The sequence below is a fragment of the Paramesorhizobium leguminum genome (genome assembly GCF_003217235.1).
Taxonomy (GTDB): Bacteria; Pseudomonadota; Alphaproteobacteria; order Rhizobiales; family Rhizobiaceae; genus Paramesorhizobium; species Paramesorhizobium leguminum.
In genome coordinates, this window is the sequence record NZ_QJTF01000017.1 from 1 (window position 1) to 56735 (window position 56735).

A 56735-nucleotide genomic window follows, 5' to 3' on the forward strand; every position below is an offset into this window, starting at 1 on the left:
CCCGCAAGCCGGCGACGCCAAAACCGCCATACTGAACCCATAGGACAGGGACAAAATTGCAGGAAGCCATGCCTGTTCCGGCTCTGTGGGACGGGATATATCGAGGTTCTTTTCATGATCACACCCATTGCCGATACGGATCGCCCGCTGGTCCTCATTGTCGACGACGACGAGGACGTACGGAACTCACTTCAGGAACTGATGCTATCGGTAGGCCTCGACGCCGGCGGTTTCGCCTCACCGCGCGAGCTGCTGGAACGGGAGCTTCCGGACCGGCCCGGCTGTCTGGTGCTGGATGTCCGTATGCCGGGGTCGAGCGGCCTCGACCTGCAGCAACAACTTGCCTCAAAGGGCAACGCAAAGCCGATTATTTTTCTCACCGGCCATGGTGATATTCCCATGACGGTTCAGGCGATGAAGGCCGGAGCGGTCGATTTTCTGACAAAGCCTTTCCGGGATCAGAGCCTGCTCGACGCGGTGGCAACCGGCATCGAGCGGGATGTCGCGCAACGGGCTGAAGCCCGGACCGTCAAGCAGCACGTCGAGCGGTTTATGACGCTGACGCCGCGTGAGCGTCAGGTACTGCACGAAGTCGCGCATGGCCGGCTCAACAAGCAGATCGCCTTCGATCTCGGCATCAGCGAGATCACCGTGAAGCTTCACCGCGGCAATGTGATGCGCAAGATGCAGCTTGCCTCCGTCGGACAACTGATCCGCGCCTGGGAAGCGCTGCCCGGCGATAGTCGCGACCGGTCTCTGGCCTAGACCTTGGTATGGTTCCAATGCAGAGGGGATTCGGCGAGACCTGGATAGAGCGGCGCGCTGTCCCCCTTATGAGGATAGGGCCGCAGCAACAGCGAAGGTCATGGATTTGTTCGAAGCGCCCGTTATTGCGATCGTTGAAGACGACGAGGCCATGCGTGAGGCCCTTTCCGATCTCTTTCAGGTCCTTGGCCTGCCGTGCCATACTTTCGAGCGGGCCGAAACCTTTCTGGCGGCCCATGAATCCGGCGTGTTTGACTGTCTCATCACCGATGTGCGGCTGCCCGGCATCAGTGGACTGGACCTGCTGCAGCGCCTCAAGACAATGGGTTCGACCATGCCGGTAATCGTCGTTACGTCGCACACCGACCCGAACATCCGGTCGCGCGCCATTGCCATTGGAGCGCATGCTTATCTCACAAAGCCACTGGCCTCCGACGCCCTCCTTCAGCATTTGAAATCAGCGGTACGCTACGACTTTTCGCCCGGTGACGGGTATGGAGGAAACGCTGATGACTGACATGGCATGGCGGCGTGGCTGCGTTGACAATATCGATCTTTCCGCAAACACCGAAGCGAATGAGCTGGCCGACCTCGCATCGGACAGCGTGATCGTCTTCGACCTCACGGGCAATATCCGATACTGGAATCCTGCATCCGAAACGCTCTATGGCTGGCCGGCCATCGGCGCGGTCGGACGCAGCATTGGAGATATGTCCGCGAATACGGCGGTTCATATCACGCAATGGCAGTCGCTCATGCAGGAGGGGGCCTGGGAGGGCCATGTCGACCGGCGCACGTTATGGGGTGGCCGCATTACCGCATCCGTCAGGCAGACGGTGAGATGCAGTGCAGACGGCCGTCCGCGCGACGTAGTCGAATATGGGCGATGTGCCGGCAAAGAACCTCCTCTGTCTTCAGCGTTGGATATCGATGTGCACCGCTTGGCAACCGCCAGCTGGGAATTCGACATATCGGGTGTTCGTCCGCTCATCGAGCAAATAGCGGACCTGTTCAGCCGGGGAGCGATGGCCGAACTGGCACAGCAGCCAGATTGGACGGATGAACTCCTGGAGGGTGCGCGCATTGTCGATGTCAACGAGCGGGCCGCGCATCTCGTGGGCGCGCATGTGGGGCGCGCCGGCATGATCGGCCAATCCGCCAGCGCCTTTTGGCCGCGCGTCGGCCGTGACGTGCTTGCCGAACTCATCGTGGCCGTGGCGACGGACCACTCACGTGGTATCCCCCGAATGCGCAAGCTTGCTTGCGATGGAGTGCTTCGCGATCCGGTCGTTACCGCGTGGCGATCAGAGGAGGGCGGGCGACCTGACATAGTGTTCGTGGCGGTCAATGGCGCGACGGACGATGATCGTTCGTTCTGGTATCTGCGCGCCAGCGAAGAGCGCTATCGCAAGCTGATCCACCATCTGCCGACCGCCCTGCTGCAGGTCGATGCAAGCCGCATGGCGCCAGTGTTCGAGAAACTCAAGAACACCGGCGTAAGCGATCTCAACGCCTATCTGGACCAGCATCCGGAACTGGTCGAGTTCATGAAAAATGTGGTGCGCATCACCGAGGCCAACCAAAGGGCAGTTGCGCTGTTCGGCGGAACCGCACCGGCTGATTTCATCACGCCCGTCGCCTTCCTGTTCGAGGCCTCTCCTCAGACGCCTCGAAGGATCATGCTCGCGCGTTTCGAGGGAAAACGTAATTACACGGAAATCATGAAGGTTCGGACCTTCGACGGCCGGTTGCTCGACGTGCAGCTTTCGGTAACTTTTCCGGCGCCGCCGGAACGGCTTGATGTGACGCTCTTTAGCCTGGAAGATATCACCGAACGGCTTCGGACGGAGCGGCAGCTTCGTCAGGTAGAGACCGACTTTACCCATGCAGCGCGGGTATCGATGCTCGGCGAGTTCGCCACGTCCATCGCCCATGAGATCAACCAGCCGCTCTCGGCCATCGTCACCAACGGCGAGACCAGCCTGCGATGGCTGTCGCGCGATAATCCCAACAGAGCCAAGGTCGAGCAGCTCACGACACGCATCGTATCCAGTGCGCGCCACGCGAGCGATATCGTGCAACGCATCCGGGGAATGGCGGCGAAGCATGAGCCGGCGCGGGTTTCGCTCGATCTGAACGATGTCATCGAGGAGGCGCTCCTTTTCGTTCGCCACGACATCGAGGCCAAGTCGATTCACCTCTCAGTGAGGCTCGCCTCTAATCTTCCCGTGATCCTGGCGGACCGGGTCCAGTTGCAGCAGGTGATCGTCAATCTGCTCGTCAACAGTATTCAGGCTATCGCACAGGGGTGCAGACCGGTACGCAAGATCGATCTCGCCACGCGTGTGGATGGAGAGGGGGCCGTCGTGTTCTCGATTCATGACAGCGGGCCGGGCATCCCTGACGAGAACCTCGACAATATCTTCGACAGCTTCTTCACCACCAAAGAGACGGGCATGGGGATCGGCCTGGCGGTCTGCCAATCGATCATATTGGCGCATGGCGGGAGCATCGGCGCGTCGAACTGTTCCGATGGCGGCGCGCAGTTCCGGTTTTCGTTGCCGGTTCCGCCTAAGGCGGATTGAGCCGACTTCAGCTTGGGGTGTCATATTCCGTCCTCCCCGACCTTGCGGGCCCGCGACGCGCGCATTTTCGCATATCGGGAAAGCCCGATCTTGATGGTGATCAGCACCGGTGCGGCGATGACAAACAGCAGGGCGACCGCGTTGAACGCCGTGTCGAAGGCGATCACCGTGGCCTGACCTGTGACGGCACGGCCCAAGAGGCTCGTGGCTGCCCGACTGGCGTCCGCGGCGTCCATTCCCCTTGCCATCAGCATGGCTGCCGTCGTTGTCAGACGCTGGCTGACTTCAGGAAGGCCTGCGGTGATGTTTGCGCCGAGCACCGCGACATTGGCGGCGATGTTATGGTCGATCAGCGTCTGGAGCCCGGCGACGCCCATAAGACCGCCAAGCTGGCGACCCGTGTTGAAAAGGCCTATGCCTGAGGCAAGATTACGGCTGTCGAGGTTGCTGAACGCGATCAGGGTGATCGACAGAAACAGGAAGCCGAGGCCCAGGCCGCGCAACAGGATGGCTGCCATCATGTCGTCCGCGCCGCTTTGGCTGGTTGATCCGGAGAGCATCCACATCGCAACCATGATCATCAGAATTCCGAACGGCACCGTGGCGATCGGGGGAATGCGACGGGTCTGCATGAGAAATGCGGCAAGGAGCAGCGCACCGATGAAAAGCGCGCCACTCGGCAACAGGAGCTGACCGGCGTCGGTAGGCGTGAACGCGAGGACGGACACGGCAAACGACGGAATCAGATACGCGCTCCCAAACAATGCGGCGCCGGCGACGAAACTGACGACAAAGGCGAAGGAAAAGTCCTCCGATCCGAACAGGGTAAAGTCGAGCAGGCCCTGGCCCTTGCCGATCAGTTGGCCGCCGAGAAATGTCAGCAGAGCGGCTGAGCCGATCACCGTCAGCCATAGGATGCGCGGTTCCTCGAACCAGTCCCATCGGCTGCCCTGGCTGAACACATAGGTGAAGCAGAAAAGCGTGACGCAAATCAGCGGGAAGCCGATCCAGTCGAACGGAGTGCGCGTGGTCATGACGGGCGTCGGGCTGTCCGCTATCAAAAGCAACCCGGCAGCCGTCAGGGCAATCGGAACGACGCTGAAGAATATCCATGTCCAGGACTGGTTGTCGAGCAGCCACCCCTGAAGGGCCGGGGCGATCGTCGCGGGCGCGACAACCGCACCCATTGCGAACAGGGCTTGAAGGATCGGCTGGCGGGAGCGCGGAAGGCTAAGAAAAATAATCGTCTGGCCCCCGACAAGCAGGATGCCGCCGGAGAAGCCCTGCATGATGCGGAGCGCGACCAGCAGGTCCAGCCGGGCGGTGATGGCGGCAATGCCGCAGGCCGTGCCCATGACGAGAGTTGCGCCAACGATCAGGCTGCGCGGATTGATCCTGGTCATCAGCCAGGGAGCGGTCATGAACCCGATCAGCTTCAACGCGGTATATCCGATGTCCAGCCAGGCAAACTGATCGGGCGTCGCATAAGTATCGCCGATGATATCGCCGCGGCCGAGCGACAGGACGGTGCTGGCGATCGCTTCCGTCAACGTAGCGAGCACGATGCCCGCGACCAGAAGAGTTTCCGCCGCCGACGTGTCGCGGCTCGGCGTAGTGGTGAGGGCCGTCGTGGTCATGAGCCGCTTCCCTGAACCACTTCGACACGCGCGGACAGGCCGGGCACGAGGCGCCCGGATAATGGGCCGGGCGATGGATTGCCGGCAAACCGGATCTTCACGGGAACGCGCTGAACGACGCGGACGAAATTCCCCGTCGCATTGTCGGCGGGGAGCAAGCTGAAGGCCGACCCGCTGCCGGGTGCAAAGCTGTCGACCACGCCTTTGAACGTCTCGTTCGGATAGCCGTCGATGGTGATACGGACAGGCTGGCCGGCCCGGATATATTCGATCTGGGTTTCCTTGAAGTTCGCGACGATCCATAAGTCGTCGAGCGGAACAAGATCGAGCAGAGGGGTTCCCGGCGCAACAAGCCGGCCGACGCGGACCTGGCGGTTGCCGACAACGCCGCCGACCGGCGCGCGCACCACGGTGCTGTCGAGATTGATTTGAGCGAGCTCGCGTGCGGCCTGCGCCTGTGCGACCGCGGCGACGGCAGCTTCGCGCTGGGCCGCAAGAACGGCGATGCGTTGCTGCTGTGCTTGCACCGTTGCCGATGCCGCTGCTACACCGGCCTTGGCTCTCGACAGCGTGGTATCACTTTGATCGACCTGCGCACGGCTCACCGCGTTGGTGCGAATGAGTTCGCGGCTGCGGTCGGATGCCAGTTTTGCGAGGTTTAATTCGGCCACGGCCGAAAGTTTCTGGGCCTCGGCCTGTTGAATGACGGCCTGCTGAAGTTGGGTTTCGGCATCGACATTGTTGAGGCGAGCCTGGGCGGCTTCGACATTGGCCACGGCTTCCGCGAGCCGCGCGCGATAGTCCCGATCATCGATGCGGAACAGGATGTCACCCGCGCGGACGGTCTGGTTGTCCGCAACGTCCACCGCCGTGACGTAGCCTCCAACCTTCGGGGCGAGCGAGGTGACATTGCCACGGACATAAGCATTGTCGGTCGAAGTCTCACCGTTTGAGCGAGCCCAGGCCCATCCCGCAGCCAGCACCACCAAGGCGCCGACGCACAGCGCCAAGCCGGTGATCTTCTTCTTGTTGAATTGCGCCACTGCGCCCTCCGGTAATGGATATTACTTGTTGCTCGAAGGCGTATGCGCGGTGCGACTGGCCAGAAGCTGGATGGTGGCGATCGCCGCGACGCAAAGCCCAATCAGGATATGCGTCCACATCGGCGACTGGGCCGATCCGAAGCCGAGCAGGAACGGCGCGACGACTGCCCAGCATCCCAAGGTCAAATTAGACCGTTCGGCCCAAGTCCCGTAGCGATAGAGCGCCATGATGGAGCAGCCCACGATCAGCGCGCCGACGATGCCTGCATTCAAGGCTGCTACAGGCGGCCCGGCGAACCCGGTTGCAGCGCAAGCCAGACAAGCGCCTAGAATGAGATTGGTCCACTCCAACCCCTTGCTTGGTACATTATCTCTCATCTTCATCACCTTTTTCAGCTCGCTTGCCGCGCCCACATATCTCATCAGGGTGCGGGTGGCCGCTGCGATGACAATGAAGCAGTCCGGGGCGCCAGCCTATTCTACGCAAGGGTCTGTCGAGTAATACCAAGGTCTAGGGCGGCTAGGCATGGTGGTGGGAAGGTATCAAAGCGCTGGAGTTCACGGCGCGCCGATAGAGAGGCAATATTTCATCTACCTGCCCTCACATTCGCAACACCAGCTATGCAGACTTTGATATATGAATCTTTTTATCAAGTTTATGACAATTTCTTGCTAGCGCAATAGAGGAGACGGCGGGGCTTGCGGAGCAATCTCTCCCATCCAGGCGGCAGAACCCGTGGCATGGGGACTACGCGGGTCGGAATTCTCGCCATGAATGCTGAAATAGGCGATTGATATGCAAATTTATGTGCATATATTGTGCGAATAAGAACAGGAGGCTTTGATGGTCCAGGCTCAAATAGCGCAGCGCCACGCGGTTGTTTCCGGCTTTGTCGATAGCCTTCAGGAACCGCGCACACCTTACATCTCGCCCCAGCGCCTGTCGAAGGCCTTGGGTGTAAATGTAACGAACCTGGCGGAACTGACCGGCGTCCATCGCAATACCTTGCGCAATCCGTCGTCCGAGCGGCTTCAGGGCCGGATGCGCGAGATGGTAAAGGTCATCTCGGCAGCGACCGAGCTAACCGGTGACCTCGACAAGACGATCTATTGGTATCGAAACGAGCCGATTGCCGACTATGGGCATCGCACCGCAGCCGAGCTGGTTGCGGAAGGTCACGTCGAAGCCGTGCTGGCCTATATCCGCGATCTGGAGAATGGGGCGCGCGGGTGAAGACTGTCCGGATTGGCCCTGACGAAATATTCCATCGCTACCTGACACCGAAATGGGCATTCCTGCCGACCAGCAGAGCAGGGGCAGCGATCGATGGCAAACTTGTCAAACGGCAGATGTATGGCCGCGGGAAATTCGATCTGCTCGAAGCCGCATCACTGGCGCAACCTGAAACATCGCCAAAAGTTCGTCAGAGCCAGTTTTGCGCGCCGGTTTACAGGAATCTCTGAGCTGTTGTTTCCGCGCCATGTTTTTAAATATGAAGCTGCCCTTTGAAAGCTCGTTCGCAGACAGCCGCTGCTGCGAGGACGCGCTGATCGGCGCCGCGAGGTCCGATAATCTGCAAGCCGATGGGCAGATTGTCCGCAGAAAAGCCGCAGGGGATCGAGCAGGCGGGCTGCTGGCTCAGATTAAGCGGAAAGCTGAAGCCGGCCCATTCGGTCCACCGCTTTAGATTTGAGCCAGGCGGAACCTCCATCCCGATGGCGAAGGCCGTGATGGCGGTCGCCGGCGAGATGAGGAGATCGAAGGATTCGAAAAGACGTTCCATTGCCGCGCCAAACTCGGCGCGGCGAACGCTCGCGGCAACGTAGTCGGCGGCTGAGATATGACTTCCAATCTCTGCAATCTCTAACAGTCCCGGATCCATCCCGCTCCGCTGCGTGGCGGTGAGGGTACGCAAGCGGGTTGCCGCGCCAGCAAACCACAAGGTGTGAAACAGATCGAGCAGTCCGCCCAGGGGCAGCTCCACCGCTTCGACACGGGCGCCGAGCAATTCGATCGTCGCCGCGGCTTTCTGCACTTGAGCGGCGACTTGGGGCGAAACGCGACCGGCCGGCGGCGTGGTCCATAGTCCAATGCGGCGGCCATTCAGGCTCGGTTGAGCCTCCATCCTCGCGGGCTTGAAGGCGACCGGGCTCTGATGCCAATCGCGCAAGTCCCGACCGGACAAAATGTCGAGCATGGCGATAGCATCTTCGACGCGTCTGGCCATTGGCCCGATATGGGAGACGGTGCCAAAGGCGCTTGGTGGAAAGGCCGGGACGCGCCCGAAGGTAGGTTTGTGGCCAACGATGCCCGTGAATGATGCTGGAATGCGGATCGAGCCGCCACCGTCGCTGCCCAGATGCAACACCCCCGCACCCGTAGCCGCCGCCACCGCGGCGCCGCCCGACGATCCGCCCGGCGTCAGGTCCGGGTTCCAGGGATTGCGCGTCTTACCGAACAATGGCCCGTCGGTTACCGCCTTCCAGCCGAACTCCGGCGTGGTGGTCTGCCCGATAAGAACCGCTCCGGCCCGGCGCAGAAGCTGGACCGACGGGGCATCGAGCGGCTGTGGCGAGGCATCGGTCGTGCGGCTGCCTAGACGGGACGGCCAGCCCTCGGTCGTCACGATGTCCTTGATCGTGGTCGGAACACCATCGAGTGGTCCAGCCGGGTTGCCGGCCCGCCATCGCGCCTCTGACGCCTTGGCCGCGGACAGCGCCCCGTCATGATCGATCAGGGTGAAGGCATTGAGAGCGGTGTTTACCGCGGCTGCCCTGTCTAAAGCCGCCAGGGTTACCGCAACAGGCGACAGGATCGCATCCCTGTAGGCATTCACCAATTGTTCGGCACTGAGGTCACACAGCTCTGGCACATCGACCAATGAAGCTGCTTCGGGCACCTTCAGCGGCGCCTCACCGTGCGAACCAATTTGATGCATAAGCCTCTGTCGCCTCAGTACCTTCGATATGCGATTTCATTTGATCGCTGTTCGAAAGACTACCGACATTCCCCGCATCGCATAGTTCATTTTCTGGAGTTTATTGTTCTATTTCATAATTTGAGATGGCTCTATACCTGCCCGCGCTGGAGTCTCATAGGCTGTCTCATAGGCTGATGGCAGTCCGTGCGCATCGAAAAATTCCCGCACGACCTGGATGAAGAAGCGCGCGTATTCCGGCTTTTGCGCCCCATAAGCATCCGCGACCACAAGAGTTGGTTGCGGCAGATCGTCGATCAACGGGCGGCGCACCACACCGCCGGCATCTTCCTCTGTTGCCAATAGCGGGCGCATGTTCAGAACCGAAACACCGAAACCGGCTGCAACTGCCCGGCTCATGGTCGGATAGGAGCGGGTGCGGAAGCCGACCCTGGGACAAATCGCCACCGTATCGAACAATGCCAGGAGATAAGTCACGGTGTGCGGCAGGTCGAGCAGCACCAGCGGGCGCTCCGCAATATCGCTGAGCGATAAAGCATCCCGTGCCTCCAACTCATCGCCGCACGCAATCATGACGTGCGGCGGAACCCGGCAGATTGGCGTGATATTGCCGTTGAAGCTTGGACCGATATCATAGGCAACCACGAAATCGACCGTTTTAGAGACAAGCCAGCGGTGCAATTGTGTCTGATCGCCCTCAAAGAGGGCAACATCGACCGTGCCCACGCGATTGGTGTAGGCCCGGATCAAGTCCGGCATGAAAAGAGAGCCGAACGGCTCGAAACAACCGATCTTGATCTCGGCAGCATTTTTGCCGCTGAGTGATGAAATCGACTTTGCGAACTCGGCTTCGGCGGCGAGCAACCCTTGAGCCGCACTGACAAAGCGGTCACCGGCAGGCGTCGTGGTAACGCCGCGCGATGGCCGCCGTTCGAACAACCGCGCGTCCATATCTCCTTCCGCAAGATTGATGGCGGCGATGATCGAAGACTGAGAAACATTGAGAGCCTCGGCGGCGGCAAGAATACTTCCAAGTCTCGCAACTTCGCTAATATATTTGACCTGCCGCATGGAAAGTTTCATCAGTCATTCCTGCCTTTCAGGAAAAGGCGCAATCTGGAAATATAACAGGAAATGCATAATTCACCAACATAAAATGTATTATGAAGCTGGCACGTTCGCGATGTAAACATTCGCGACAAGGTTCGAATGATTGGGAACATTCGTGCGAGCAATCCGCGTGCCATTCGGCATAAGTGCGACACATCGTGCTTTTGCGCGGCGTAGCGAGGAGTTGTTCGCGGAGCTTGAGCAATGGGCGGGACCGATGCCGGCCAGAAAGCTTCCGGTGATGTGGGTTGTCAGCTCCTCGCAGCACGCGGACTTCAGCAGGCAGTTGACCAGCGGCATGACCCGTATCGCGACAAGAGATGAGGTTGAGTCACTTCGCGGCGGAACTCTCGAACTGGTTCTGGGCACGGATGATACGGTGCTGGTCGATGATGCCGCCTGGTGCGGCGGCATTGTCCCCCGCCTGCTTCTCGCTTCGCCGGGCCGCTCGCGCGGTGGAAGACTGGTTGGAGCGCGCCGCCGATTATTGCGACACTCCGGACGGAGCCTATTGGTGGCAGAAGAGCTTTGCTCTGTTGGCTTATCCGCTGATGCCGCGCCTTGGTGAAAGCCTATGGCAGGAACTCGGCCATAACCATCAGCCGACGATGACGGCTTTCCTTGACCAGCCGTCGCCTCATCGGCGTGACGTCGAACGTGTCCATATCCAAATCTCCCGCTGGGAGATACTCGCGGCCATCGCAGCATAGAGGAGCACGATCTCATGATTTTTTCAGCCCAGACTGCCCCATCCTCTCATGCCGGCTCGCGCGCGATTGTCTATCTCGCTTGCTTGTGCATCGCGGCCGCTTATGGCCTGTTCTTTACTTTGCCGCTTTATGTCGAAGCGCTCGGTGGAAACGAGGCCATCGTCGGCAACATCTTGTTCGCCGGTGCTTTCGGTACGCTCCTGTGCGTCGGCTTCGCCAATCAGATCATGGACTTCTGGAAGCCGCATATTGTCGTTGCGGCCGGCGCGCTGTGCTATGCGCTCGGCGCCACGGTCTTTGCCTTCACCCACGAGATTTCGGCGTTGTTTTATCTAGCCGGCTTCCTGCTCGGCGCCGGGTGGGGGCTGGCCTTCACCATCGGTCCGATCATGCTATCGGGGTTGGTGACCGACGCCAACCGGGCGGTGCTGTTCAGTGTGCTGTCGGCGTTCAATATGCTCGGCATGGGCCTTGCTCCGGTCGCTGCGCATGGGCTGCTCGCGGCCGGGGTGCAGCATTGGGTTATCTTCGCAGGCGCAATGGTGCTGGCGATCGCGAGCGCCATACTCTTCTACATCGCGGGACGAAGCCTGTCCCATATCGCTGCACCGCAGAGCGAATCGCTGCCGGGCGGAGAAGCCGCGGCGTTGCATCGGATCATCCGCTCGCCGGCAAAATACCCGTTGATCATGGTGTTTCTCGGAGCCTGCGTTTTCAGCTCGATGGTCAATTTCCAGACAACGTTCGCAGCCTCCAAGGGATTGAACTATTCGATTTTCTACATCTCCTACACCGCTGCGGTCATCGGGGGACGTTTCCTCATTAGCGGGTTCGTCAACCGGAAAGAGCCGATGAAGACCACCATCGTCTTGCTGGTGTTGATGTGCCTGTCGCTGATCATGTTCGCCGTGATGCCTGCGGGCCCCGCATTCTATGCCGCGAGTTCCCTGTTGCTCGGTCTCAGCTACGGCCTGGTCTATCCGCTCATCCAGGCCCAGGCGGTCAACGCCTCCGACGAAAACTTGCGCTCCCGCACTCTGGTCTATTTCTCGCTGTTCTATTTCGTTGGCGTGTTCGGCTTTCCCCTGCTTGGGGGGCGGATTATCGTCGAAGGCGGATATCAAGCGCTGCTGTACGCCTTGCTGATCATGGGTGTTTTGGAACTTCTGGTGGCGGTGTGGCGCTATCTGGCGGCACAACGAGCCGCCGTCCCGTCGCGTAATTCCGCCTGAAGTTTACTGCCTGCTCTGTTGCGGGCAGTAAACAAACCGGGGGGAGAAAATGCATTATGGATACATCTACCCTGCCGTCCGGCGTTCAAATATCAGGAATGGAGAGGAGAGCGGTGTCATGTCAGGCGTCCAAGTAAAAACCGCCCAGATTTCCCTGCGGGGAGCCTCTCGGCAAAGGACTCGTTGGATGACGGTAACGCCTACGGCAGCCAAATCAGTGACTGCAATCGGCAAATTACCTAAGCTTGGCTGCTTCCGTCAAGATCATCACTTCCGCCTCCGATACTCTCCTTTTGGTAAGTATAAATCTTTTCAGTGCCTGCTTCAAAATGGAGAGTGCCACGCTTAGCCTGATGCTCATGGTCAGCGATCAGGCACTACCCATTCGCATCGATGACGTTCTCTAAGCGAACGCTTGTTGAGCGGATTTAATTATCAAACCACTCATTATATCGCCTAACCTGGGAGACAGACATGCCCACTCAAATCAGCGGTTTCGCTCCGCAAATTCTCAGCGTCCTGCGCATCTTTGCGGCAGGATCGTTTTTTACCCATGGCACGATGAAGCTTTTCGGCTGGCCGGCCCCTTTTGAATATCCTCTCAATCCGTTGCTATACACCGCCGGAATATTCGAAGTCGCCGGTGGGCTGCTGCTGATCTTAGGCCTGTTCACCCGCCCGGTCGCCTTTCTCCTCTCCGGATTGATGGCCTTCGCTTATTTCATCGCGCATGGTTCGGACGGCTTTTTCCCTGTGCTCAACCATGGTGAAGCAGCCATGCTTTATTGCTTTGTCTTCCTCTATTTCGCGGCTGCCGGTCCAGGCGTCTGGAGCCTGGATGCCTTGCGGGAACGCAAAGCCGGAGCGAACCTGACCGATACGGCGCAAGCGGTGTGACATTCAGGAAAAACCTTTCTAACCGTTGTGATCAGGCAAGTTGCGCTCCATACTCTCCGATCTGAAGTAGACCCTGAAAAGAGTTATATGCATCAAAAGGAGAGTGCGGATGCGCAAGCCGGAAGCGGACCCGGAAATAGAGGCGCGACGCTACGGACCGATCCCGGATAAGATCGATCCGGCCATCGAGGCTCTTGTCGACGACATCATCGGCAAGGTAGCCGACAAATGGACCATGCTGATCCTGGAAGCGTTGCATGAGAATGGCACGCTTCGGTACACGGAGTTGCGCAGGAAGGTCGAGGGAATCAGCCAGAAGATGCTGACGCAAACCGTGCGGCGCATGGAGGAGGATGGCCTCGTTCGCCGCACCGTGCACCCGATCATACCGCCCCATGTCGATTATACGCTGACACCGCTCGGCGACAGCCTCAGCAAAGCCTTCTGCGGCGTGTGGATATGGGCGGAAACCCACTACGACGAAATCCAGCAAGCGCGACAAGCCTTCGCCGCCGCCCGGTCGGGCGAAGTGCACAGTTGACCTCCTCAATTCCGGGGTTCGCTTGACACGGCTCGACGTGGTTGTACGCCGCAGCCCCGTCGGCGATGGTTTTGCCGAAAACAGATCTGAGTGCAGCGGTCGGACGGCAAGTGGAATGGAACTGCAGTTGAATAGGGGAGCGATGCTTGGCTAATCGATATTGCATTATCCCAAACTCTCGGCTAGGCAGGAAGCATCCGTAAGGACCCGGTGAAACTCCGGGTGGCTCCTCTGGCCGCCGATCCGCCAGATAACACAGCAACGCAACCTATTTTCAGGACCGGGTTTCAGCCCGGCCCGTTGCATCAACTGTGAAATTTTCCATATGTGGTCTCTTTCCAACTGCCGCCGGGAGTGGTTCTCCAACATCCGTGGCGATGTGCTTTCGGGTATCGTCGTCGCGCTTGCCCTCATTCCCGAAGCCATCGGCTTTTCCGTCATCGCCGGCGTCGATCCGAAGGTCGGCCTCTATGCCTCCTTCGCCATCGCTTGTGTCGCGGCGATCACGGGCGGGCGCCCCGGCATGATCTCCGCCGCCACGGCTGCCACTGCCGTGGTCATGGTCTCGCTGGTAAAGGAGCATGGCCTTCAATATCTGTTTGCGGCCACCATCCTCATGGGGCTCAGCCAGATTGCCGCGGGCTTTCTCAAGCTCGGGCGGGTGATGCGCTTTGTATCGCGCTCGGTCGTCACGGGCTTCGTCAACGCGCTCGCGATCCTCATCTTCCTTGCGCAGTTGCCGGAACTCATCGGCGTACCGGTCCAGACCTATTTCATGATCGCGGGCGGCCTGGCGATCATTTATCTCTTTCCGGTCGTCACCAAGGCCATCCCGTCGCCGCTCGTCGCCATCGCCGTGCTGACATTCATCGCGTGGTGGACCGGTATGGACCTGCGCACAGTCGGAGACCTCGGCGAGCTTCCCTCGACAATGCCCGTCCTCACTTTCCCGCAGGTGCCGCTCACCTGGGAAACGTTGCAGATCATCCTTCCCTATTCGGTGACGCTGGCCGCCGTGGGACTGCTGGAATCGCTGCTGACGGCGCAGATCGTCGACGACATGACCGATACGCCGAGCAACAAGAGCCAGGAATGCATCGGCCAGGGCGCGGGCAACATCGCCTCCGCCCTCATCGGCGGCATGGGCGGCTGCGCCATGATCGGCCAGTCGGTGATCAACGTCACCTCGGGCGGCCGCGGACGGCTTTCCACATTCGTCGCGGGCGCTTTCCTCTTGTTCCTGATCGTCGTCCTCAACGATCTCGTCCGGATCATTCCCATGGCCGCGCTGGTCGCCGTCATGATCATGGTTTCGATCGGAACCTTCTCATGGCGCTCGATCCTGGATCTCCGGCGCAATCCGCTGCCTTCCTCCGTGGTCATGCTGGCGATTGTGGTCACCGTGGTGGCAACGCACGACCTCGCCAAGGGCGTTGTCGTCGGCGTCCTGTTGTCGGGCATCTTCTTCGCAGGCAAGGTAGCGAGGCTCTTCAGCGTCACGAGGCGGGACGATACGCACGCCGGTACCGTGACCTACATCGTGGAGGGCCAAATCTTTTTCGCTTCGGCGGAGCGTTTCATCGGCGCGTTCGATTTCTCCGATAACGCCAGGCAGGTGATCATCGACATCAGCGGCGCTCACCTTTGGGATATCACCGCTGTCGGCGCGCTTGACAAGGTGGTGATCAAGTTCCGGCGGACAGGCGTGGATGTGCGCGTGCTCGGCTTCAACACGGCAAGCGCTGATATGGTCGACAGGTTTGCGCTGCACGACAAGGAAGAGCGGCAGGCCGTTTAACCGCAACTCGGGAGGATGACGATGAGTGATTGCTGCTCGGCGGTCAGCCGCAACAATGGCGGCGCCGGGCCGGGCGAAGCCGAAAGGATTTTGCCTCGCGGAAAGGCAGGGGAGGCCATCCTCGTCAAAGGCGGCGAGACCTTCGTCGGAACCCATGAGCCGGTGCTGGAGATCGACGGGGAGGGGCCTGAACGCAAGGTCATCATCGGGGATTTCCTGCTTGAGGCCGAAACCGTGACCGTCAGGCGCTTTGCGGCATTCGTCGAGGCGACGGGCTACATCACGGAAGCGGAGAAGTTCGGCTGCTCCGCCGTTTTCGTTGACCTGATGCAGGATCGGCAACCCGCGGCAAACAGCGTGACCGCCACGCCGTGGTGGGGAAGGGTGGACGGCGCCACCTGGAAATCGCCGGAAGGGCCGGGCAGTTCGATCGAGGACCGGATGGACCATCCGGTGACGCAGGTCTCATTGAACGACGCCGTGGCCTTTGCGCAATGGGTGGGAGGACGCCTTCCCACCGAGGCGGAATGGGAGCATGCGGCCCGGGGCGGCAACCGCCGCCGCCGCTATCCCTGGGGCGATGAAGAGCCGACCGACACCGACGTGTTTTGCAATATCTGGCAGGGCCGCTTCCCGCATCATAACACCATGGCCGACGGGTTTTTCGGCACCGCGCCGGCGCGCAGCTTCAAGTCAACCGAAGACGGCTTCTATAATCTTGCCGGAAATGTCTGGGAGTGGACGAGTGATCCCTTCCGTGTTCGCTCGCTGTCACGCCAAGCGAAAATGCGCAACGAACAGGCGAGGAAGAACGCCGAGAAGGTGCTCAAGGGCGGCTCGTTCCTCTGTCACAAGAGTTATTGCTACCGCTACCGCATCGCCGCCCGCATGGGCCTGTCGCCGGACAGCGCCTCCAGCAACACCGGCTTCCGGGTTGCCTACGATATCAGGGCGTAGGGGTAGCCGAGGGATTTTAGCTACCAGGGCAATATCTGACCGGGCCGGATTGGTGGGGATCTGGTAAGCTCCAGGCGCGCTCATGCATGATAGTTTCGAAGCCGAGGGTGATTTCCGGAAGTTATCGCCGCCGTCAGATCAAGGCTGACGCCTCGTACTTTTCCTCATCACCAGCTTCCAGTCCACGACGGTGGTTCGCGGCTTCGCGCCGTTTATCCGCGCGATAATGGCATCCGCCGTCAGCCTGCCGATCCGTTCACGGTCCGGGCGGATCGTGGTCAGCGACGGGGTGACGCAGGATGCCGCCTCGCTGTCGCCGAACCCGATCACGCCGATATCCTCGGGCACGCGCCTGCCCCTGTTTCGCAGCGCCCGAAGCACACCGAATGCGACGGCGTCACTGTTGCAGGCGATTGCATCGATCCCGGAATGTTGTTGCAGCAGCTCGATGGCGAGCCGTTCCCCGAGTTCGGGACTGCCGCCCTCGGCAATCGTATGCCTGATGACGGGCGGGAGACCAGCCGCCGCCGCTGCGGTCTCCAGCCCGCGCAGGCGCTTCTGCGCGCGCTTGTCGTTGTCGCGAACGCTGCCGACAAAGGCGAGATGCCGGTAACCCTGAGCAATCAGATGTTCCGCCTGGGCCGCGCCGACGCGGGTATGATCGAAGCCGACGGCGGTGTCGATCACCTCGCCGCCAATGTCCCACATCTCGATGACCGGAGCGCCTGACGCCCTGAGGAGCTCGACCACCTTTGGCGGATGATCGACGCCAATGATGGCGACTGCCGCCGGGCGCCAGCTGAGAATAGAGCGAACGAACCGCAATTCTTGGGTCTCATTGTATCGTGTATTGGCGAGCATGACCTGCAAATCATGCTCCAGCAGCGCGGATTGCAGGGTATCGACGATGCTGGCGAATTCCGAATAATAGAGCGACGTCACCACGACGCCGACAATATCCGACCGCGCGCCGGAAAGGCCGCCTGCAAGGCGGTTCGGCACGTAATTGAGTTCTTCCATCGCGGCGTTGATCTGGTGGCGCAACTCGATCCGGACCGTGTTCGGAGCGCGAAGCGCGCGGGACACCGTATTGACCGAAACGCCCACCCGCTCAGCTATCGAGGCAAGAGTGGGAATGGGACGCGCGCCCTTGTCGGCAATCTCAATTTTCATTCTCAGAAACCCAAAAATTCCGTTAGCGCGCCGCGCATCCAATAGGATGCGCAAAGGACGTTCTAACACTTTTGAATGCCGCACAATTTTATTCTTGAATCGATCCCGATTTAAGAAATTATGCAGGTGAGTGAGCGTTGCGTTATCGGTAACTTTGTGCCATCGTTTTGATGGAGAGGCAAGCGATGCACAGGCAGAAGCCCGGTTCGCTTGGGAGGAGAGGAATATGGCCGAAAAGCCGAACATCATTCTGATCATCACGGATCAGCAGCGGTATGATTCGATCGCCGCGCTGGGCTTTCCCTATGCCGTGACGCCCAATCTCGACGCGCTGGTCGAAAAGGGGGTGGCGTTCAGCAATTGCCACATCACCGCGCCAAGCTGCGTGCCATCCCGCGCCAGCCTGTTCACCGGCTATTACCCGCACACATCAGGCGTTCTCGCCAATGGCCAGAAATGGCAGCGGACATGGGTGGAGCAATTGCGCAGTGCTGGCTATCGCTGCGTCAACATCGGCAAAATGCACACCATTCCTTATAATGCGGATTCCGGTTTCCATGAGCGCTATGTCGTGGAGAACAAGGACCGCTATATGGAAGGCCGCTGGTACTTCGACGAATGGGACAAGGCGCTCGCCGCCAACGGCCTCGTCAAGCAGCAGCGCGAAACGTACCGGGAGCGCGACGACTACCGCGACCGGCTCGGCTGCTTCGACTGGGAACTGCCGGAAGACCTGCACGCGGACGCATTTGTCGGCAACATGGCGAAATGGTGGGTGAATACCTATCCCCTGAGCGAGCCGTTGTTTTTGCAGGTGGGCTTTCCCGGCCCGCATCCGCCCTTCGATCCGCCGGCGCGGTTTTCCGAGCCTTACCTGAAACGGAACGACCTTCCGCTTCCCTCACCGACGAAGGAAGAGCTGGATTCCCTGCATCAGGAATTGAAGGACAAGCGCCAGCACGATGTCGAAGTCGATCACGACTCCGTCGTCTGGAGCCTAGATCCGACACCTGACCAGATGCAACGGCTCTGGGCGCATTATCTGGGCAACGTCACGCTGATCGACGAGAAGGTTGGGGAATTGCTGGAGGCGCTGAAGGCGAGGGGCTATCTGGAGGACGCCATCGTCATTTTCACCTCTGATCATGGCGAGTGCCTGGGCGAGCACGGCCTCATACAGAAATGGTCGATGTACGACGCAGTCACGCGCGTGCCGACCGTGATCTGGTCGACGGCGAACCGGTTCGAGGGCGGGCGCTCCATTGACGGGCTTTGCCAGCTTTTCGACCTGGGGCCGACCATCCTCGAATATGCCGGTATTACCCCCCAGGAATCCTTCGAGGCCCGGAGCTTGAAGCCGGCATTGGAGGGGAGGGGATGGACACCGCGCACCCATGTATTCTGCGAGCAGATCGGCGACGTGGCGATGGCAGGCGGTGTCGAGTTCATGACCGGTGTTCGAAGCGATCGATGGAAGCTCGTTCACTTCAAGGGCTCGGACGATGGCCAGCTTTTCGATCTTGAGAACGATCCGAAGGAAGTGAACAATCTCTGGAACGACCCTGCTTGCGCCGAGCAAAAGCGGGAGCTTCTGGACGTAATGCGTGACTGGCTGATCGAGTCGAACTTCAAGACGCGCGATGTCATGATGGATGCCCGATGATCTGAACAGATGAATTTTTGTGGGGGAGGAGACCCATGTCAGCGACCATGACCGAGGAAAATTCCAAGGCGTCCACGAGGCCGTCCCTTCTGTCGCGTCCGATGGGCGTGCTGGCGATCAATGTTGCCGCTGTCGTCGCGGGCATCGCGCTTTGGGCCGCCGTGACTACGCAGGGGGTCGTTGGCCTGCCGACGCCGCTTGCCGTCGCTCATCAGGCTGTGATCCAGGCGCAAAACGGGCTTCTCTGGTCCGACGCCGCCGCAAGTCTTGGCCGGGTGTTCAGCGGTTTTGCGCTTGGAATCGCCGTCGCCATTCCGGTCGGCTTCCTGATGGGCTGGTACCGCACCGCCCGCGGCATCATCGAACCCTATGTCCAGTTCTTCCGCACGATCCCGCCGCTCGCCATCATTCCGCTCGCCATCGTGACCATGGGGATAGACGAAACCCCGAAGATATTCGTCATATTCCTGGCGTCGTTCCTGTCGAGCGTGATTGCGACCTATCAGGGCGTCGTCAACGTGGACAAGACGTTGATCAACGCCGCCCGGGTTCTCGGCGCCAACGATTTTGCCATCTTCCGGCGCGTCATCGTGCCAGCGTCGCTGCCCTATATCATGGTCGGCGTCCGTATCGGGCTCGGCTCGTCCTGGGCGACCGTGGTGGCGGCGGAACTGATCGCCGCCCAGTCCGGGCTCGGCTTCAGGATGCAGCAGGCCCAGCTCTACTATGATCTTCCGACGATTTTCGTGAGCCTTATCGCCATAGGCGTGCTCGGTCTCATCATGGACCGGATCGTCATCACCCTGGATAATACGATGACCGCCTGGCAGGAAAAGCTATGAGCATCAAAATCTCGTTCCAGAACGTCACCAAGACTTATTTCTTCGCCGGGCAGAATTCCTTCAACGCGCTGCAGAGTTTGAACCTCGATATCGAAGATGGCGAGTTCATCACCGTGGTCGGTCCATCAGGCTGCGGCAAGTCGACCGCCATGAACATCGCCGCTGGTCTGACGACTCCGTCTTCGGGGCAGGTGCTTGTAGACAACGTGCCGGTAAAAGGGCCGGGACCTGAACGCGGCGTAATCTTCCAGCAATATGCGCTGTTCCCATGGCTGACGGTTCGCGAGAATGTCGAGTTCGGGCTGAAGATCGCCCGTCATCCGAAGATGGAACGCCGCAGGATCGCCGATCGCTTCATCGGCCTCGTCGGCCTCACCGATTTCGCGGATGCGCTGCCCAAGACACTGTCGGGCGGCATGAAGCAGCGCTGCGCCATTGCCCGCGCCTATGCGGTCAACCCGAAGATTTTGCTCATGGACGAGCCGTTCGGAGCACTCGATGCTTTGACCCGCGTCCAGCTTCAGGATCAACTGCTCGCCACATGGGAAGCGGAGCGGCGCACGGTCATGTTCATCACCCACGATGTCGATGAGGCGGTCTATCTGGCGAGCCGCGTCGTCGTCATGGCCGCCCGTCCGGGGCGGCTTCACAAGATCGTTCCGGTCGATCTGCCCTATCCGCGCACCGAGGAAATGCGCCTTTCGCCGGAATTCTCGAACCTACGCAATGAGGTCTGGCGGTCCGTCTATCACCCGGCCACCGCCTGACCTCACATAATCAGCTTTCAGAGGGAGGAATGAAACATGCTGACGAGACGAAATCTGATGAAATCCACGGCGGCGGTTGCTGCCGCAAGCGTATTTTCCATCGGCGGAAGGGCGCGGGCCCAGTCCGCCGACATGACCATCGGCTACATCGCCGACTTTCCCAACGCCAGCGTGCTGGCGATTGCCGAGGACCAGAAGCTTTGGGAAGCCGAGGGCATCACGCCATCGGTGAAAGTCTTTACCAACGGTCCTATCCAGATCCAGGCGATGGGCGCGGGCAGCCTCAACTTCGGCACCATCGGTCCCGGCGCGCTCTGGCTTCCGGCGAGCGGCCGCGCCAAGGTGGTCGGCGTCAACGATATCGGCTTTTCCGACCGCGTCATCGCTCACAGCGGCATCAGCTCCATTGCGGGCCTCAAGGGCAAAAAGGTCGGCGTACCGCAGGGTACGTCCGGCGATATGATCCTGCGGCTGGCGCTGACCAAAGCCGGCATGACGGTCAACGACATTCAAGTCGTGCCGATGGACCCATCGACGGTGGTCGCCGCCTTCACCTCGAAGCAGATCGATGGCGCCGGCATCTGGTATCCGCTGATCGACACGATCAGGCCGCGCGTTCCCGACATGAAGGAAATCGCCTCCAACCAGGATTTCTATCCGGAGACGTCATTCATCAACACCTTCGTCGCCCGCAATGAGATTGTGGCGGAGAATCCCGACCTCGTGAAGAAATTCCTCCGCGTCATGAAAAAGGCGATGGACTATCGTATGGGCGATCTCGACCGAACCATTGAAATCACGACGGCTTTCCTCAATGCGCCGGCCGCCGCGACGGACAAAGTCGCCCGAAGCCGCAAGATGCTGACCGCGAGGGAACTGGACACCTTTACCAAGGACGGCACCGTCAACAAATGGCTTGATGATTTCAACAGGATGTTCGTGGAATTCGGAACAGTGAAAGATCCGCTGCCGCCGGAACAATTCTATACGGGCGATCTCTTTGTGAATGCCTGAGAGTAAAACCGGCCGGTTTCAAACCGGTCGGTTTCAACCGTGCGCAGCTCGGCCTCTTTTTTCGGCCTTCTGTTTCACCCCGGTCCGCCTGCCATCTCCAGAGATAATGATATTCGATGATCTGTCCGGCCTTTGGAAAATCAGCGGCCACGGAAATGATCCTCTACGCCCTTGTCCCAAAGCTTGCCCAATTCTTCCGGCATATCTGCACCATCGATAGATACTTGCTGATTTGCGCTTCTGGTAAGCGCCTCGTAGCGTTCCATCGACATGACAACATAACGAGGCTTTCGGTGCTTGGTTATAGCGACTGGAGCGACGGACGCAGCCGAAATGCCCCGCCTACGACAGGCGATATACCTACCGATCATGATCTATCTGCGACGTAACCCCGACCAACGGCATCTTCGCGGCGAGCGGCAGGCTCGCCATGTAGATTTACCGCATTGGCAATATGCTCGCATGATTAATCGCGGAATGCACTGTCTGCAAATTAACTATTTACTGACATGTCAGTGTGTGCAAATCTATGGCTCACTCTTGGGGAGGAGGTAGTTTTGCCGCAACACCATTCCGGGCAGGAGCGCTTCGGGCTCTCCGTGGCGCTTACGACGCCATTCGATGAAAACGGGAATATCGATTTTGGCCGGGCAGTCGCCCATGCGCGCTGGTGCCTGGAAAACGGTTGCTCCAGCGTCACACTTTTCGGCACGACCGGCGAGGGCGCATCGATTGCGGATGCAGAGCGGGGTGTATTGATTGATGCGCTGGTTGCGGGCCGTGTCCCCGCCAGCGCCATCGTTGCAGGCGTCATGGAAAACTCGATAGCCGATGCCTGTCGTCAGGCTGTGGAGGCCCTGCAGCGCGGTTGCAAGAGCATCCTTCTTGCGCCGCCGTCCTATTACAAGAACCTGTCGGACGACGGGCTTTTTGCCTGGTTCTCGGCGGTCTTCAACGGGCTTGGCGCTGCAGCGCGTGGCATTATCCTCTACAATATTCCGTCCGTAACTGCTGTGGAATTGTCGGTTGATCTCGTCAGCCGCTTGCGCGCCGCGTTCGGCGCGGTCATCGCCGGCGTGAAGGATTCTTCCGGCAATTGGGGCTATACGGAGAAGCTTCTTGCCGCGCATAAGGACATCGCAATCCTGATCGGCGATGAACGCGATCTGGCTGCCGGTGTGCGCCTTGGCGGGCAGGGGGCTATTTCGGGCATGGCCAATCTGGTGCCTCACCGCATGTTGCCGATGGTGTACGATGGCCGTGACGATGCGGAACTGGTCGCCGCGGTGCGTGAACTTTTGACCTATCCGGTTACGCCGGCGGTCAAGGCCATGCTGGCGCGCCGCACGAAGGATCAGGCCTGGCGCCGTGTCCGTGCGCCGCTGGTTGCGCTTGATGATGCGGATTTCGATGCGATCAGTCGTGTATTCGACCGGCTGAATATGGCAAAAGCGGCCTGAGAGAGGTGCGTCGGTGGACGATACGAGCGAACCGGTAAAGTTACGGGACAAGGCTTATCAGAGCTTCACCCGGCATTTGCTGGCGCGTGACTTTCATCCGGGACAGTTCGTTTCGCAGCGCCAGCTGGTGACGATGACCGGGCTTCCGCTGGGTGCAATCCGGGAACTCATTCCACGCCTTGAAGCCGAAGGGCTTATCAAGACCGTGCCGCAACGCGGATTGCAGATCGCGCATATCGACCTCAATCTCATCCGCGAGGCGTTCCAGTTCCGTCTCTTCATCGAGAAGGAGTCGGTCGCGCTCTTCTGCCAGTCGGCTTCCGATGAGCTGCTGCGTTCCCTGCGCGCCGAGCATGAGGAAACACTGGAACGGGCAAAAGCCGAAGGTGAAACGCCGGAGCTTGAAAAACGGGCGCAGACTATCGACTGGAACCTCCATGACACGATTGTCGGCTCGCTCGACAATGAGATCATCTGGCGCGCCTACCAGACGAATACGATCAAGATGCGCCTCATCAATCAGGAGCGCTTTCGCATTACCGGGCGGGTGATCCCCGTCATGCAGGAACATCTGGCTGTGCTTGACGCAATCGAAACGCGCGATCCGCGGAAAGCCATGGATGCCATTGCCGTTCACATCAACAATGCAAGGAAACTCGCATTGCAGATCTGAATATGTGGAACCGAAGGCGCCGCTGGAGGAGCAGCTTCGCCGGGAAAAGAGGGAGGAGTAGAAATGAAATTGTTTCATCCAACGCGCCGCCAGTTTCTGGCGGGGTCAGCGGCCATTGCGGCGTCAGGCATGACGGGCGTCAGCCCAAGCTTCGCGGCGTCATCGGTCGACTGGAAGAAATATGCCGGCACCACGCTCGAAGTGAATCTGGTCAAGAGCCCGCGCGGCGCGATCCTTCAGAAGTACCAGAAGGAATTCGAGGAATTGACCGGGATCAAGGTCAATTCCGAGCAGACGCCGGAGCAGCAGCAGCGCCAGAAGGCGGTGATCGAGCTGACATCCGGCCGTCCGAGCTTCGACGTCATCCATATCAGCTATCATGTGCAAAAGCGCCAGTTTGAGAAGGGCGGCTGGCTGGCTGATCTCTCGGGCTTCATGAAAGACCCCACGCTGACTGACGCGTCATTGACGGAAGATGATTTTGCAAGCGCCGGCCTCGCCTTTGCCAAGGATGCCAATGGCCGCTTCGGTTCGCTGCCGTTCTCGGTGGACTACTGGATCGTCTATTGGAACAAGGAGCTCCTCGCCGCCAAGGGCATCGAATATCCTGGGACATTCGAGGAACTCGTCACCGCAGCCGAGGCGCTGACCGACCCGGCCACCAACACCTACGGTTTCGTGGCGCGCGGCATGAAGAACGCCAACGTTCCGGTCTGGACCAGCCTCATGCTGGGCTATGGCAAGCAGTCGGTCGATGCCGGCGGAAATCTGCAGACGGATTCGGCGGAGGCCGTCGAGGCGGCAAAACTCTATCAGCGCCTGATGACCAAATCCGCGCCTCCCGGCGTTGCCGGCTTCAACTGGGCGGAATGCCAGTCGAGCTTTTTGCAGGGCAAGGTGGGTATGTGGCTCGACGGCATCGGCTTCGCGCCGCCGCTGGAAGACCCGAACAAGTCGCGGGTGGTCGGCAAGGTCGGCTACGGCGTCATTCCGGCTGGGCCAAAGGCGCAGGCCGCGCCTACGACGGGCGACGGCATCGGCGTCGTCGAAGCCTCCACCAAGAGGGAAGCGGCCTATCTCTACTGCCAGTGGGCCATTTCCAAGGAAATGGGCGCGCGCCTGCTGCAAACGGGTTCCGGCGTTCCGTTCCGCAAGTCGATCGTCAATGACGAGGCGGTGCGCAAGGGCGTCACCATGCCGGAGGGATGGGTGGAAGCGCTTTCGAAATCGGCGCCGATCAGCCAGCTTTGCCTGCCGGTCATCGTGCCGGTCACGGAGTTCCGCGATATCATGGGCGTCGGTCTTACCAATCTTCTCAGCGGTGCCGAACCGGAAGCTGAAATGAAGCGGGCAACGGAAGAATTCCGCCCCGTGCTGGCGCGGAGTGAAGGAAAATGAACTCCGCCGCCCCGATAGCAGCAACAAGGGACAGGCAAGGAAAAGCCACCGCCAGGATGGCTCCCTCCGCCAAGCCCGGCAAGAGCCTGATAAAGCCGAGCTACTGGCCGTTTGTCCTTCCCGCCTTGATTACCGTCGGGGCGGTGATCGTCTTTCCATGGCTGTTCACCCTCTGGATGAGCGTCCATCAATGGCAGCTCGGCGGTATCAAGAGCTTCGTCGGCTTCGACAATTTCATCCGCCTGGCAGGCGACGCCCGGTTCTGGGATTCGATGTGGCATACGATCGTCTACACGGTCCTGTCCGTGGTGGCGCCGATGGTGCTCGGCACGATCGCGGCGCTTGTCTTCGATAGCAAGCTGCCGATGCGCGGGCTGTTGCGCGGCATCTTCGTCATGCCGATGATGGCGACGCCCGTCGCGGTCGCCTTGGTCTGGACCATGATGTATCACCCGCAGCTGGGCGTGCTGAACTATCTGCTTTCACTCGTCGGCATCGGCCCGCAGGAATGGATATTCAATCAGAACACCGTCATTCCATCGCTGGTCGCAGTGGAGACATGGCAGTGGACGCCGCTGGTCATGCTGATCGTGCTGGGCGGCCTTGCCTCCATGCCGCGCGACCCGTTTGAAAGCGCTGAGATCGACGGCGCCAATGGCTGGCAGAAATTCCGCTATATCACGCTGCCGATGATCCTGCCTTTCATCATGGTGGCCGTCATCATCCGCTCCATCGATGCGCTTAAAAGCTTCGATATCATCTATGCGATGACGCAGGGCGGCCCAGGCACTGCATCGGAAACCATCAATATCTATCTCTATAACGTGGCGTTCTCCTATTACGATATTGGCTATGCCTCGGCGATCGCCGTGGTCTTCTTCATTATCATCATCGCCATGTCGCTGATCCTGCTGGCATTACGGCAACGAACGAAGTGGGGCAACTGAGCCATGGCACGCAAATCGATCCTGTCGAAGCTCGGCACCGCGCTTCTCGTCTTCGTCATCGTTTCGCCCGCGATCTTCTTCTTCGTCTGGATGTTGTCGCTTTCGCTCAAATACGAGATCGACAACGGCGCCTATCCGCCGATCCTGATCCCGGAGCGTTTCGCCTGGTCGAACTATACGCAGATATTCGCAGAGAACGATTTCCTGCTTTATTTCTGGAATAGCCTTCTGGTGACCGGCATGGCTACATTGCTTGCCCTTCTTGTCGGTGTGCCCGCAGGCTACGGCATCGCGCGGCTCAAGGCGCATAAGTCGGCGGTCGTCATCATGATCGCCCGCATGACGCCGGGCTTGTCCTATCTGATCCCGCTGTTCCTGTTGTTCCAGACGCTCGGCCTGCTCGGCACGCTCTGGCCGCAGATCATCATTCATCTGGTCGTGACCGTTCCCATCGTGATCTGGATCATGATCGGCTATTTCGAGGCGACGCCGATGGAACTGGAAGAAGCAGCCCAGATCGACGGCGCCAACGCCTGGCAGGTGTTCAGGCTGGTGGCGCTGCCTATCGCCAAGCCGGGCATCGTGGTGTCACTCATCCTTGCGGTGATCTTCTCCTGGAACAATTTCGTCTTCGGCATCGTGCTGGCAAGCCGCGAGACACGCACCCTGCCGGTCGCGGTCTACAACATGCTGTCCTTTGAACAGGTGAGCTGGGGTCCGCTTGCCGCCGCCGCCCTCGTGGTCACGCTGCCGGTCCTTTTGCTCACCGTCCTCGCCCAGCGCCAGATTGTCGCCGGACTTACAGCCGGTGCTGTCAAAGGCGGCTGATGTAGAGACCTGGATAACGATGCGGGCTAGGCGGAGCGGACTGCCTCCGACACCCTTCGGGCTCCGCTTCGACTTGCGCTCACCTTGGCCTCCCTCGTAGGCATATTACGCCCGCAGTGGACAGCGGGGCACGGAAGGGCTATCTTATCGCTTGGTATTACCCAGTGATAAGAGGCAGCCATGGCAACATCCCTCAAGATTGACGATAGCCTGAAAAGCCGCGTTCAAGAACTCGCCAGTCAGCGCCGGCGCTCCGCGCACTGGATCATGCTCGAAGCCATCCAGCAATATGTCGACCGTGAGGAAGCTCGCGAGAGCTTCAAGCAGGAAGCCCTGGCCTCCTGGGCGGCCTATCAGGAAACCGGTCGCCACCTGACCGGGGAGGAAGTCCGCACCTGGCTGAATAGCTGGGGCACCGATGACGACAAGACGGTACCCGAGTGCCACAAGTAATCGTTACGGAAGGCGCGGCCCAAGGCTTGGAGCGCTGCCGTCGGTTTCTAACTACCAAAGCCCCGGAAGCGGCGAGGCGAGCCGGACAGGCCATCAATCGGCACTTCCTGCTTCTGGAAAACACACCGGACATGGGACGGCCGTTTCCTGAACAGCCGGAGTTGCGCGAGTTGGTAATCCCATTTGGAGATTCCGGCTACGTCGCGCTATATCATCATGCACCGGCTGACGGTGCAGTGTATGTGCTGGCCTTTCGGCACCAGAAAGAAGCAGGGTACTGACCTGATAAAAGATGTCACGACGGCATCATCCTGTCGCGCATCACCCGTGCAAGATCGCGCGCGGTGTGGAATACGGCCAAGATCGTCACCGTCTCCGGCCCAACCTCGTAGACGATGAGATACGGCAGGCCCGGAACGACCAACTCCCTTGTCTCGGGATGGCGCCCGGGGCGACCAATGCCAGGGAACTGGGGCAGCTTCTGCGCCGCCTTCATGATCTCTCGGTAGACGCCCTCAGCAGCAATTGGATTGTCCAGCGCGATGTAATCTACGATCCCTCCAAGATCGTGGGCGGCGGGCTCAGCAATGACCAAGTTTTTCAACGCGACCAGCCGTGCTTCGCGGCGATCCCGGCAAAGACCTCATCGGCAGGCAGAACCTTACCTTCACGCGCCGCGGCGATCCCGGCTGTGATCCGCTCCACCTGCCATGCGTTGGCTTCCAGATATTGCTCAATCGCCTGATTAACGATGTAGTTGCGGGAACGGTCCATCGCACTCGCCAAGGCGTCGATCTCCGAGACCTTGGATGTGCGGATGGTGATCGGTTCGGATACGGCGCGCTGCGACATGGTGTACTCCATTGTAATCAGGTGTAATCATATCATCTGTTTTGCCAAATCCAAGTGCGCAAGATGCTATGGCTTATTTTCATTTGGCGAGAAGGCCCGTTTCGCGGAGCAGCGAGCGTAGAATGCCTTCAGCTTTGCTGCATTTGGCGCAGGAATTCGTTCAAGCGCCCTTGCTGGGTTTGTGTCAGCGGCCATGCGGAGGGGGGGCGTGTCGGGCCGCAGTCCTGGCCAAGTGCCTGTAGGGCCGCCTTGACTCCGGTCACGTTGGTGCCGTTAAGCTCCTCGGCCCTTACTTCTTCGAAATCCTTCATTTGGGCGATCAACGCATTGGCCGCGGTGTAATCGCCTGCATCAAGAGCGGCGTGAATAGCGACGGAATGTTCCGGCCAAATGTTGATCAGTCCAGAGGTGAAGCCGCGCGCGCCGACAGCATAAAGCGGAGGAGCCCAAACTTCGGCAAGGCCGCAGACCCATACAAGTGATGGGTCGCAAGCTGAGATGGCGTCCACCAGTTTCAGCGCGTTGGGGGTGGCCCATTTTACGCCTTTGACACCCTCCACGGAGCAAAGATCGGCTATGGCCCTGGTACCGATTGCGTCATTGCGCAAATAGAGCATCATCGGCAGACCAGCCGCATCGGACACCGCTTTGAGATAATCGACCGTGCCGCGCGGCGAGACGAAGGGGTCGGGCGGCTGATGGATCATCAGCGCCGTTGCTCCTGCTTCAGCTGATGCTTTTGCCAAGCGGCAAGCGTCCCGCACGCCGCGCCCCACGCCCGCCAGGACCGGCGCGCGACCGTCGACCATCGCGACGACCTCGCGTACCATGGTACAGGCTTCATCCGTGGTCAGGGCATAGAATTCGCCGGTATTGCCGTTGACGACGGGCATATGCATGCCTGCGCCAATGGCGCGGTCGATGATGGGGGCCAATCTTTGCGGCGCGATGTCGCCCATCTCGTCATAGGGGGTGACGAGAATGCCGGAAATGCCGGTCAGGGCCTGATCGAGAGTGAGTGTCATTGAGGGTTCCTCAGTAAATGTCGGGTTCGCCTGCAGCGCTGCCAAAGCTGCGCTCCAGAAAGTCAAAATCACAGCCCTTGTCGGCTTGGGTGACGTGTTTGGAGAACATCCATCCCCAACCGCGATGGAAATGCGGAGCCGGCGGAATCCAGGCATCACGGCGGCGGGCGATCTCCGCCTCATCCACCAGCATGTCCAGCCTGCGGTTCGGCAAATCGAGGCGCACGATATCGCCTGTCTGGAGCAGCGCCAGCGGGCCGCCGATAAAGCTCTCGGGCGCCACATGCAGCACGCAGGCGCCATAGGAGGTGCCCGACATCCGCGCATCCGATATGCGGAGCATGTCGCGGTGCCCCTGCTTGATCAGCGCCTTGGGTATGGGCAGCATACCCCATTCCGGCATTCCCGGACCGCCCTGAGGTCCGGCATTGCGCAGCACCAGAACATGATCGGGCGTCACCTCGAGGGTTTCGTCGTCGATAGCCTTCTTCATCTCGGCATAGCTGTCGTAAACGAGCGCCGGCCCTTCGTGGACATGGAACCTCGGATCGCAAGCCGCCGGCTTGATCACCGCGCCATCCGGGCAAAGATTGCCGCGCAGCACAGCGAGCGAGCCTTCCGCATAGACGGGGTTCGAAAGCGGTCGGATGACGTCGTCATTATAGACCTGCGCGCCTTCCAGGCACTCACCCAAAGTCTTGCCGGTGACGGTGATGCAGGAGGTATCGAGCCGCGATTCCATCTGCTTCATCAGTGCGCGCAGACCGCCGGCGTAGAAGAAATCTTCCATCAAATAATCTTTGCCTGATGGGCGGACATTGGCAATCAGCGGGGTGGTGCGCCCAAGTTCGTCCAGCCTATCGAGGTCCAGCGCAACGCCCGCGCGGCGCGCCATCGCGATCAGGTGGACGATGGCATTGGTGGAACACCCCGTGGCCATGGCCACGATAGCAGCATTGTTCACAGCCGGGGCCGTGACGATTTTATCGGGAGTCAGATCTTCCCACACCATGCCGACGATACGGCGTCCGCAATCGGCAGACATGCGCTGATGGCCGGAATCGACGGCAGGAATGGACGACGCGCCGGGCAAGGTCAGGCCCATCGCATCGGCGATCGCCGTCATGGTCGACGCCGTGCCCATGGTCATGCAAACGCCTGCCGACCGGGCGATACCGCCCTCGATGCCGAGCCACTCGGTATCGGAGATATTGCCCGCCCGGCGTTCATCCCAATATTTCCACGCATCCGACCCGGATCCCAAGATCCTGCCCGCGTAATGTCCGCGCAGCATCGGGCCGGCCGGCAGGTAGATAAACGGAATGCCTGCGCTCAACGCCCCCATCACCAGGGCCGGCGTGGTCTTGTCGCAGCCGCCCATCAGCACCACACCGTCGAGCGGATGGGAGCGGATCATCTCCTCGACTTCCATCGCCAGCATGTTTCGGTAGAGCATCGCGGTAGGCTTGGTGAAGCTCTCATCCACCGAGAGCGAGGGCATCTCAACCGCAAAGCCCCCGGCCTGCGCCACGCCACGCTTCACATCCTGTGCCCGTTCACGGAAATGGGAATGGCAGGAGTTGAGCTCAGACCAGGTGTTGAGAATGCCGATCAGCGGCTTGTCCAGGAAATCCGCCTCGGAGTAGCCGAGCTGCATCAAGCGCGAACGGTGTCCGAAGCTGCGCAGGTCATCTGGTCCAAACCAGCGCGCACTGCGAAGTTCGTGGGGAGATTTTCTAACCGGCGTCATGGTGGCGACCTATCTGCAATCTGGCGTGTGGTTCATCGGGAGCATCACGCTCAATGCGAGACATACCCCGCGCCATGTGCGGCACGTTCCCATTCAACCAAAGGCGCGCGGAGGGTTTCCAAGGCGTCTTCGTCCAGTTCCATTCCCAGACCGGGTCCGGTCGGCACGATCAGGCGGTTGCCCTCGAACCGAATACGTTCCTTGACCACATCCTCCACATAGAGCAGCGGCCCCACCGTATCGGAGGCGACATGGAGTTCCGGAACCGAGGCGCCCAGATGGGCATGAGCCGCACTGCCGATGCTCAGTTCCTGCGTGGTGCCGATCAGGACGCGGATACCCGCAAGCTCCGCCAGCGCCATCAGCTTTTTCACCTGAAGCAACCCGCCCGAGTTCACCGTGATGTTGAAAACATCGCAGGCGCCGGCGCGTATCATCTGCATGGCCTGCGACGCGGACGAGCAATGCTCGCAGATCTCGACGTCCACGCGGCGGCGCAGTTCCGACATGCCGTCGAAATCCTCGCGCCAGCTGGGGCTTTCGATCAGCTCGAAGCCGAACTGTTTCAGCCGGTCATAGGCGCGCAGCGTGTCTTTCCAGTAATGGCGAGCCTGAAAGTCGAGGGCTTTCAGCATCACCCGGTCGCCAAACCGATCGCGCACGGACGCAAGGAACGTCTCATCCTTCTGGAAATCCACGCCGACATAGTAGCGAAAGCGCGAGATGCCCTGGCTCAGCAGCGTTTCGATGTAGCCCAGATTGCGGTCGTAATCTTCCTCGGCCTTGACCTGGAACAGCGGATAGCAAATCTCCATCGCGTCACGGGTCTTCCCGCCCAGCAGGTTGTAGACCGGGGTATTCAACGCTTTGCCGACGATGTCGTAGCAGGCCATGTCGATGCCTGCGGCGATCTGCGAAGCAGGCGTGAACGGCGGATAGCTGGGCGCCGACATGAAGTAGTTGTGCAGGTATTTCGCCATTTCGGTATGGATCGACTGAATGGCGAAGGGATTGCGGCCAAGGACGATCTTTTCGATACCCAGCCGGACCGCATCCACATCGGGCATGTACATCCGGTAGCAGTCGAGGTCGGAAATTTCGCCCAGCCCCGTCAGCCCCTCATCGGTGTGTATCTGCAGAATAAGATGCGAGCTGATCGACCCGGTGCGGCGGTGGGTCTGGATGGGGGTGAGGGTGATGCGAGAAATCTTCATGATAAATTCCGTTCGGCTTCCGCGTCGGTCGCGGGATGGCAGTCTCGTTGATGGACGGTTTCCGGCTCGCTTGGGCAATGCAGGTCAGATGGCATTCTTTCGCTTCATGCGCGTGGCGCTCCACATGCTGAAGGCGAAGAACAGCGCCGCCGCCGCCAGCAGCGCGGCAGAGATCGGGCGGGTGACGAAAGTGCTCCAATCACCGTCCGCGAACATCAGCGCCCGGCGGAAATTGGTCTCCAATATGCCGCCCAGCACGAAGCCCAGCACCGCGGGTCCGAGCGGGAAACGATATTTTTCCATGCCATAGCCAAGAACACCGAAACCCAGCATCAGCCACAGCTCGAAGGTGCGGTATTCCGAGGCATAAACCCCGATGACCATGAGGAGCGCCAGAATGGGCAACAGATAATGGCGCGGCACCATCAGGATCTTGGGAAACAGCCGGATCGTGCCGAGCTGGAGCGCCAGCAGCATGATTGTCGCCAAAAGGAAAGCCGCATAGATCATCGCAATCAGATCCGGGCTGCTCTGAAACAGCATCGGGCCGGGCTGCAGGCCATGGATGGTGAACCCTCCGATCATGACCGCAGTCACGCCATCGCCGGGGATGCCGAGCGTAAGGAGCGGCAGCAGGGCACCGCCAACAGCCGCGTTGTTCGCGGTCTCCGGCGCGTAGATGCCGGCAACGCTGCCCTTGCCGAATTCCTCGGGATTTTTCGCGGCGGACCGTGTAGCGCCGTAGGCGACAAGGTTCGCTGCCGATCCGCCGATCCCCGGAAGGACCCCGATACCGATACCGATGGCGGCCGATCGCAGCATATTCGGAATATTGGCGATGAACTCCACGGCCTTGATACCACCGCCGTGAAGCTGCTTTCCGCTGCGCATCGAAATGCCGGGAGAGGTGCCGTCGCGCAAAAGCTGCGATACGGCAAAAAGACCGACCATGAAGGGGATTATGCTAATCCCAGCCATCAGATCGACATTGCCGAAGGTAAACCGCGCGGTCCCTCCGATCGGAGCCAAACCGACCATTGCGATGGACAGACCGATCACTGCCGCGATCAGCCCTTTTATCATGTCGGATTCCGACAGCACGATGACCAGCATCAGCGCCGCTACCGTCAGCGCAGTATATTCGGCCGGCCCGAACTGGATGGCATAACGTGCGATGACAGGGGCAAAGGCCACAAGCACAACCAGTCCAAGGATGCCGCCCACCGCGCTCGCCACCATGCCGGTCGCCAGGGCCTTGATCGGATAGCCTTTTTGCGCCAGCGGATAGGCGTCGAATGTCGTGGCGATGGAAGATGGCGTGCCGGGGATGCGCAGCAACGTCGCCGCGACAAGGCCGCCCGAGACGCCCCCGATATAAGCGCCGACCAGCATGGCGATGCCGGTGTTCGGCGCCATCGCGAAGGTCAATGGCAAGAGCAGCGCCACCGCCATCGTGGCCGAAAGCCCCGGCAGCGCGCCGAAGATCAGGCCCACGGCGACGCCGAGCGCCATCAGCAGCAGGGTCTGCGGCTCGAACAAAGTGCCGAAGCTGGATAGGAAAAGCTCGAACATGCTGTACTCCGTCAACCGATCCAAACGCCAGGGATCGTCAGGCCCAGAAGGCCGTTGAGTATATATCCAAGAGCCAGGGCCACGCTGAGCGACAGCCCCCCGGCGCGCATCAAATGGGCGCGGGTAAAAGGGCCGAGCAGCGCCATCGTCGCCATCAGGAACAGCACCGCCGAAAGCGTGAATCCCAGCTTGTCGAACAAAGCGATGAAGGCCACCAGCGCCACGCCGAGCAGGATCTGCCTGTTACGGCTGGGCGCTGCGATCCGCACAACCTGCTCGTCTGCGGGCAAGCTTTCCTCGGTCGCCTCACCCGGCTGGGTGCGCGGTTTACGAAGTGCCAGCAGGAGGCCGAGTATCGTCATCAGGATTCCAAGAAGCTGCGGCAACACCGCGGGGCCCAGATCGCCGCTGGACGCAAACGGCGCAGGTATCGTCATGCTGTAGGCCGTCATCGCGACGCCCAGAATGGCGAGAACGGTGCCGATCACCCTGTCTTCAGGCATCATTTCCTCCTTATGCGTGGGCCGATACCAAGCTGGCCCTCTGTCACGTCACTTCGTGAAGTAGCTTTGGATCGTCGCGTATTCATTGCTCAGGAACTGCGAGGTTCCCGTGGCATTGCGCAGTGCCACGGTCTGGCCTTGCTTTTCGACGAGCGCCTTGAACGCCTGGTCCTCACCCATCTGCTTGATCAATGCTTCGATGGCGGCAATCGCCGCCGGGTCCATGTCCTTCGGTCCATAGACGGTCTGCACCAGAGGCAGCGAGATATCGACGCCTTGCGAGACGGTGGTGGGAATCTCCGGCGCGGTAGCGTCGGGCACCTTGTTCATGACAGCCAGCGCTTTCATCTGCCCGGCCTTCACATATTGCCTTGCAACGCCGACACTCATCGAGATCACGTCGATCTGGCCGCCAAGCAGCGCGGTGACGCGGTCAGATTCGGTGCCCGCATCCACGATCCGCATCGTGTTGCCTGCCGCCGCATTCAATGCCTGCGCCTTGACCTGCGTGGTGCCACCCAGCTGGGTGCCAATGCTCATCGTGTTGGGATTGGCTTTCGCCGCCGCGATCAAATCGGCCAGCGTGTTGTAGGGCGTGTCTACGCGCACAGCATAAACTTCATTGCTTTCCGTTACGGTGGCGATGGGGGTGAACTGGTCCCACTTGAACGGTGAATTGCCGGACAGATTGGCGGTGTGGAAAGCGGCATGGAAGAAAAGCAGCGTCGCCCCGTCCGGGTTTGCCGTTGACACTGTCTGCGCGGCCACAACGCCGCCGCCGGCGGCCTGATTGACCACGGCAGTCACCGCATCGCTGTTACGCTGAAAATAGTCGGCAAAGATGCGCGCGGCGGCATCCGTGCCGCCACCGGGGTTTGCCGGCACGATAATTCGCACGGAACCAACAGGGTAATCGACCTGTGCGAATGCATTTTGCGGAATGAAAGGCAGCGCCAGGCAAAGCAGGCCCGTCAACATTTTCGACATGATGTTTCCTCCCTCAAGAACAATCGGGGCATCCCAGCCCCATGGCACGAGCAAAACTCCGCCTGCGCCGCAAAATGATGCGGGCGTCAGCCCCTACAGGGCGCAGGTCGAATTTTGAGCTGGCTCCTCCCAACTTCGGAAAATTAGTAGGGCTGCATAGCGGCCATTGTCAATAGTCTTACCAATAGAATATTGACATACAAATACAGCCGGTCGGCACCTTGCGGCCCACCGGACGGCTGTAATAAACAAACTGCGGATGGGAGCGTTCATCCAGGAAGGAGCGACGCGTGATGTCAGGACCACTCGACCGTGCCGGCAATGCTTCGGGTTCGCTGAGCGACGGGGTTTATGAACAGATATATAAGTCGATCAGCACGGGCGACTGGCCGGTGGGGGCCAAGCTTCCTCCGGAAATTGACCTCGCGTTGAGGTTTGGTGTGTCGAGGCCCGTCGTGCGCGAGGCTATGCTTCGCCTGCGGATCGATGGGCTGATCGAAAGCCGGCCAAGAGCAGGAACGCGGGTCATCAGCGCCCCCAGCCGTTCGGTGATCGAGTTTGCCGAGCCCGGCAGCATTGCCGATCTGCAGCGCTGTTACGAGTTTCGGGTCGGTGTCGAGGGCGAGGCGGCTTATCTCGCGGCTCAAAGGCAATCACGTGCCAAAATTGCGGATATCCAGGCGGTTGTCGAGCGTTTGCGCGTCGCAGCGATGCAGATGGACGACATTGCGGCGGAAGACGACATTGCGTTTCACGTGGCCGTCGCCACTGCAACCGAGAACAGTTACTATTTCTCGGCGGTCAAGGCGGCGACGGTCGCGCTGCATGTCGGAACAAGGATAGCCCGAACGCTCGCCCACTCGACAAAGGGGCGCAGCGCGTTGGTGTATGAGGAACACAAGCTCATCCTCGATGCTATTTCCATTGGTGATGCCGAAGGCGCGCGAGCATCGATGCGCGCCCATATCGAGAGCGCGCGGCGACGCGTCTTTGTCGGCGCCTGAAGAATCAGTTCAGGCGCCGGCGGTCGGCGCTTGAGAACAGATGGACATTCGCGAGATCGGGACGAACGCCGATGGTCAGGCCCGGTTCCAGCGATACGCGTTCGCGGAAGACGCCGATAATCTGTGTCGCGCCCAATTTCATTGTCACCTGGGTTTCCGATCCCATCGGCTCGACCAACACTACTTCGGCTGCGACGCCGCCGTCATTGATCGAGAAATGTTCGGGACGGATGCCGTAAATGGTCCGCTGACCCTCAAGGCCTTTGGCTGAAGCCGGCAGGGGCAGAACGATACCCGGCGCGGCAAATCCCTCCGGTGTAATCGTGCCCTCGACAAAATTCATCGACGGCGAGCCGATGAAGCCGGCGACGAACTGGTTGGCGGGCCGGTCATAAAGATCGAGCGGCGCGCCGATCTGCTCGACCTTGCCGGCATTCAGCACTACGATCTTGTCGGCCATGGTCATGGCTTCCACCTGGTCGTGGGTGACATAGATGGTCGTGGTCCTGAGCTTCTGGTGCAGCGCCTTGATCTCCCCGCGCATGACGACCCGGAGCTTGGCGTCGAGGTTGGAAAGCGGCTCATCGAAGAGAAAAACCTGCGGATTGCGCACGATGGCGCGGCCCATGGCGACGCGCTGGCGCTGGCCGCCCGAGAGCTGGCGGGGATAGCGGTCGAGCAGATGCGTCAGGTCGAGGATGCCGGCAGCCCAGTTCACCCGCTCTGCAATCGCAGCCTTGCCGGCGCCGCGATGCTCGAGCGAGAAGCCCATGTTTGTCGCGACCGTCATATGCGGATAGAGCGCGTAGGACTGGAACACCATGGCGATGTCGCGGTCCTTGGGATCGAGGTCGTTGACCACCCGGCCGCCGATCTTCAGCGTGCCGCCGGTGATCGTTTCCAGCCCCGCGATCATCCTGAGAAGCGTGGACTTGCCGCAGCCGGACGGTCCGACGAGAACGACGAATTCGCCGTCACGGATATCGAGATCGACGCCATGAATGGTCTTGACGGTGCCATAGCTCTTGCGGATTTCAGAAAGGGTTACGTCTGCCATGATGGGATCCGTTGTTCAGCCCTTGAGGCCGGTATGCGCGAGCCCTTCGACGAACTGCTTCTGCGCGATGATGAAGACGATGAGAACGGGCAGCGCCGTCAGCGTGGCGGCGGCGAGCTGGATGTTCCACATCGGGCCGCCATAGGCGTCGGTATATTGGGTGAGCGCCTGCGGCAGCGTGAACTTTTCGGCACTCGACAGGAACACGATTGGCTCAAGAAACAGGTTCCAGGAATGCAGGAAGGTGAAGATCGCCACCGACGCCAGCGCGGGTCTCGCAAGCGGCAGCGCGATCTTGCGGAAGATTTTGAAGCGTCCGAGGCCATCGACACGGGCGGCTTCCTCCAGTTCAGGCGGAAGCGTCACGAAGAACTGCCGCATGACGAAAGTGGCGAACACGCTTGGCGCGCCGAAGATCGGCACCAGGATCAGCGGCCAGTGGGTGTTCACCATGCCGGCCTTCAGGAACATCTGGAACAGCGGCACGATCGTTACCTCCGACGGGATAAGAAGACCGAGCAGCACGATCATGAAGGCCGTGTTGGCGAACGGGAACTTGATCCGCGCGAAGGCATAGCCCGCCATCGATGAGACGATCATCGTGCCTGTTGTGACCATAGCCGCGATATAGGCCGAATTCCAGTATTGCCGCACGAAGGGCTGTAGCTCGAACACCTTGCTATATGTCGTCCAGTCGTAGCTTTGCGGAACCAGGTGTGGCGGGAAGGCGAAGATGTCGCTGATCGGCTTGATCGACGAGGTCACCATCCACCAGGTCGGAAAGACGAAGGGGATGAGCAGCACGCACATGAGGCCATAGAGCGCCACCTTCATGCGGGGGGAAAGGTCAGCTTTCATAGAAGACGATCCTCTTGCGAAGCTGCCACTGGGCGAAGGTGAGCACCGCGACGATGACGAAGAGCAGGATCGACAGCGTCGAGCCGTAGCCGAAGAAATGAAACTGGAAGGCCTGCTGGTAGAGGTAATAGACCAGCACCGTGGTCGAAAGGCCGGGGCCGCCCTGGGTGAGGATTGCGATCTGCGCGAACACCTGCAGCGAACCCACGATTGTGATGATCGAGGTGAGCAGGATGGTCGGACTGATCAGCGGCAGCGTGATGCGGCGGAACTGCTTGAAGGCCGGCGCGCCGTCGATGCGCGCCGCCTCGTAAAGTTCGTTCGGCACGCCCTGCAGCGCCGCCAGAAACAGGATCATGTTGAGGCCGACATTCTTGAAGACCTGCACGACGATGACCGAAATCATCGCCGTCGTCTCCTCGCGAAGCCAGTTCGGCCCTTCGATACCGAAAACCTGCAACATGCCATTGATGCCGCCGTTCTTCTGCAACAGAAAGCCCCAGACGATCGTCCAGGCGACGAGCGAAACGACGACCGGCGAGAAGAACAGCGTGCGGAACACGGCAATGCCGGCAAGCTTCTGGTTGAGCAGGACCGCCAGCAACAGCGCCAGTGACATGTTCAGGACGACGAGGCCGACGGAGAAGATCGCGGTCGCGCCAAGCACTTCGCGAAGATTGGTATCCTCAATCACCATCCGGTAGTTCTGCGCGCCGGTATAGGTGAAGGTATTTGCCAGCACGTTCCACTCGTGCAGCGAATACCAGAAGACGAGCGCGAGCGGGATCAGCACGAAAATGACGATGCCGATCAGCTGCGGGGCGATGAACAGGAAGCCGGCGAGGCTGTCGCGCCGCGCCATCGTCCAGAACGGCTGCGAGGAGCGGCCCCTTGACGTTTCGTGATGCGGCGTGACAGCCATTGCAAGCTCCTCAGCGCCGCAGAAGCGGGCCGAGCTGGCCGCAGATTTTCTGGAGCGTGCCGGGAACATCCGCTTCGGGGCGCCAGACGGCATCGAGATTGGAACGCACCGTCTGCTGGATCTGGGCAAAGCCGGTATGGCCGGGCATGACCTTGCCTGTCGCGATGCCTGATATAACCACCTTTTCGATCTGCTCTCGGCTGAGCAGCGGATTGGTCTTCTCCAGCACTTCGGCATTGAGCAGGGATTTGCGCGCCGAGGGGAAGAACTGGCTGAGCTTGGCCGAATTTTCCGGATTGGTCATGTAGGCGACGAATTGCGCGGCCGTTTCGACGTGTTTGCCCGATTGCATGACGCCGATGCCGGCCTGCCCGATCAGCGCATATTCGCCCGCCGGTCCCTTCGGCAGCGGCACAAGATCCCAGGCGAAGGGCTTGTCCTTCGGCAGCAGCGAGGCGCGGCTGATCTGGGTGATCGTCATCGCCGCATTGCCGGCGAAGAAATCGACATTTTCGCCCGGACCGGGCATCGCCTTCTTGGCGAAGATGGCGTCGTGAATGAACGAGACCGCGTCGGCCATCGGCTTTTCGGCCATGCTGCAGGTCTTGCCATCCTCGCTCCATGGCGAGGCGCCCCAGCCGTTCCAGACCGATGTCAGGTACTGCCAGTTCTGATAGTTGAAATCGCGAACGATCAGCCCGCCCTTGCCGGTTTTGCCGACGGCGGATGCGGCGGCGATGGCGTTCTCCCAGGTCCATTCGCCAGCGGCGATCATCTCCGCCGGTGTCTTTGCGCCGGCTGCCTTGATGAGATCGTTGTTGACGAACATCGCGAAGGGCGAGGTGGAAAACGGATAAGCGTAGAGCTTGCCATCTTGCGACCAGCGCTCGGTGGCGCCGGGGCTCACTTCGTCAAGATTGTAACCCTTTGCCGCATTCAACGTGTCTGTCAGCGGGTAGAGAGCGCCGGACTTGACGAAATCATAGGCCGAGGTCTCGAATATCCAGGCCATGTCAGGGGCATTGCCCCCGGCGATCTGGGTCGTCAGCGCCGTCGTATAGGTATCGAACGGCAGCGACTCGTAGGTGACGCTGACATCAGGATGGTCCTTTTTAAAGCCTGCGGCAATCTCGTTGAACAGCTTCAGATGCGCCTCGTTGGCGCTCCAGATGGTCATGCGCAGATTGACCGCCTCCTGCGCCTGGGCAATGCCACTCCAACCGAGCGGCAGGGCAATCGCCATCGCGGCCACCGCCGATTTCCATGTTCTATGATATGCCATTCCCGTTCTTCCTCCAAAGATGGGTTAATTTTAGTAAGCAGCGACCTCCGGCCACCGGATTTCAATGCCCTCGCGGGTCAGCGCCGTCTGGAAATCATGAAGGCGCGCGTCCTCTTCCTGCACCTGATGCGGCGTAAGCCCCTTCTCAAGGCAATAAGCGGCGAGCATACCGGCCACTTCGCCGATGTTCCATTCGACTGGATGCAGGCGATAGCAGCCGTTGGTGATATGCGTCGTGCCGATGTTCTTGCCTGCCGGGATCAGGTTCTTCACGCGTTCGGGTATGAGTGCGCCCAGCGGAATTTCGAACGGGCAGGACGGCACATCGACATAATTGTCGCCGCCGGTAGAGGGATGCAGGTCGATGCGGTACATGCCGATGCCGACGCTATCACGATAACGAACCGCCCCCTTGTCGCCGCGTACCGTGTAGGACAGGTCCTGCTCGACGATGCGGGTGACGGGCTTGATGCGGCGGCTCTCGCGGATATAGGGCGCCATGGCGAGCCCGTGTTCGGTACCGGTGATGTCGCCGCGCAAGCGCAGGCCACGGAAACCCTGCCCGCCATCGAGGCGCGGAGCCTCCGTCTGCAGCCAGTAGAACACCGAATAGGAAAGATCGGCGGCGGATTTCAGGTGCTGCGCCTTCTCTTCCTCGGAGATATCGATGATCGTGCCGTCCATGTAGTCGATCATCGGCCAGTTCACGAGGCAGATGTCGGATTTGTAGAAGCCCGGCGCAAAGTTGTTGCGCGCGGCAATGCGGCGAAAGGTCCAGAGGTTCTCATCGCCCCCGCCCTTGCGCTGGTCGGCATCGACCAGCAGCGGATCGTCATCGGGATTAGGCGTGAACGAGCGCGTGGTATGCTCCAGCGTACGCGGGTGCGGCGCGGTGAAGCCAAGCAGCGGGCCACCCCAGAAATGCGGCTGGACCTCGCGCCAGTAGTCGTAATTGTCCGGTTTGTCGATCGTCTGGTCGCCATCGACGTGATCGATCGCAAAGCAGATCGAAACGGCCTGGACATTGTCCGGCTGGGCCACTCCCGGCGCGCTCGGCTCGCCGGTATCGGACTGGGCTTCGAAGCCTTTCGCATATTCCGTGCCGGTCATTGGCAACAGATCGCCAAGCTCGGTAGCGTCGAGAATATAATCGGCGGAAATGATGATCTTCGCGCCGCTATCGCGATGCCGGACCGTGACGGAACGGACGGTGTCACCATCGACATCGGTCGCGACGGGCCGGTAGGGCTGCAACACCTTGAGCCTGCCCGAGCCGATGTAGGGCATCAGCATGCTTTCCATGACGGCAAGGCTGACGCGCGGTTCAGCGCAGATGCGGCTGACCCAGCCAGCGCCGGGATTGAGGTCGCCCCAGGCGCGCGCGCTTGTCGTCAGCGGGTAGTGGTCACGGTAATATTGCCGCACGCCGTTGCGCAATTTGCGGCACGAGCGCGTGATGCCGAACTGCTCGACCCATGTATGTTCGTCCGAAGGCACGGCCTGGCTGGTCAATTGACCGCCGATCCAGTCGTATTCTTCCGTCATGATGACGCTACGACCGGCGCGCGCGGCGCCCAGCGCCGCCGCCACGCCGCCGAGGCCGCCACCCACCACAAGAATATCTGCTCGCATCTCTCTCAATTGTCTAAATCCGTCTTATTGCAGGGCCCAAGCGGGGCAGGTTCGAGGGGGCCGGCCCAAGGGTTTCGCCCTCGACCGGATCGCAGGTAAGAAGAATCTGGTCGCCGGCGCTGCCGGTCTCGATGCGGTTCACCAGCATGGCGGTCGCCTGCCGTCCCATCTCCTCGCGCGGGATCGTGTAGGAGGTGAAGCGCACAGGGCTGCGACTGGCGCGGATATGGCTGCCAAGCACGATCATGGAAAAATCCCGCGGCACGGAAAGCCCGCGTTCGCGTGCGAGCGCTTCGACGCGGACCGCATCCGCCAGTTCGATGAAGAATGCCGCCGTAGCGCCACTGCCAAGGATCGCATCGAGTATCTCGCCAGCCGGCCGGTTGACGTCATTTACATGGAGGACAAGCTCGGTCCCCTCCCCCAGCGCGGAGGCGAAGCCCCGCCAGCGGTCGACGATGGATTCGGCAGGGCCATCCGGGCCGATATAGGCGAGCCTCATATGACCGAGCGCCCTCCCCTTCTCGACAAGCTGCCGCGTGGCCGCGGCATAATCGCCGCCGACATAAGGAACGGGTCCGCCGGCATCCTCACGGCGGCCGATTGCTACGAATGGATAATCCTCCGCCACCAGCCGAGCCAGTTCCTTGCGGTCGAATTCGCGGCCCAGCACCAGGCAACCATCGGCGATCCTCAGCCGGTTGCCCTCGGAAAAGATCTTGCGGTTGCCACCCACGCCTGCGCTGGTCAGGAGCAGGAGATCGTAATTCTGCTGCTGCGCCGCTTCCTCTATGCCGAGCAGGAAAGGCGCGAAGAAATCGGCCTGCTCGCTCGGGAATGCCGGTTCGTAGGTGAACACGCCCAGAATCCGGTTCAGGCCCTTCGCCATGCGCCTTGCGATCGGATCGGCGACATATCCCGTTGTGCGAATGACGCGCTGGACCCGTTCCCGGGTTTCCTGCGGAATACGCGCGAGAGTCGCCGGCGCGCCATTCAGAACAAGCGAGACCGTCGCCTGACTGACACCGGCCAGTTTCGCAATATCATTCTGAGTGAGCCGCCTGTTCCCTGCCACGCAGTGCTCCTCCCCAAAGCGCAAAAATTTGCTAATACGTATTAGCTGTTAATGCGCATTAGCACTATTTTCAGCGGGCGTGTCAAGGGACGTTCGCGCGCCATCGCCTCATTGCGTGCCGGGCAGCAGATGCCGTCCCTCATAGGCCAGCGACGTTTCGATCAGTTCTCGGGCATAGGGATGCACCGCCTCGGCGCGTTCCAGCGCGGTGCGGTTCAGGACCTCGACGATATCGCCGCGCTGCATGATGGCAAAGCGGTCGCACATATAGGAGACGACCGCCAGATCATGCGTCACCATGATGGAGGTGAAGCCGCGCTCCTGCCGCAGCCGGGTGAGCAGATTGAGGATCTCCGCCTGCACCGAGACATCAAGCGCCGAGGTGGGCTCATCGAGCAAGAGCAGCGCGGGGTCGAGGATCAGCGCGCGGGCGATGGCGACGCGCTGGCGCTGGCCGCCGGACAATTGGTGCGGGTAGCGGTCAAGGAAATCGACCGGCAGACCGACATCGGCGATCGCCCGGCGAATACGCCCTTCCCGGCGGTCGAGGCCGTGGATACGCAGCGGTTCGCTCAAGGCGGTGCGGATCGACTGACGCGGATGCAGCGAGCCATAGGGGTCCTGAAACACCATCTGCACCATGCGGCAGCGTTCAACCGGGGCCATGTCGCGAACGGGTGTGCCGCCAAGCCTGATATCGCCGGTCCAGAAGCCGTTCAGCATCGAAATGCAGCGCAGAACGGTCGATTTACCCGACCCGCTTTCGCCAATGAGGCCGAAACACTCGCCGGGCTCGACATGGAAGGACACATCCGGCAGCATCTTGGTGGCGCCGAAGGTGATCGACAGATTGTTCGCAGTGACGGCGATGCTCACGATTGAATCTCCCGGCTCCATGGCGCGCTGCGGTCGAGCACCGGCAGCGGTGTACGCGGGCCGCCGATACGGGGCTGCGCCGCCATCAGGCCGCGCGTATAGGGGTGGCTGGCATTGTCGAGATCGCGGGCGGCCAGGGTTTCGACAACGCGCCCGGCGAACATGACCATTACCCGGTCGCAGAAATTGCGCACGAGGTTCAGATCATGGCTGATGATGATGAGCCCGATGCCGCGCTCCCTGACCAGATCCTCAAGGATCTTGAGCACGCTGAGCCGTACGGTCACGTCCAAGGCTGAGGTCGGCTCATCGGCAATGACAATGCGCGGATCGGCAAGCAGCATCATGGCGATCATGATCCGCTGCCCCATGCCGCCTGACACCTCATGCGGGTAGAGGCTATAGACCCGTTCCGGCTCGCGGATTTTCACCGCCTCCAGCATATCAAGCGATTTCTCACGCGCCTCGCGTTTCGATATCTTGAAATGCCGGAGCAGCGTTTCCGCAATCTGGTCGCCGACGCGGTGGATCGGGTTCAGCGAATATTGCGGGTCTTGCAGGATCATGGAAATCTGCCGCCCCCGGATTTTCAGCATCTCCGCCTCGCTGAGCTTGAGGAGGTCCGTTCCCAGAAAATCCATCCGGTCGGCGCCGATCCGCGCATCGGGCAGAAGCCGCATCAGCGCCCGGCCCATGGTGGATTTGCCGGACCCGCTTTCACCGACGATGCCAAGCCGCTCGCGGCCAAGTGTGAATGAAACCCGCCTCACCGCATCGCTCCCGGCATTGCCATAGCGGACGCTCAAATTTTGCACGTCGAGCAGAATATCGCTCATTTCAGCGTCCTTTCTGCTTGGGATCGAGCGCGTCACGCAAGCCGTCGCCCAGAAGGTTAAAGGCGAGGCTGACGCTGACGATCGCAATGCCGGGGAAGAGGACGAGCCAGCTGCTGTCGATCATATAGCGTCGTCCGGTCGCGATCATCGCGCCCCATTCCGGCAGGGGCGGCTGCGCGCCGAGGCCGAGGAAGCCAAGGCCCGCAGCGGTGAGGATCACAGTCGCCATGTTGAGGGTCAGGCGGATGATGACCGAGGGCAGGCACATCGGCACGATGGATTTGATAATGATCCGCGCGCTGGAGGCCCCCTGCAACCGCGCCGCCGCTATGTAATCGGCCCTGCGGATGGTCATCGTCTCGGCCCGGGCGAGACGCGCGATGGGCGGCCAGGCGGTGAGCGCGATGGCGATGATGGCGTTGCGCAAATTCGGGCCCAGCGCCGCGACGAAGGCGAGCGACAGGATGAGGCTTGGAAAGGACAGGAATATGTCGGTGATGCGCATCATGATGGTGTCGTAGCGCCCGCCGAAATAGCCGGCCGTCGTGCCGACGAGCAGCCCGACGGGCCCGACGATGACAGTGACGAGCGCGATGATCGTGAGGCTGATGCGGGCGCCATGAACAACTCGGCTGAAGATATCGCGGCCCAGCTCATCCGTGCCGAACAGATGGCCATTGCCGGGCGGCTGCAGCACATTGTCGAGGTTCTGCATGTAAGGATCGTGGGTGGCGATGAGGGGCGCGAAAAGCGCGGTGAGGCAGAGAATGGAGATAACGATCAACCCGAAAGCAGCCGTCGGGCTCATCATCAGCGTGCGCAACAGGCTGATGGCTTGACCGATGAAAGGGATACGGCGCGTATGAGCGGTGTCGGTAGTGGCCATTAGCGCGTCCTCGGATCGAATACCCGGTAAAGAATGTCGGACAACATGTTGAGCGCGATGAAGATGACGCCCACGAGGAGCACGCAGGTCATCACCGCGTTCATATCGCCGATGATCAGATTGCTGGTGAGATATTGCCCGAAGCCGGGCCACGCAAAGACCGTCTCCACCAGCACCGCGCCCTCGAGCAGCGAGCCATAGGCCAGCGCCACGATGGTGATGAGCTGGACGCGGATGTTGGCGAAGGCGTGCCGCCAGATCGTCTGCCGCTTCGACAGGCCTTTGACCCGCGCGGTGACGATATATTCCTGCCCCAGCTGGTCCAGCATGAAGCTGCGCACCATGCGGGTGATATAGGCCGAGGAGGCATAGCCCAGAAGCAGCGCGGGCAGGATCAGATGCCGGAGCGCGGAGAGGAAAATGTCGATGCGTCCGGCAAGCAGGCTGTCGATGAGGAGAAATCCAGTGGGCGTCGGGATTTCGCCGGTATAGAAGAAATCCATCCGCCCGCTGCCGCCGGCCCAGCCGAGCCATGCATAGAAGACGAGAAGCCCAAGCATACCGGTCCAGAAGATCGGCATCGAATGGCCCATCAGGCTGAACACCCGGATGGCATGGTCCTGCCAGCGGTCCTTGTTGACCGCCGCCAGCACGCCGAGCGGAATGCCGAGCCCCGCGCCTAGCAGGATGGCGAGTGTCGCCAGCTCGATGGTCGCGGGGAAAACGTGCAGGATGTCCTGGATGACCGGGTGGCCGGTGCGGATGGAGGTGCCGAAATCGCCGGTGGCGACGTTCTTCAGATAGACGGCAAACTGCTCCCACATCGGGCGGTCCAGCCCCAATTGCCGGTACACCTGCTCATAGGTTTCCTGACTGGCATCCTCGCCGATCATCGCCCGGACCGGATCGGCAGGCATGACGCGGCCGATGACGAATGTCAGCAAAAGCAGCCCGAACAGGGTGGCCGCAATCGACACCGCCTGCTGCCGGAGCCCTTGAAATCGTGCCTTCCCCAAAGACATCGCTCCTCCCTCGATGTTATCTTGACTTATTAGAGCGGCTCACTCTGCACCGTCATTCTCGGACGTATCCGAGAACGCGAAAAGCTCCTGCCATGCCGGTGGATTACAAAATCATCCCGGCGTGGGGTGAAGCTATATTTCGGCGTTGCGGGTGAGAACCTGACGCGGCTTGCCGGGCCTGCTGACGATAACTGAATGGTGATTTTCTGGCATCGGCTCCTCCCGAATTGAGGCACCCTAGCCTATCCAAACATGTATTACAAGTGCCGAACATGTGGCGTGCCGCCGCTGCGGGCTGGAAGCTCGTTTTCCCCATCCGTCCGGGTCGCCCGACTGAGGAGAAGCGCGCGATAACGCTCCATAGAGCCGCGCAAATGATCGGCCATGTATTGCCGGGCGAGCGCGGAATCGCCTTGAATGATGGCATCGACGATTCGCCCGTGCTCTTCCTCGAGATGCAGATTGTAATCGCGTGGACGCTCTCCGACGGGGGCGCCCTGCAACTCGCCGCGGGGGATAATTCCCGAACGAATCAGTTGCAGGAATTCGGGAAAGCGCCGGTTCTGCGTCGCTTCGGCGATGGCATGGTGGAAATCATAGTCCGCATCGCGCGTCGACAGGCCCAGACGCAGGCATTCGGCAACTTTGCGATGCGCGTCGATGATCTTTTCCAGTTGCGAGGCCGAACGCCGCGCCGCTGCGAAAGCCGCCGCCTCGACCTCGAAAACCGTACGCAGCTCAAGCAGTTCGATAACGGACGAGATCCTGTCGACATTCAGCCCTGAGAACGGCGATTGCAGCGGCGCCCGCTCCAGAACGAAGACCCCCGCCCCTTTGCGCGATTCCACCAGCCCATCGGCGCGTAAGTTTGCGAAGGCCTCGCGGGCCACGGTGCGGCTCACGCCATAGCGCTCGGTCAGATCCTTTTCGCTCGGCAGGCGCGTACCGGGCGCATACGCCCCGGTCTCGATCGCCTGGCGCAAATCGCCGCTGATGCGGTGCACCATCGACTGCGTTCCTCCGGGCTGCATGGTTCACTCCTGATCTGTCGGCGCCCGCATTCAAAGCACACGGCAATACGACCGTGCAATCGGCAGGTCGCGGCAATCTGCAGGACAATATCCATAACATGTAATACAGATTGTTGACAACTTTTCCCGCGCCCTCCATTAATCGCGGCAATCGCCCGCGCGCCGGGCCATGCAATCGAGGGAAGTTCATGATCATCACCGACGTTCAGGTCCGGCTGTTCGAAACCACGACGCGCAGGCATTCGGACAGCGCCGGGCATGCACATCCGGGGCCGCCGCATAAGGTGCGGCAGGCGCTGCTGACGATCCGGACCGAGGACGGCCATGAAGGCCACTCCTTCACCGCGCCGGAGATCGTACGCCCCCATGTGATCGAGAAATTCGTGAAGAAGGTGCTGATCGGGCAGGACCACCGCGACCGCGAGCGGCTCTGGCAGGAACTGGCGCATTGGCAGCGCGGATCGGCGGCGCAATTGACCGACCGCACGCTCGCCGTGGCCGATTGCGCGCTGTGGGACCTTGCAGGGCGGACGCTGGGTCAGCCCATCCATAAGCTGATCGGCGCCTATCGTGACAAGGTGCTCGCCTATGGCTCGATCATGTGCGGCGATGAGTTGCCGGGCGGCCTCGCTACCCCTGAGGATTACGGCCGCTTTGCCGAAACGCTGGTCAAGCGCGGCTATAAGGGCATCAAGCTGCATACCTGGATGCCGCCGGTCAGTTGGGCGCCGGACGTGAAGATGGACCTGAAAGCCTGCGCCGCGGTGCGCGAGGCGGTCGGCCCAGATATCCGCCTGATGATCGACGCCTTTCACTGGTATTCCCGCACGGACGCGCTGGAACTTGGGCGCGGACTGGAAAAGCTCGGCTTCGACTGGATCGAAGAACCGATGGATGAGCAGTCGATGTCGTCCTACAAATGGCTGGCGGACAATCTCGATATTCCGGTGGTCGGCCCGGAAAGCGCGGCGGGCAAGCACTGGCACCGCGCCGAATGGGTCAGATCCGGGGCCTGCGATATCCTGCGCACCGGCGTGAACGATGTCGGCGGTATCACGCCCGCGATCAAGACGATGCGGATGGCGGAATGCTTCGGCATGGAATGCGAGGTCCACGGCAATACCGCGATGAACCTGCATGTGGTCGCCGCGTCCAAGAACTGCCGCTGGTACGAGCGCGGGCTTCTGCATCCCTTCCTCGAATATGATGACGGGCACGATTACCTGAATTCGCTGTCCGACCCGATGGACGAGGACGGCTTCGTCCATGTCCCCGACCGTCCGGGCCTTGGCGAGGACATCAATTTCGACTTCATCGAAAACAACCGCGTGGGCTAGAGCTGTTTAATGGAATCGCCAAGCGCCCTCGCCCTTCGAGGCTCCGCTCCGCTTCGCTCCACTACGCACCTCAGGATGAGGGCTACTGCGGCGTTGCAACCCTTCACCCTCATGGTGAGGTGCGAGCGTGAGCTAAGCCTCGAACCACGGGGGTGAAGGGCGCACAGTTGTTTCCGTGCGAATATGAAATGCTCTGAAAAGTTCGACATGGAAGGGAGGAGAAGGTGCATGAACGTCTTTCTGAAAAGCATGGTGCTGGTCGCCTTGCTCGCAAGCGCGGCTGTCGTTCCGGCGCATGCCGGCACGCCTGATGACCAGCTGGTCGTGGCGACGACGATGAACAACATCCTGACGCTCGATCCTGCCGGGATTACCGGGCGCGAGACGGTGCAGGTGCTGAACAACATCTACGACACGCTTGTCATTCTCGATCCGAAGGACCGCAGCCTGCGCCCTCGCCTGGCGGAACGCTGGGAGATTTCGGCGGACCGTATGACGGTGCGCTTTTATCTTCGCCCGGATGCGCGCTTTTCGTCCGGCAATCCGGTCACCGCCGAGGATGTAAAATGGAGCCTGACGCGCCTGCTCGCGCTCAATCTGGCGCAGGCGTCGGCGTTGAAAACGCGGGGCTTCAAGGCCGGGAACGCAGAGAAACTGTTCGTGGCCGAAGGCCCGCATACGTTTATCCTCCACCTGCCCCAGCCTGATGATCCAACGCTGGTCATGATGATCCTTGCACAGAACGGCTTCGGCACCATTCTGGACAAGCAGACCGTTCTGAAACACGAGGTGGCCGGCGATTGGGGCGCGGCGTGGCTACGCACCAATGCAGCCGGGTCCGGGCCATATGTCTTGAGCGCATGGGCGTCGAACGAATATGTCATCATGACGCGCAATCCCGCCTTTTGGGGGCCGAAGCCGGCCATGCGCCGCATCCTGTTCCGCCATCTGCCTGAATCGCAGACGCAGCGGCTGATGCTGGAAAAGGGCGATATCGATGTCGCCTATTCCATGCAGTCTCCGGATTTGCGGGCGCTCGAATCCGATCCTGATATCGAGATCGAAACGGCCTATGGCTCGGGCTTCTACTATCTCGCCGCCTCGATGAAGGATGAGCGCTTCAAGGACCCGCGCGTGTTGCGGGCGCTGCGCCATCTGATCGACTATGAGGGCGTGAACCGCGCGGTCATGCCCTATTTCGGCACGCTCCGGCAGCGCCCGATCAGCACCGGCATCATCGGCTCGCTGCCCGACCCGGGGTACAAGCTCGATATCGCCCGCGCCCGCGCATTGCTCGCCGAAGCGGGCTATTCCAACGGCATGGACGTCACCTTGCGCTTCCTCTCGGAAGAGCCGTTCTCAAAGGCCGCAACGGCGATCCAGAACACGCTGGAACAGGGAGGCTTTCGCGTGCGCATGATCAGCGGTTCGGGCGACACCATTTACGGCGCGATGCGCGATCGCAATTTCGAGTTGCTGATCGGCCGCGGCGGCGGCGGCCAGCAGCCGCACCCGGACAACAATCTGCGCGCGCTTGCCTATAATCCTGATAATTCCGACAAGGCGAAGCTTACGAACTATCAGGGCTGGCGCGCGAGCTATTATGATCCGGAACTCAACCGTAAGGTAGAAAGCGCCCTGCTTGAAGCCGATCCGGCAAGGCAGAAGGCGGCTTACGAGGACATTCAGACCTATATCGACGCCCATCCGATGCCGATCCAGCCCTTCTCCGAGGTCCTGGACACGGCGGCGTTCCGGAAAACCGTCCATGGCGTCGTCGCCAGCCCGTGGCTGTCACGCTTCGAGTGGGTCAGCAAGTCGTAAAGGCTGCGGCAGCGCTCTTGTGGGTTCGGGCGCAACGCGTTTCCGGTTAGCCGCGGCTAACCGATGTTTCTTGCTCCGGTTCCTGAAGTTAGCCGCGGCTAACCGAGCGGAATCGGGGTAGGGAAAGCATAGGGATTTGTTAACCCTTATTTCCTTGCTGTTTTGGGCGAATCGGACATATCTTTTCATCTGCGGAGATTTTCGCATTCTTGGAATTTTTCCGCAGCTAGTGTCCAGATGGAATATATTGATGACAACCGTCGCCCAAAAGCGAATCGACGCCGAACCGGACGAATTGAAGACGCTGCTCCAGCGCCATTCGGCGGCACTGGCTGCGCAGCTGCAGGCGCATCATCTCAGCATCTATCCGCCGAGCGCCGAGAAGGGAATCCGCCACTTTTCTCCAGCCGAAACAGCCAAGCTCATTGGCGTAACGGAAGGATATCTTCGGCAGGTCGCAGCTGAAATACCGGATGTCTCGACCATCTCGTCCGGCGGTAGACGGTCTTATTCCGTGGAAGCCATCCATGAATTCCGGAAGCATCTCCATGCCGGGGCCCGGGGCAATCGCCGTTATCTGCCGTGGCGCAATGACAATGAGCAGCTTCAGGTCGTTTCGGTCATGAACTTCAAGGGAGGCTCAGGCAAGACCACAACGTCAGCGCATCTGGCGCAGTATCTTGCGCTGCGGGGTTACCGCGTGCTGGCAATCGATCTCGATCCGCAGGCCAGTCTCTCGGCCCTGTTCGGCCATCAGCCGGAACTGGACGTAGGGCCCAACGAGACCCTGTACGGTGCGATCCGGTATGATGCCGAGAAACGTCCGATCTCCGAAATCGTTCGTGCCACCTATATTCCGGACATGCATCTCATCCCCGGGAATCTGGAGCTTATGGAGTTCGAACACGATACGCCAAAGGCGCTGCTCAACCGCGCGCCGGGCGATACCCTATTCTTTGCCCGCATCGGCCAGGCGCTTGCCCAAATCCAAAAGCTTTATGATGTTGTCGTCATCGACTGTCCGCCGCAACTGGGCTTTCTGACCATGTCGGCGCTCACGGCGGCCACCTCCGTCCTGATCACGGTTCATCCGCAGATGCTTGACGTCATGTCGATGAACCAGTTCCTGGCGATGACCAGCGATCTTCTCGAAGAGATCGGCAGGGCAGGGGCTTCCTCGCAATATTCGTGGATGAAATATCTCATCACACGCTTCGAGCCGAGTGATGGTCCGCAGAACCAGATGGTTGCGTTTCTCCGCTCGATTTTCGGGGATCACGTTCTTAATCATCCGATGCTCAAGAGCACGGCTATCTCCGACGCGGGCCTGACAAATCAGACAATCTTCGAAGTGGACCGCGGCCAGTTCACGCGCGCGACGTACGATCGTGCGCTTGAATCGATGGAAAATGTCAATGGCGAGATTGAAGGCCTTATCAAGAAGGCCTGGGGCAGGATCGCATGAGCCGGAAGCAAATCTTCGCAAATCTGACGCCGCCGGCAGAAAGCGCCGAAGCAGCTTCGGCTAGTTCCCAAGATGCTCTCGCACGGCGTCCGTCCCGCATTCGGCCGCTACTGGGCTCGCCCGATTTGGTGGATGATGCCGGCAGGTCCCCCGTCGGTGCCCTTGGCCGGTCCCTGGGTGAATTGAGCGAGCGCTCGCGCCGTGCCGATGAGATCGAGGAAAAGCTGCGCGCCGGCCAAGCCGTCGTTGAGCTTGATCCTGCGTCTATCGACCCGTCTTTCATTCCAGATCGCATGCTTTCCGACGACGAACCATTCCGGTCATTCGTCGAATCCATTCGCGAGCAAGGCCAGCAGGTGCCTATCCTCGTGCGCCCGCACCCTCAAAAGACGGGCGCGTATCAGGTTGCTTTCGGACACCGGCGGCTGCGGGCTGCACTGGAGCTGGATATCGGGGTCAAAGCAATCGTTCGCAATCTCACCGACCAGGAACTGGTCGTAGCCCAGGGGCAGGAGAACAATGAGAGGCAGGACCTCTCCTACATCGAGAAAGTTCGGTTCGCCCAGAAGCTGGCGGAGCGCTTTTCACGTGATGTCGTCATGGCGGCTCTCGCGATTTATAAAAGTGACTTATCCAACATGCTTGCTGTTGCGGTTAAGATCCCAACCGAGCTGGTCGATGCAATTGGCCCAGCCCATGGTATCGGCCGGCGCAATTGGATGGCGCTTGCTGAGGTGTTGACGGCAGGCAAGGAGCGGATGGAAATGGCCTTAAGCGTTGCTACCAAGCCCGAAGTCGCAATGCTCCCCTCGAAGGAACGATTCGAGGCGGTGGCTCGGGCATTGACTGAAAAGGCGTCCGTGCGAAACGCCAACGCTGTCCTTCTGCCGGGAGGGCAGGAAATCGCCCAGATTGCGCAGACAAAACAGAAAATCACGCTCACGATCGACCGGCGCACGTCTCCGGATTTCGCGGACTTCGTGATGAACGAGCTTCCTCGCCTCTACGCCGAGCACACAAAATCGCGGTAGGGGCAAGGGATATATGAAGTAAACAGGAGAACTGAATCCGCAAAAGGAAAAAGGCCCCCGAAACGACGTCCGGAAGCCCTTCTCAAGTGTGGTAACGAGAGAATCGCATTTCCGCGAATCACTGTCAAGAGTCCTTGTGACTTGAGCGCCGTTTCGGCGAGCGGATTTCTTTTGCCTTAACCATAGGTGAAGAAAAATGCAGACGCATATATCAACGACGCCCTTTGGGCGGCGGCGGGTGTTGCTTGGCCAGATTTCGAGCCAGAAGGCCGCTCGGGAAATGCCAAGGGACGCCTCTGTCCAGAAATGGCATGTCTTCCAGCATATCCGCGAGGCGCGGGATCTGCTCGGCGCGACCGACCGCGCGCTGGCGATCCTTAACGCCCTGCTGTCGTTCCATCCCGAGACCACGCTGACCGGTGATGGCGAACTAGTGGTCTGGCCGTCGAACGAGCTTCTGAGCGCGCGCGCCAATGGCATGCCGGCGACGACGCTGCGGCGGCATCTGGCGGTGCTTGTCGATTGCGGCCTCATCATCCGGCGCGACAGCCCCAACGGCAAGCGCTTCGCCCGCAAGGGGAGGGGAGGGGAGATCGAGCAGGCTTATGGCTTCGACCTGTCACCGCTTGTCGCCCGTGCGGCGGAGTTCAGGGATTTGGCCGAAGCGGTGCAGACGGAGAAAAAGGCTTTTCGCGTTTCGAAGGAGAAACTGACGCTCATTCGCCGCGACATCGTCAAAATGATCGACGTCGGCATTGAGGAAGGCGTTCCGGCGCCATGGGGCCGGATGCAGATCGTTTATCGCCAGATCCTGGCCAAGCTGCCGCGCTCCGCGCCGAAACAGGTGATCGACGCGGTCTGCGAGGAGCTGCAGCTGCTGTGGCAGGAAATCCGCGACACATTGGAATCCTTCACGGATTCTCAGAATCAGGACGGCAATGAGTCCCATTTTGGGCGCCATATACAGAATTCAAAACCAGACTCTTATTCTGAATCTGAATATGGCTCAGGAATAAAACAAGAAGCGGGCGGCACCGTTGCGGAAAGCGACAACATTCGCGCCCTGCCCAAACGAGAGTTGCCCTTGGGGATCGTACTGGACGCCTGCCCAGGCTTGGCCGAGCTTGCCGAAGGCGGCGCCATCCGGCACTGGCGCGAATTTCTGGCCGCGGCGGAAAAGGCTAGGCCGATGCTGGGGATCAGCCCGAGCGCCTGGCGCGAGGCACGAGAGGTGATGGGCGAGCAGCAAGCGGCGATCACGCTGGCGGCGATTTATGAACGGTCCGATCAGATCAACAATGCCGGCGGTTACTTACGCAGCCTGACCGAGCGCGCCAGGCAAGGCAAATTCTCCACCTGGCCGATGATCATGGCCCTGCTGAGAAACAAGCTCGACGCGAAGAAAATGGCGGGCGAGGGGGGCGGTCGCAGGCTGCAGGTCTCCGAAGCACTGCTGAACAGTCTCAGAAAGCCGGGATCGTGATATGCAGGGAGGGAGCTATGGCGTTCCCTGTCTCAACTCTGCCGGACGACGGCGCCAATCGCATTGACGAGGAGGCGAGAAGCCGTCAGCGTGGACAAGCCGTCGAGATCGGCTGGAGGGTAGAGTTCGACCAGGTCGAATCCTGCGATTGTCGCCCGCTTGCCGAGACCGGCGATCAGGTCGATGACATGTGTATACGTAAGGCCTCCGGGTGTCCGCGCCGCAACGCCGGGCATGATGCTCGGGTCAAGGCCGTCGCAGTCGAGGGTGATGACAACCTTGGCGCCTTCCGGAATATGCCGGAGCGCGGCGTCGATGCCATGGGCATGAACCTCGCGGGCGGTTACGAAGCGGCTGCCATATTGCCGCGCCGCTTCGATCTCGGCGGGGCGGGCGCTGCCGACGCCGCGAAGGCCAACCTGCACGATGCCGGCCACATGCGGCATTTCGCTCGCCCGCCGCATCGGGCTCGAATAGCCGTAGGGCTCGCCATCCACCGTGTCGCGCCAATCGATATGCGCGTCGATCTGCAGGATCCAGACCGGCCCGTGATCCGTAAAACCGGTGAGAAAGGGAATAACCACGGAATCATCGCCGCCAAGCATGACCGGCACGGCCGGCAATGCCAGGATTTCGCGCGTCTTCGCTTCGATCCGTGCGCGGTTTCCGGCATTGTCATGCATGGTCGTGGGGATATTACCGGCATCGATGCAGCACATGGGATGGCCACCGAACAGCGGGCCGCCGAGATCGAAATCCCAATGTGCAATAAGCCCGGCATCTTCCTGGCTTGCGGCGCGGATAGCATCGGCAGCCATGGCGTGGCTGCTGCTGTCCTTGCCCGGATAGGTGCTGGCGTGGCCGGCGCCGAAGATCACCGCGCGCGGCTTGATGCCGTCGGCGAGACGATCGGGTAGGCCGAGAAAGGAAGGCGAGACGCTCATGTCCAAATCCTGATGCAGGTGCGACGGAAATTGCGGAGCCGGGAGGAGGCCTCCAGCCTGCATTTAAGCATATCATCTTCTGTTAGGCAGCGGGGGCCTCCAGATCTGTCGGTTCTACTTTATGATTTCAATTGAAGCGCTAAGCTGAAAATCCAGCACGCATTTTTGACCTGACGATTTCACGCCGGCAGCAGGGGAGGGACTCTTAAAGCCCCGACGCCTTGGTGAGATTGGTGCGGAAACGGTCGCGCCGCCGCTGATATTTGCGCGTCATTTCTGCCGAAGCGTGGCCGAGCTGTTTTTGCACGTAGCGCTCCTCGATGTCGGCCGATGAGGCCAGGCCGGCGCGCAGCGAGTGCCCCGAGAACAGCAGCGCGCGCTCCGCTTCCGGCAGATCGGAGCGGACGCCGGCGGCCAGCGCGGTCTGCTTGACCAGGCGGGCGACATGCTTGTCGGCGAGCCGTTCGGCGGCGACGGTTGTGTTGTCCCTGTATATGCGGCGGAACAGCGGGCCGCGCGCAATCCGACCGTATTTGATCCACAGATCCAGCGCGGCGACCGGGCAGGTTTGCTCGGACGTGCCGAGGCCGACCTCGACCTGGCGCCAGCCCGTCTTGCCGCGCAGCGTCACCAGCACGCCCTGACCGGGAAAAATCTCGATCCAGCCGGCGCCGGCGCCGGGGTTGCCATCGGGATGGTCGTCGCGGACGACGTCGAGGCCGACGATCTCGGAACGGCGCAGGCCGCTGGCGAAGCCGAGCAGCAGGATGGCGCGGTCGCGCAGGCCGCGCAGATCATGACCGAGCGTGCCGACCATCGCCTTGATGTCGTCGCC

General features: G+C 60.6%; 54 protein-coding genes, 1 pseudogene and 1 other annotated feature (1 of these 56 running past the window's edge). Of the genes and pseudogenes, 28 read left to right on the top strand and 27 right to left on the bottom strand.

Annotated elements, in window-relative coordinates; genetic code table 11:
• Window positions 1-114 precede the first annotated feature (114 nt).
• From C7477_RS13580 to C7477_RS13590, 3 genes are all read left to right on the top strand, one after another.
• A complete protein-coding gene (locus tag C7477_RS13580) occupies window positions 115-765 on the top strand; it encodes a response regulator transcription factor (protein ID WP_110753029.1) in 651 nt (216 codons plus the stop codon).
• Window positions 766-865: 100 nt separating this feature from the next.
• Window positions 866-1282 carry a response regulator transcription factor gene (locus tag C7477_RS13585; protein ID WP_110753031.1) on the top strand — a complete coding sequence of 139 codons (417 nt, stop codon included), beginning with the start codon at window positions 866-868 and terminating at the stop codon, window positions 1280-1282.
• Window positions 1275-3350, top strand: a complete 2076-nt coding sequence (locus tag C7477_RS13590; RefSeq protein WP_210206151.1) for a PAS domain-containing sensor histidine kinase — start codon at window positions 1275-1277, stop codon at window positions 3348-3350. Before C7477_RS13585 ends, C7477_RS13590 begins: the two co-directional genes overlap by 8 nt.
• A 20-nt stretch (window positions 3351-3370) precedes the next feature.
• Here C7477_RS13590 and C7477_RS13595 read toward each other — a convergent pair whose 3' ends face one another.
• From C7477_RS13595 to C7477_RS13605, 3 genes are read right to left on the bottom strand one after another with little or no spacing between them, the layout of a single operon-like run.
• Window positions 3371-4987, bottom strand: coding sequence for an MFS transporter (locus tag C7477_RS13595; protein WP_110753035.1), 1617 nt, complete (start codon window positions 4985-4987; stop codon window positions 3371-3373).
• On the bottom strand, window positions 4984-6030 hold the full coding sequence (locus tag C7477_RS13600; RefSeq protein WP_110753037.1) for an HlyD family secretion protein: 1047 nt from the start codon (window positions 6028-6030) through the stop codon (window positions 4984-4986). Before C7477_RS13600 ends, C7477_RS13595 begins: the two co-directional genes overlap by 4 nt.
• Before the next feature lie 21 nt (window positions 6031-6051).
• Complete coding sequence (locus C7477_RS13605) at window positions 6052-6408, bottom strand: SPW repeat protein (protein WP_110753161.1); 357 nt, start codon at window positions 6406-6408, stop codon at window positions 6052-6054.
• A gap of 466 nt (window positions 6409-6874) precedes the next feature.
• Here C7477_RS13605 and C7477_RS13610 point away from each other — a divergent pair, with 466 nt between their 5' ends.
• Window positions 6875-7264 carry a hypothetical protein gene (locus C7477_RS13610; RefSeq protein WP_110753039.1) on the top strand — a complete coding sequence of 130 codons (390 nt, stop codon included), beginning with the start codon at window positions 6875-6877 and terminating at the stop codon, window positions 7262-7264.
• Complete coding sequence (locus tag C7477_RS19235; protein ID WP_245411842.1) at window positions 7261-7494, top strand: hypothetical protein; 234 nt, start codon at window positions 7261-7263, stop codon at window positions 7492-7494. Before C7477_RS13610 ends, C7477_RS19235 begins: the two co-directional genes overlap by 4 nt.
• 23 nt (window positions 7495-7517) lie before the next feature.
• On the opposite strand, the gene C7477_RS13620 is transcribed toward C7477_RS19235, so the two are convergent.
• Together C7477_RS13620 and C7477_RS13625 are read right to left on the bottom strand one after the other, a co-directional pair.
• Window positions 7518-8969, bottom strand: coding sequence for an amidase (locus tag C7477_RS13620; RefSeq protein WP_110753041.1), 1452 nt, complete (start codon window positions 8967-8969; stop codon window positions 7518-7520).
• A 108-nt stretch (window positions 8970-9077) separates the two neighbouring features.
• On the bottom strand, window positions 9078-10052 hold the full coding sequence (locus C7477_RS13625; RefSeq protein ID WP_110753043.1) for a LysR family transcriptional regulator: 975 nt from the start codon (window positions 10050-10052) through the stop codon (window positions 9078-9080).
• Between the two features lie 353 nt (window positions 10053-10405).
• Between C7477_RS13625 and C7477_RS13630 the strand changes: the two genes are divergently transcribed.
• The 6 genes from C7477_RS13630 to C7477_RS13655 all read left to right on the top strand — a co-directional run bounded on the left by C7477_RS13630 (window position 10406) and on the right by C7477_RS13655 (window position 16214).
• Entirely contained in the window at window positions 10406-10789 is a 384-nt protein-coding gene (locus tag C7477_RS13630; protein ID WP_181418425.1) for a hypothetical protein, read from the top strand.
• Window positions 10790-10803: 14 nt separating this feature from the next.
• Window positions 10804-12021, top strand: coding sequence for an MFS transporter (locus C7477_RS13635; protein WP_110753047.1), 1218 nt, complete (start codon window positions 10804-10806; stop codon window positions 12019-12021).
• Window positions 12022-12495: 474 nt separating this feature from the next.
• Window positions 12496-12918 (top strand): DoxX family protein, encoded by a 423-nt coding sequence (locus tag C7477_RS13640; RefSeq protein ID WP_110753049.1) that lies wholly within the window; start codon window positions 12496-12498, stop codon window positions 12916-12918.
• A gap of 109 nt (window positions 12919-13027) precedes the next feature.
• Window positions 13028-13459: a winged helix-turn-helix transcriptional regulator gene (locus C7477_RS13645; protein ID WP_110753051.1), complete on the top strand. Its 432-nt coding sequence runs from the start codon at window positions 13028-13030 to the stop codon at window positions 13457-13459.
• A gap of 200 nt (window positions 13460-13659) precedes the next feature.
• Window positions 13660-13715 (top strand) — a sequence feature (sul1 is cis-regulatory element that is thought to sense ions involved in sulfur or methionine metabolism; They are found in Alphaproteobacteria).
• 69 nt (window positions 13716-13784) lie between these two features.
• On the top strand, window positions 13785-15257 hold the full coding sequence (locus C7477_RS13650; protein ID WP_110753052.1) for a SulP family inorganic anion transporter: 1473 nt from the start codon (window positions 13785-13787) through the stop codon (window positions 15255-15257).
• A gap of 21 nt (window positions 15258-15278) precedes the next feature.
• Complete coding sequence (locus C7477_RS13655; protein WP_110753163.1) at window positions 15279-16214, top strand: formylglycine-generating enzyme family protein; 936 nt, start codon at window positions 15279-15281, stop codon at window positions 16212-16214.
• 138 nt (window positions 16215-16352) lie between these two features.
• On the opposite strand, the gene C7477_RS13660 is transcribed toward C7477_RS13655, so the two are convergent.
• A complete protein-coding gene (locus C7477_RS13660) occupies window positions 16353-17387 on the bottom strand; it encodes a LacI family DNA-binding transcriptional regulator (protein ID WP_110753053.1) in 1035 nt (344 codons plus the stop codon).
• 226 nt (window positions 17388-17613) lie between these two features.
• On the opposite strand from C7477_RS13660, the gene C7477_RS13665 reads away from it, so the two are divergent.
• The 11 genes from C7477_RS13665 to C7477_RS13725 all read left to right on the top strand — a co-directional run bounded on the left by C7477_RS13665 (window position 17614) and on the right by C7477_RS13725 (window position 27713).
• Complete coding sequence (locus C7477_RS13665) at window positions 17614-19050, top strand: sulfatase family protein (RefSeq protein WP_110753054.1); 1437 nt, start codon at window positions 17614-17616, stop codon at window positions 19048-19050.
• Between the two features lie 101 nt (window positions 19051-19151).
• Window positions 19152-19892, top strand: a complete 741-nt coding sequence (locus tag C7477_RS13670) for an ABC transporter permease (RefSeq protein ID WP_181418427.1) — start codon at window positions 19152-19154, stop codon at window positions 19890-19892.
• Window positions 19889-20659 (top strand): ABC transporter ATP-binding protein, encoded by a 771-nt coding sequence (locus tag C7477_RS13675; RefSeq protein ID WP_110753055.1) that lies wholly within the window; start codon window positions 19889-19891, stop codon window positions 20657-20659. The genes C7477_RS13670 and C7477_RS13675 overlap by 4 nt, the downstream gene beginning before the upstream one ends.
• A 57-nt stretch (window positions 20660-20716) precedes the next feature.
• Entirely contained in the window at window positions 20717-21673 is a 957-nt protein-coding gene (locus C7477_RS13680) for an aliphatic sulfonate ABC transporter substrate-binding protein (protein ID WP_425373576.1), read from the top strand.
• Between the two features lie 557 nt (window positions 21674-22230).
• Entirely contained in the window at window positions 22231-23133 is a 903-nt protein-coding gene (locus C7477_RS13695; RefSeq protein WP_110753059.1) for a dihydrodipicolinate synthase family protein, read from the top strand.
• Between the two features lie 13 nt (window positions 23134-23146).
• A complete protein-coding gene (locus C7477_RS13700) occupies window positions 23147-23806 on the top strand; it encodes a GntR family transcriptional regulator (protein ID WP_110753060.1) in 660 nt (219 codons plus the stop codon).
• 63 nt (window positions 23807-23869) lie between these two features.
• Entirely contained in the window at window positions 23870-25204 is a 1335-nt protein-coding gene (locus C7477_RS13705) for an ABC transporter substrate-binding protein (protein WP_110753062.1), read from the top strand.
• Between the two features lie 56 nt (window positions 25205-25260).
• Window positions 25261-26151: a carbohydrate ABC transporter permease gene (locus C7477_RS13710; RefSeq protein WP_110753064.1), complete on the top strand. Its 891-nt coding sequence runs from the start codon at window positions 25261-25263 to the stop codon at window positions 26149-26151.
• Between the two features lie 3 nt (window positions 26152-26154).
• Window positions 26155-26979, top strand: coding sequence for a carbohydrate ABC transporter permease (locus C7477_RS13715; protein WP_110753066.1), 825 nt, complete (start codon window positions 26155-26157; stop codon window positions 26977-26979).
• A gap of 180 nt (window positions 26980-27159) precedes the next feature.
• Window positions 27160-27432, top strand: coding sequence for a CopG family ribbon-helix-helix protein (locus C7477_RS13720; protein ID WP_110753068.1), 273 nt, complete (start codon window positions 27160-27162; stop codon window positions 27430-27432).
• Window positions 27420-27713, top strand: coding sequence for a type II toxin-antitoxin system RelE/ParE family toxin (locus C7477_RS13725; protein WP_110753070.1), 294 nt, complete (start codon window positions 27420-27422; stop codon window positions 27711-27713). Before C7477_RS13720 ends, C7477_RS13725 begins: the two co-directional genes overlap by 13 nt.
• Before the next feature lie 14 nt (window positions 27714-27727).
• Here C7477_RS13725 and C7477_RS13730 read toward each other — a convergent pair whose 3' ends face one another.
• From C7477_RS13730 to C7477_RS13765, 8 genes are all read right to left on the bottom strand, one after another.
• A complete protein-coding gene (locus C7477_RS13730) occupies window positions 27728-28036 on the bottom strand; it encodes a type II toxin-antitoxin system RelE/ParE family toxin (RefSeq protein WP_245411843.1) in 309 nt (102 codons plus the stop codon).
• Window positions 28033-28284, bottom strand: a complete 252-nt coding sequence (locus C7477_RS13735) for a CopG family ribbon-helix-helix protein (RefSeq protein ID WP_210206152.1) — start codon at window positions 28282-28284, stop codon at window positions 28033-28035. The genes C7477_RS13730 and C7477_RS13735 overlap by 4 nt, the downstream gene beginning before the upstream one ends.
• Before the next feature lie 128 nt (window positions 28285-28412).
• Window positions 28413-29309: a dihydrodipicolinate synthase family protein gene (locus C7477_RS13740; protein ID WP_110753076.1), complete on the bottom strand. Its 897-nt coding sequence runs from the start codon at window positions 29307-29309 to the stop codon at window positions 28413-28415.
• Between the two features lie 10 nt (window positions 29310-29319).
• Entirely contained in the window at window positions 29320-31059 is a 1740-nt protein-coding gene (gene araD, locus C7477_RS13745; RefSeq protein WP_110753078.1) for an L-arabinonate dehydratase, read from the bottom strand.
• A 50-nt stretch (window positions 31060-31109) separates the two neighbouring features.
• Window positions 31110-32273 (bottom strand): mandelate racemase/muconate lactonizing enzyme family protein, encoded by a 1164-nt coding sequence (locus C7477_RS13750; RefSeq protein WP_110753080.1) that lies wholly within the window; start codon window positions 32271-32273, stop codon window positions 31110-31112.
• Between the two features lie 84 nt (window positions 32274-32357).
• Entirely contained in the window at window positions 32358-33845 is a 1488-nt protein-coding gene (locus C7477_RS13755; RefSeq protein WP_110753082.1) for a tripartite tricarboxylate transporter permease, read from the bottom strand.
• A gap of 11 nt (window positions 33846-33856) precedes the next feature.
• Window positions 33857-34351 carry a tripartite tricarboxylate transporter TctB family protein gene (locus C7477_RS13760; protein ID WP_110753083.1) on the bottom strand — a complete coding sequence of 165 codons (495 nt, stop codon included), beginning with the start codon at window positions 34349-34351 and terminating at the stop codon, window positions 33857-33859.
• Between the two features lie 45 nt (window positions 34352-34396).
• On the bottom strand, window positions 34397-35335 hold the full coding sequence (locus C7477_RS13765; protein WP_110753085.1) for a tripartite tricarboxylate transporter substrate binding protein: 939 nt from the start codon (window positions 35333-35335) through the stop codon (window positions 34397-34399).
• Between the two features lie 293 nt (window positions 35336-35628).
• Between C7477_RS13765 and C7477_RS13770 the strand changes: the two genes are divergently transcribed.
• Window positions 35629-36339, top strand: a complete 711-nt coding sequence (locus C7477_RS13770; RefSeq protein ID WP_110753087.1) for a FadR/GntR family transcriptional regulator — start codon at window positions 35629-35631, stop codon at window positions 36337-36339.
• A 4-nt stretch (window positions 36340-36343) separates the two neighbouring features.
• On the opposite strand, the gene C7477_RS13775 is transcribed toward C7477_RS13770, so the two are convergent.
• The 11 genes and pseudogenes from C7477_RS13775 to C7477_RS13825 form a co-directional block, all read right to left on the bottom strand.
• Entirely contained in the window at window positions 36344-37396 is a 1053-nt protein-coding gene (locus tag C7477_RS13775; RefSeq protein WP_110753089.1) for an ABC transporter ATP-binding protein, read from the bottom strand.
• 15 nt (window positions 37397-37411) lie between these two features.
• Window positions 37412-38254, bottom strand: coding sequence for a carbohydrate ABC transporter permease (locus C7477_RS13780; protein WP_110753091.1), 843 nt, complete (start codon window positions 38252-38254; stop codon window positions 37412-37414).
• Window positions 38244-39176: a carbohydrate ABC transporter permease gene (locus C7477_RS13785; RefSeq protein ID WP_110753093.1), complete on the bottom strand. Its 933-nt coding sequence runs from the start codon at window positions 39174-39176 to the stop codon at window positions 38244-38246. Before C7477_RS13785 ends, C7477_RS13780 begins: the two co-directional genes overlap by 11 nt.
• A 10-nt stretch (window positions 39177-39186) precedes the next feature.
• The gene (locus C7477_RS13790; RefSeq protein ID WP_110753095.1) at window positions 39187-40458 is read right to left on the bottom strand and encodes an ABC transporter substrate-binding protein; all 1272 of its coding nucleotides are present in this window, start codon (window positions 40456-40458) and stop codon (window positions 39187-39189) included.
• Between the two features lie 30 nt (window positions 40459-40488).
• Window positions 40489-42090 carry an FAD-dependent oxidoreductase gene (locus C7477_RS13795; protein WP_110753097.1) on the bottom strand — a complete coding sequence of 534 codons (1602 nt, stop codon included), beginning with the start codon at window positions 42088-42090 and terminating at the stop codon, window positions 40489-40491.
• A gap of 5 nt (window positions 42091-42095) precedes the next feature.
• Window positions 42096-43165 (bottom strand): annotated as a pseudogene (locus C7477_RS13800) (LacI family DNA-binding transcriptional regulator).
• Window positions 43166-43273: 108 nt separating this feature from the next.
• The gene (locus C7477_RS13805; RefSeq protein WP_425373577.1) at window positions 43274-43987 is read right to left on the bottom strand and encodes an ABC transporter ATP-binding protein; all 714 of its coding nucleotides are present in this window, start codon (window positions 43985-43987) and stop codon (window positions 43274-43276) included.
• A 50-nt stretch (window positions 43988-44037) separates the two neighbouring features.
• On the bottom strand, window positions 44038-44877 hold the full coding sequence (locus tag C7477_RS13810) for an ABC transporter ATP-binding protein (RefSeq protein ID WP_110753103.1): 840 nt from the start codon (window positions 44875-44877) through the stop codon (window positions 44038-44040).
• A gap of 1 nt (window position 44878) precedes the next feature.
• A complete protein-coding gene (locus C7477_RS13815; RefSeq protein WP_425373578.1) occupies window positions 44879-45688 on the bottom strand; it encodes an ABC transporter permease in 810 nt (269 codons plus the stop codon).
• A 74-nt stretch (window positions 45689-45762) separates the two neighbouring features.
• Window positions 45763-46785, bottom strand: coding sequence for an ABC transporter permease (locus C7477_RS13820; RefSeq protein WP_110753107.1), 1023 nt, complete (start codon window positions 46783-46785; stop codon window positions 45763-45765).
• A 257-nt stretch (window positions 46786-47042) separates the two neighbouring features.
• The gene (locus C7477_RS13825; protein ID WP_110753109.1) at window positions 47043-47816 is read right to left on the bottom strand and encodes a FadR/GntR family transcriptional regulator; all 774 of its coding nucleotides are present in this window, start codon (window positions 47814-47816) and stop codon (window positions 47043-47045) included.
• Window positions 47817-48004: 188 nt separating this feature from the next.
• On the opposite strand from C7477_RS13825, the gene C7477_RS13830 reads away from it, so the two are divergent.
• From C7477_RS13830 to repC, 5 genes are all read left to right on the top strand, one after another.
• Window positions 48005-49153 carry a mandelate racemase family protein gene (locus tag C7477_RS13830; protein ID WP_110753111.1) on the top strand — a complete coding sequence of 383 codons (1149 nt, stop codon included), beginning with the start codon at window positions 48005-48007 and terminating at the stop codon, window positions 49151-49153.
• Between the two features lie 228 nt (window positions 49154-49381).
• Window positions 49382-50977, top strand: coding sequence for an ABC transporter substrate-binding protein (locus C7477_RS13835; RefSeq protein WP_110753113.1), 1596 nt, complete (start codon window positions 49382-49384; stop codon window positions 50975-50977).
• 250 nt (window positions 50978-51227) lie between these two features.
• Complete coding sequence (repA, locus tag C7477_RS13840) at window positions 51228-52442, top strand: plasmid partitioning protein RepA (RefSeq protein WP_110753115.1); 1215 nt, start codon at window positions 51228-51230, stop codon at window positions 52440-52442.
• Window positions 52439-53473: a plasmid partitioning protein RepB gene (repB, locus tag C7477_RS13845; protein ID WP_110753117.1), complete on the top strand. Its 1035-nt coding sequence runs from the start codon at window positions 52439-52441 to the stop codon at window positions 53471-53473. Before repA ends, repB begins: the two co-directional genes overlap by 4 nt.
• A gap of 196 nt (window positions 53474-53669) precedes the next feature.
• Complete coding sequence (repC, locus tag C7477_RS13850) at window positions 53670-54956, top strand: plasmid replication protein RepC (RefSeq protein WP_110753119.1); 1287 nt, start codon at window positions 53670-53672, stop codon at window positions 54954-54956.
• 32 nt (window positions 54957-54988) lie between these two features.
• Here repC and C7477_RS13855 read toward each other — a convergent pair whose 3' ends face one another.
• Window positions 54989-55900: an agmatinase gene (locus tag C7477_RS13855; RefSeq protein WP_110753166.1), complete on the bottom strand. Its 912-nt coding sequence runs from the start codon at window positions 55898-55900 to the stop codon at window positions 54989-54991.
• Window positions 55901-56105: 205 nt separating this feature from the next.
• On the bottom strand, window positions 56106-56735 hold the 3' portion of the coding sequence (locus tag C7477_RS13860) for a site-specific integrase (RefSeq protein WP_110753122.1). The gene runs 504 nt beyond the window's last position; 630 of the gene's 1134 nt are visible here — the last part of the coding sequence; the start codon falls outside the window, past its right edge — the gene reads right to left on this strand; the stop codon is at window positions 56106-56108.

What these genes read in the sequence shown, in the direction of transcription:
- C7477_RS13580 (WP_110753029.1), top strand. Translation starts at nt 115, where the DNA reads ATGATCACACCCATTGCCGATACGGATCGCCCGCTGGTCCTCATTGTC.
- C7477_RS13585 (WP_110753031.1), top strand. Translation starts at nt 866, where the DNA reads ATGGATTTGTTCGAAGCGCCCGTTATTGCGATCGTTGAAGACGACGAG.
- C7477_RS13590 (WP_210206151.1), top strand. Translation starts at nt 1,275, where the DNA reads ATGACTGACATGGCATGGCGGCGTGGCTGCGTTGACAATATCGATCTT.
- C7477_RS13595 (WP_110753035.1), bottom strand. Translation starts at nt 4,987, where the DNA reads ATGACCACGACGGCCCTCACCACTACGCCGAGCCGCGACACGTCGGCG.
- C7477_RS13605 (WP_110753161.1), bottom strand. Translation starts at nt 6,408, where the DNA reads ATGAGAGATAATGTACCAAGCAAGGGGTTGGAGTGGACCAATCTCATT.
- C7477_RS13610 (WP_110753039.1), top strand. Translation starts at nt 6,875, where the DNA reads ATGGTCCAGGCTCAAATAGCGCAGCGCCACGCGGTTGTTTCCGGCTTT.
- C7477_RS13620 (WP_110753041.1), bottom strand. Translation starts at nt 8,969, where the DNA reads ATGCATCAAATTGGTTCGCACGGTGAGGCGCCGCTGAAGGTGCCCGAA.
- C7477_RS13625 (WP_110753043.1), bottom strand. Translation starts at nt 10,052, where the DNA reads ATGAAACTTTCCATGCGGCAGGTCAAATATATTAGCGAAGTTGCGAGA.
- C7477_RS13635 (WP_110753047.1), top strand. Translation starts at nt 10,804, where the DNA reads ATGATTTTTTCAGCCCAGACTGCCCCATCCTCTCATGCCGGCTCGCGC.
- C7477_RS13640 (WP_110753049.1), top strand. Translation starts at nt 12,496, where the DNA reads ATGCCCACTCAAATCAGCGGTTTCGCTCCGCAAATTCTCAGCGTCCTG.
- C7477_RS13645 (WP_110753051.1), top strand. Translation starts at nt 13,028, where the DNA reads ATGCGCAAGCCGGAAGCGGACCCGGAAATAGAGGCGCGACGCTACGGA.
- C7477_RS13650 (WP_110753052.1), top strand. Translation starts at nt 13,785, where the DNA reads ATGTGGTCTCTTTCCAACTGCCGCCGGGAGTGGTTCTCCAACATCCGT.
- C7477_RS13655 (WP_110753163.1), top strand. Translation starts at nt 15,279, where the DNA reads ATGAGTGATTGCTGCTCGGCGGTCAGCCGCAACAATGGCGGCGCCGGG.
- C7477_RS13660 (WP_110753053.1), bottom strand. Translation starts at nt 17,387, where the DNA reads ATGAAAATTGAGATTGCCGACAAGGGCGCGCGTCCCATTCCCACTCTT.
- C7477_RS13665 (WP_110753054.1), top strand. Translation starts at nt 17,614, where the DNA reads ATGGCCGAAAAGCCGAACATCATTCTGATCATCACGGATCAGCAGCGG.
- C7477_RS13670 (WP_181418427.1), top strand. Translation starts at nt 19,152, where the DNA reads ATGGGCGTGCTGGCGATCAATGTTGCCGCTGTCGTCGCGGGCATCGCG.
- C7477_RS13675 (WP_110753055.1), top strand. Translation starts at nt 19,889, where the DNA reads ATGAGCATCAAAATCTCGTTCCAGAACGTCACCAAGACTTATTTCTTC.
- C7477_RS13680 (WP_425373576.1), top strand. Translation starts at nt 20,717, where the DNA reads ATGAAATCCACGGCGGCGGTTGCTGCCGCAAGCGTATTTTCCATCGGC.
- C7477_RS13705 (WP_110753062.1), top strand. Translation starts at nt 23,870, where the DNA reads ATGAAATTGTTTCATCCAACGCGCCGCCAGTTTCTGGCGGGGTCAGCG.
- C7477_RS13710 (WP_110753064.1), top strand. Translation starts at nt 25,261, where the DNA reads ATGGCTCCCTCCGCCAAGCCCGGCAAGAGCCTGATAAAGCCGAGCTAC.
- C7477_RS13715 (WP_110753066.1), top strand. Translation starts at nt 26,155, where the DNA reads ATGGCACGCAAATCGATCCTGTCGAAGCTCGGCACCGCGCTTCTCGTC.
- C7477_RS13720 (WP_110753068.1), top strand. Translation starts at nt 27,160, where the DNA reads ATGGCAACATCCCTCAAGATTGACGATAGCCTGAAAAGCCGCGTTCAA.
- C7477_RS13735 (WP_210206152.1), bottom strand. Translation starts at nt 28,284, where the DNA reads ATGTCGCAGCGCGCCGTATCCGAACCGATCACCATCCGCACATCCAAG.
- C7477_RS13740 (WP_110753076.1), bottom strand. Translation starts at nt 29,309, where the DNA reads ATGACACTCACTCTCGATCAGGCCCTGACCGGCATTTCCGGCATTCTC.
- araD (WP_110753078.1), bottom strand. Translation starts at nt 31,059, where the DNA reads ATGACGCCGGTTAGAAAATCTCCCCACGAACTTCGCAGTGCGCGCTGG.
- C7477_RS13750 (WP_110753080.1), bottom strand. Translation starts at nt 32,273, where the DNA reads ATGAAGATTTCTCGCATCACCCTCACCCCCATCCAGACCCACCGCCGC.
- C7477_RS13755 (WP_110753082.1), bottom strand. Translation starts at nt 33,845, where the DNA reads ATGTTCGAGCTTTTCCTATCCAGCTTCGGCACTTTGTTCGAGCCGCAG.
- C7477_RS13760 (WP_110753083.1), bottom strand. Translation starts at nt 34,351, where the DNA reads ATGATGCCTGAAGACAGGGTGATCGGCACCGTTCTCGCCATTCTGGGC.
- C7477_RS13765 (WP_110753085.1), bottom strand. Translation starts at nt 35,335, where the DNA reads ATGTCGAAAATGTTGACGGGCCTGCTTTGCCTGGCGCTGCCTTTCATT.
- C7477_RS13770 (WP_110753087.1), top strand. Translation starts at nt 35,629, where the DNA reads ATGTCAGGACCACTCGACCGTGCCGGCAATGCTTCGGGTTCGCTGAGC.
- C7477_RS13775 (WP_110753089.1), bottom strand. Translation starts at nt 37,396, where the DNA reads ATGGCAGACGTAACCCTTTCTGAAATCCGCAAGAGCTATGGCACCGTC.
- C7477_RS13780 (WP_110753091.1), bottom strand. Translation starts at nt 38,254, where the DNA reads ATGAAAGCTGACCTTTCCCCCCGCATGAAGGTGGCGCTCTATGGCCTC.
- C7477_RS13785 (WP_110753093.1), bottom strand. Translation starts at nt 39,176, where the DNA reads ATGGCTGTCACGCCGCATCACGAAACGTCAAGGGGCCGCTCCTCGCAG.
- C7477_RS13790 (WP_110753095.1), bottom strand. Translation starts at nt 40,458, where the DNA reads ATGGCATATCATAGAACATGGAAATCGGCGGTGGCCGCGATGGCGATT.
- C7477_RS13795 (WP_110753097.1), bottom strand. Translation starts at nt 42,090, where the DNA reads ATGCGAGCAGATATTCTTGTGGTGGGTGGCGGCCTCGGCGGCGTGGCG.
- C7477_RS13805 (WP_425373577.1), bottom strand. Translation starts at nt 43,987, where the DNA reads ATGCTGCCGGATGTGTCCTTCCATGTCGAGCCCGGCGAGTGTTTCGGC.
- C7477_RS13810 (WP_110753103.1), bottom strand. Translation starts at nt 44,877, where the DNA reads ATGAGCGATATTCTGCTCGACGTGCAAAATTTGAGCGTCCGCTATGGC.
- C7477_RS13815 (WP_425373578.1), bottom strand. Translation starts at nt 45,688, where the DNA reads ATGATGAGCCCGACGGCTGCTTTCGGGTTGATCGTTATCTCCATTCTC.
- C7477_RS13820 (WP_110753107.1), bottom strand. Translation starts at nt 46,785, where the DNA reads ATGTCTTTGGGGAAGGCACGATTTCAAGGGCTCCGGCAGCAGGCGGTG.
- C7477_RS13825 (WP_110753109.1), bottom strand. Translation starts at nt 47,816, where the DNA reads ATGCAGCCCGGAGGAACGCAGTCGATGGTGCACCGCATCAGCGGCGAT.
- C7477_RS13830 (WP_110753111.1), top strand. Translation starts at nt 48,005, where the DNA reads ATGATCATCACCGACGTTCAGGTCCGGCTGTTCGAAACCACGACGCGC.
- C7477_RS13835 (WP_110753113.1), top strand. Translation starts at nt 49,382, where the DNA reads ATGAACGTCTTTCTGAAAAGCATGGTGCTGGTCGCCTTGCTCGCAAGC.
- repA (WP_110753115.1), top strand. Translation starts at nt 51,228, where the DNA reads ATGACAACCGTCGCCCAAAAGCGAATCGACGCCGAACCGGACGAATTG.
- repB (WP_110753117.1), top strand. Translation starts at nt 52,439, where the DNA reads ATGAGCCGGAAGCAAATCTTCGCAAATCTGACGCCGCCGGCAGAAAGC.
- repC (WP_110753119.1), top strand. Translation starts at nt 53,670, where the DNA reads ATGCAGACGCATATATCAACGACGCCCTTTGGGCGGCGGCGGGTGTTG.
- C7477_RS13855 (WP_110753166.1), bottom strand. Translation starts at nt 55,900, where the DNA reads ATGAGCGTCTCGCCTTCCTTTCTCGGCCTACCCGATCGTCTCGCCGAC.